At 39.9% G+C, this 57671-nt stretch carries 48 protein-coding genes and 1 other annotated feature (2 of these 49 cut by a window edge); of the genes, 14 read left to right on the top strand and 34 right to left on the bottom strand.

Going from position 1 to position 57671, the window contains the following annotated elements:
- Together RCP16_RS05350 and RCP16_RS05345 are read left to right on the top strand one after the other, a co-directional pair.
- Positions 1-525, top strand: partial view of a class I SAM-dependent methyltransferase gene (locus RCP16_RS05350; protein ID WP_069328786.1) — the 3' portion only. Its footprint begins 345 nt before the window's first position; the window shows 525 of its 870 coding nt (coding positions 346-870); its start codon lies beyond the left edge, outside the window; the stop codon is at positions 523-525.
- Positions 526-534: 9 nt separating this feature from the next.
- Positions 535-1305, top strand: coding sequence for an RluA family pseudouridine synthase (locus RCP16_RS05345; RefSeq protein ID WP_308641815.1), 771 nt, complete (start codon positions 535-537; stop codon positions 1303-1305).
- Between the two features lie 367 nt (positions 1306-1672).
- Here the strand turns inward: RCP16_RS05345 and RCP16_RS05340 are convergent, their stop codons facing one another.
- The 19 genes from RCP16_RS05340 to leuC all read right to left on the bottom strand — a co-directional run bounded on the left by RCP16_RS05340 (position 1673) and on the right by leuC (position 26781).
- Positions 1673-2233: a hypothetical protein gene (locus RCP16_RS05340; RefSeq protein WP_137220596.1), complete on the bottom strand. Its 561-nt coding sequence runs from the start codon at positions 2231-2233 to the stop codon at positions 1673-1675.
- 352 nt (positions 2234-2585) lie between these two features.
- Positions 2586-5048 (bottom strand): DNA gyrase subunit A, encoded by a 2463-nt coding sequence (gene gyrA / locus RCP16_RS05335; RefSeq protein WP_371748184.1) that lies wholly within the window; start codon positions 5046-5048, stop codon positions 2586-2588.
- A 9-nt stretch (positions 5049-5057) separates the two neighbouring features.
- Positions 5058-5180, bottom strand: coding sequence for a hypothetical protein (locus RCP16_RS05330; protein WP_273594302.1), 123 nt, complete (start codon positions 5178-5180; stop codon positions 5058-5060).
- Positions 5181-5231: 51 nt separating this feature from the next.
- Positions 5232-7217, bottom strand: coding sequence for a DNA topoisomerase IV subunit B (gene parE, locus RCP16_RS05325; protein WP_069328539.1), 1986 nt, complete (start codon positions 7215-7217; stop codon positions 5232-5234).
- A 366-nt stretch (positions 7218-7583) separates the two neighbouring features.
- Positions 7584-8573: an ABC transporter permease gene (locus RCP16_RS05320; protein ID WP_308641814.1), complete on the bottom strand. Its 990-nt coding sequence runs from the start codon at positions 8571-8573 to the stop codon at positions 7584-7586.
- Positions 8566-9585 carry an ABC transporter ATP-binding protein gene (locus tag RCP16_RS05315; RefSeq protein ID WP_308641813.1) on the bottom strand — a complete coding sequence of 340 codons (1020 nt, stop codon included), beginning with the start codon at positions 9583-9585 and terminating at the stop codon, positions 8566-8568. Before RCP16_RS05315 ends, RCP16_RS05320 begins: the two co-directional genes overlap by 8 nt.
- A gap of 43 nt (positions 9586-9628) precedes the next feature.
- Positions 9629-10447, bottom strand: a complete 819-nt coding sequence (locus RCP16_RS05310) for a GDSL-type esterase/lipase family protein (RefSeq protein ID WP_308641812.1) — start codon at positions 10445-10447, stop codon at positions 9629-9631.
- A gap of 228 nt (positions 10448-10675) precedes the next feature.
- Entirely contained in the window at positions 10676-10948 is a 273-nt protein-coding gene (locus tag RCP16_RS05305; protein WP_308641811.1) for a DUF1450 domain-containing protein, read from the bottom strand.
- A 208-nt stretch (positions 10949-11156) separates the two neighbouring features.
- Positions 11157-11684, bottom strand: a complete 528-nt coding sequence (locus RCP16_RS05300; RefSeq protein ID WP_308641810.1) for a CAP domain-containing protein — start codon at positions 11682-11684, stop codon at positions 11157-11159.
- 144 nt (positions 11685-11828) lie between these two features.
- Entirely contained in the window at positions 11829-12284 is a 456-nt protein-coding gene (locus tag RCP16_RS05295) for a GNAT family N-acetyltransferase (RefSeq protein WP_161594173.1), read from the bottom strand.
- Positions 12274-13461 (bottom strand): formate-dependent phosphoribosylglycinamide formyltransferase, encoded by a 1188-nt coding sequence (purT, locus tag RCP16_RS05290; RefSeq protein WP_069327978.1) that lies wholly within the window; start codon positions 13459-13461, stop codon positions 12274-12276. Before purT ends, RCP16_RS05295 begins: the two co-directional genes overlap by 11 nt.
- Before the next feature lie 262 nt (positions 13462-13723).
- Positions 13724-15589 (bottom strand): ABC transporter ATP-binding protein, encoded by a 1866-nt coding sequence (locus RCP16_RS05285; protein ID WP_308641809.1) that lies wholly within the window; start codon positions 15587-15589, stop codon positions 13724-13726.
- A complete protein-coding gene (locus RCP16_RS05280) occupies positions 15582-17399 on the bottom strand; it encodes an ABC transporter ATP-binding protein (protein WP_308641808.1) in 1818 nt (605 codons plus the stop codon). The genes RCP16_RS05285 and RCP16_RS05280 overlap by 8 nt, the downstream gene beginning before the upstream one ends.
- Positions 17400-17782: 383 nt before the next feature.
- A complete protein-coding gene (locus tag RCP16_RS05275; RefSeq protein WP_308641807.1) occupies positions 17783-21505 on the bottom strand; it encodes a dynamin family protein in 3723 nt (1240 codons plus the stop codon).
- A 209-nt stretch (positions 21506-21714) separates the two neighbouring features.
- Entirely contained in the window at positions 21715-21993 is a 279-nt protein-coding gene (locus tag RCP16_RS05270; protein ID WP_069327976.1) for an NAD/NADP transhydrogenase alpha subunit, read from the bottom strand.
- Positions 21994-22009: 16 nt separating this feature from the next.
- Positions 22010-22723 carry an endonuclease III gene (nth, locus tag RCP16_RS05265; RefSeq protein WP_069327975.1) on the bottom strand — a complete coding sequence of 238 codons (714 nt, stop codon included), beginning with the start codon at positions 22721-22723 and terminating at the stop codon, positions 22010-22012.
- 319 nt (positions 22724-23042) lie between these two features.
- Positions 23043-24431, bottom strand: a complete 1389-nt coding sequence (locus tag RCP16_RS05260; RefSeq protein WP_308641806.1) for an N-acetylmuramoyl-L-alanine amidase family protein — start codon at positions 24429-24431, stop codon at positions 23043-23045.
- A gap of 308 nt (positions 24432-24739) precedes the next feature.
- The gene (leuD, locus tag RCP16_RS05255) at positions 24740-25342 is read right to left on the bottom strand and encodes a 3-isopropylmalate dehydratase small subunit (RefSeq protein ID WP_069327973.1); all 603 of its coding nucleotides are present in this window, start codon (positions 25340-25342) and stop codon (positions 24740-24742) included.
- Positions 25343-25359: 17 nt separating this feature from the next.
- Positions 25360-26781, bottom strand: a complete 1422-nt coding sequence (gene leuC, locus RCP16_RS05250; RefSeq protein WP_308641805.1) for a 3-isopropylmalate dehydratase large subunit — start codon at positions 26779-26781, stop codon at positions 25360-25362.
- A gap of 244 nt (positions 26782-27025) precedes the next feature.
- Between leuC and RCP16_RS05245 the strand changes: the two genes are divergently transcribed.
- Positions 27026-27949 carry a LysR family transcriptional regulator gene (locus RCP16_RS05245; protein ID WP_069327971.1) on the top strand — a complete coding sequence of 308 codons (924 nt, stop codon included), beginning with the start codon at positions 27026-27028 and terminating at the stop codon, positions 27947-27949.
- A 130-nt stretch (positions 27950-28079) separates the two neighbouring features.
- On the opposite strand, the gene RCP16_RS05240 is transcribed toward RCP16_RS05245, so the two are convergent.
- The gene (locus RCP16_RS05240) at positions 28080-28607 is read right to left on the bottom strand and encodes an NAD(P)H-dependent oxidoreductase (protein ID WP_069327970.1); all 528 of its coding nucleotides are present in this window, start codon (positions 28605-28607) and stop codon (positions 28080-28082) included.
- Between the two features lie 116 nt (positions 28608-28723).
- Between RCP16_RS05240 and RCP16_RS05235 the strand changes: the two genes are divergently transcribed.
- Positions 28724-29095, top strand: a complete 372-nt coding sequence (locus tag RCP16_RS05235) for a winged helix-turn-helix transcriptional regulator (protein ID WP_069327969.1) — start codon at positions 28724-28726, stop codon at positions 29093-29095.
- A gap of 179 nt (positions 29096-29274) precedes the next feature.
- Entirely contained in the window at positions 29275-29988 is a 714-nt protein-coding gene (locus RCP16_RS05230; RefSeq protein WP_069327968.1) for a DsbA family oxidoreductase, read from the top strand.
- Positions 29989-30153: 165 nt separating this feature from the next.
- Here RCP16_RS05230 and RCP16_RS05225 read toward each other — a convergent pair whose 3' ends face one another.
- The 3 genes from RCP16_RS05225 to RCP16_RS05215 form a co-directional block, all read right to left on the bottom strand.
- Positions 30154-30777, bottom strand: a complete 624-nt coding sequence (locus RCP16_RS05225; RefSeq protein ID WP_069327967.1) for an alpha/beta hydrolase — start codon at positions 30775-30777, stop codon at positions 30154-30156.
- 22 nt (positions 30778-30799) lie between these two features.
- Complete coding sequence (locus RCP16_RS05220; protein ID WP_137220607.1) at positions 30800-31747, bottom strand: ring-cleaving dioxygenase; 948 nt, start codon at positions 31745-31747, stop codon at positions 30800-30802.
- Positions 31748-32136: 389 nt separating this feature from the next.
- On the bottom strand, positions 32137-32952 hold the full coding sequence (locus RCP16_RS05215) for a carbon-nitrogen family hydrolase (protein ID WP_308641804.1): 816 nt from the start codon (positions 32950-32952) through the stop codon (positions 32137-32139).
- A 255-nt stretch (positions 32953-33207) separates the two neighbouring features.
- Here RCP16_RS05215 and RCP16_RS05210 point away from each other — a divergent pair, with 255 nt between their 5' ends.
- The 7 genes from RCP16_RS05210 (at position 33208) to mtnB (ending at position 40751) form a co-directional block, all read left to right on the top strand.
- Complete coding sequence (locus RCP16_RS05210) at positions 33208-34428, top strand: pyridoxal phosphate-dependent aminotransferase (RefSeq protein ID WP_308641803.1); 1221 nt, start codon at positions 33208-33210, stop codon at positions 34426-34428.
- Positions 34429-34520: 92 nt separating this feature from the next.
- Positions 34521-34746, top strand: a binding site (T-box leader).
- A gap of 64 nt (positions 34747-34810) precedes the next feature.
- Positions 34811-35947 (top strand): glutamate 5-kinase, encoded by a 1137-nt coding sequence (gene proB, locus RCP16_RS05205; RefSeq protein ID WP_308642447.1) that lies wholly within the window; start codon positions 34811-34813, stop codon positions 35945-35947.
- A 47-nt stretch (positions 35948-35994) separates the two neighbouring features.
- On the top strand, positions 35995-37242 hold the full coding sequence (locus tag RCP16_RS05200) for a glutamate-5-semialdehyde dehydrogenase (RefSeq protein ID WP_308641802.1): 1248 nt from the start codon (positions 35995-35997) through the stop codon (positions 37240-37242).
- 110 nt (positions 37243-37352) lie between these two features.
- Positions 37353-38225, top strand: coding sequence for a pyrroline-5-carboxylate reductase (gene proC / locus RCP16_RS05195; RefSeq protein ID WP_371748225.1), 873 nt, complete (start codon positions 37353-37355; stop codon positions 38223-38225).
- The gene (locus tag RCP16_RS05190) at positions 38222-39436 is read left to right on the top strand and encodes a 2,3-diketo-5-methylthiopentyl-1-phosphate enolase (RefSeq protein WP_308641800.1); all 1215 of its coding nucleotides are present in this window, start codon (positions 38222-38224) and stop codon (positions 39434-39436) included. The genes proC and RCP16_RS05190 overlap by 4 nt, the downstream gene beginning before the upstream one ends.
- Entirely contained in the window at positions 39433-40110 is a 678-nt protein-coding gene (locus tag RCP16_RS05185; protein WP_308641799.1) for a 2-hydroxy-3-keto-5-methylthiopentenyl-1-phosphate phosphatase, read from the top strand. The genes RCP16_RS05190 and RCP16_RS05185 overlap by 4 nt, the downstream gene beginning before the upstream one ends.
- Positions 40107-40751: a methylthioribulose 1-phosphate dehydratase gene (mtnB, locus tag RCP16_RS05180; protein WP_069327960.1), complete on the top strand. Its 645-nt coding sequence runs from the start codon at positions 40107-40109 to the stop codon at positions 40749-40751. Before RCP16_RS05185 ends, mtnB begins: the two co-directional genes overlap by 4 nt.
- Before the next feature lie 465 nt (positions 40752-41216).
- Here the strand turns inward: mtnB and RCP16_RS05175 are convergent, their stop codons facing one another.
- The 7 genes from RCP16_RS05175 to RCP16_RS05145 all read right to left on the bottom strand — a co-directional run bounded on the left by RCP16_RS05175 (position 41217) and on the right by RCP16_RS05145 (position 49379).
- The gene (locus tag RCP16_RS05175) at positions 41217-41648 is read right to left on the bottom strand and encodes a LysM peptidoglycan-binding domain-containing protein (protein WP_241669238.1); all 432 of its coding nucleotides are present in this window, start codon (positions 41646-41648) and stop codon (positions 41217-41219) included.
- A gap of 1103 nt (positions 41649-42751) precedes the next feature.
- Entirely contained in the window at positions 42752-43453 is a 702-nt protein-coding gene (locus RCP16_RS05170) for a DnaD domain-containing protein (protein WP_137220615.1), read from the bottom strand.
- 51 nt (positions 43454-43504) lie between these two features.
- Positions 43505-44800 (bottom strand): asparagine--tRNA ligase, encoded by a 1296-nt coding sequence (gene asnS, locus RCP16_RS05165; protein ID WP_069327957.1) that lies wholly within the window; start codon positions 44798-44800, stop codon positions 43505-43507.
- A 218-nt stretch (positions 44801-45018) separates the two neighbouring features.
- Positions 45019-46218 (bottom strand): acetate kinase, encoded by a 1200-nt coding sequence (locus RCP16_RS05160; protein ID WP_069327956.1) that lies wholly within the window; start codon positions 46216-46218, stop codon positions 45019-45021.
- On the bottom strand, positions 46215-47087 hold the full coding sequence (locus tag RCP16_RS05155) for a 3-hydroxyacyl-CoA dehydrogenase family protein (protein WP_069327955.1): 873 nt from the start codon (positions 47085-47087) through the stop codon (positions 46215-46217). Before RCP16_RS05155 ends, RCP16_RS05160 begins: the two co-directional genes overlap by 4 nt.
- Before the next feature lie 262 nt (positions 47088-47349).
- Positions 47350-48852 carry an AAA family ATPase gene (locus tag RCP16_RS05150; protein WP_069327954.1) on the bottom strand — a complete coding sequence of 501 codons (1503 nt, stop codon included), beginning with the start codon at positions 48850-48852 and terminating at the stop codon, positions 47350-47352.
- Positions 48852-49379: a hypothetical protein gene (locus RCP16_RS05145; protein ID WP_308641798.1), complete on the bottom strand. Its 528-nt coding sequence runs from the start codon at positions 49377-49379 to the stop codon at positions 48852-48854. The genes RCP16_RS05150 and RCP16_RS05145 overlap by 1 nt, the downstream gene beginning before the upstream one ends.
- Positions 49380-49777: 398 nt before the next feature.
- Between RCP16_RS05145 and RCP16_RS05140 the strand changes: the two genes are divergently transcribed.
- Both RCP16_RS05140 and RCP16_RS05135 read left to right on the top strand, forming a co-directional pair.
- Positions 49778-50752, top strand: a complete 975-nt coding sequence (locus tag RCP16_RS05140; RefSeq protein WP_308641797.1) for a sugar ABC transporter substrate-binding protein — start codon at positions 49778-49780, stop codon at positions 50750-50752.
- A gap of 24 nt (positions 50753-50776) precedes the next feature.
- A complete protein-coding gene (locus RCP16_RS05135; protein WP_069327951.1) occupies positions 50777-52465 on the top strand; it encodes a methyl-accepting chemotaxis protein in 1689 nt (562 codons plus the stop codon).
- A 96-nt stretch (positions 52466-52561) separates the two neighbouring features.
- Here the strand turns inward: RCP16_RS05135 and RCP16_RS05130 are convergent, their stop codons facing one another.
- The 4 genes in view from RCP16_RS05130 to dinG are tightly spaced (at most 30 nt apart) and all read right to left on the bottom strand, a layout consistent with a single transcriptional unit that may run on beyond the window.
- Entirely contained in the window at positions 52562-53110 is a 549-nt protein-coding gene (locus RCP16_RS05130) for a cell wall elongation regulator TseB-like domain-containing protein (protein ID WP_308641796.1), read from the bottom strand.
- A 30-nt stretch (positions 53111-53140) separates the two neighbouring features.
- Positions 53141-54448, bottom strand: a complete 1308-nt coding sequence (locus RCP16_RS05125) for an amidohydrolase (RefSeq protein ID WP_069327949.1) — start codon at positions 54446-54448, stop codon at positions 53141-53143.
- Entirely contained in the window at positions 54441-55088 is a 648-nt protein-coding gene (locus RCP16_RS05120; protein WP_069327948.1) for a redox-sensing transcriptional repressor Rex, read from the bottom strand. Before RCP16_RS05120 ends, RCP16_RS05125 begins: the two co-directional genes overlap by 8 nt.
- On the bottom strand, positions 55085-57671 hold the 3' portion of the coding sequence (gene dinG / locus RCP16_RS05115; protein ID WP_069327947.1) for an ATP-dependent DNA helicase DinG. It continues 308 nt past the right edge of the window; 2587 of the gene's 2895 nt are visible here — the last part of the coding sequence; its start codon lies off the right edge, out of view; its stop codon occupies positions 55085-55087. The genes RCP16_RS05120 and dinG overlap by 4 nt, the downstream gene beginning before the upstream one ends.

Genomic DNA, 57671 nt, shown 5'->3' with positions numbered 1-57671 from the left:
GGTCGTCCGATCACCGTTTTGAACTTATTTGCGTACACAGGTGGAGCAACAACAGCCGCTTCTTACGCTGGCGCTGATGTGGTACACGTTGATGCGGCTAAAGGAATGGTACAGTGGGCTAAAGACAATCATCAATTATCGGGTATTGGCGATCGTCCGGTACGCTTTATTACAGATGATGTGTTCAAATTTGTTCAACGTGAGCAACGTCGTGGTAACAAATACGATGCGATCATTATGGACCCTCCTTCGTATGGACGCGGACCCGGTGGCGAAATGTGGAAACTTGAATCCAGTCTGTATCCTTTCTTAGAGTCTTGCTTGTCGATTATGTCCGATAACCCATTATTTATGCTGATCAACTCGTATACAACAGGGATTGCACCGACGGTATTGTCTAATATTTTGAATATGACGATGCAACAGCGTTACGGTGGTACCCTTTCTTCTGGCGAAATTGGTCTACCTATCACGAACTCGGGTCTGAATCTGCCATGCGGTATTCTTGGACGCTGGGAAAGCTGAGGCATAACGATGGAACCACATTCAAACACTAAAGGTAGAGCGCCGATTCCTGTGTTATATGAAGACAACCATATTATTGGAGTTGTTAAGCCTGTCAATATTCCTTCCCAAGAAGATCCAACAGGCGATCCAGATATGTTGACTTTGATCAAAGAAGACCTGAAAGAACGTTACAACAAAACAGGCAATGTATATCTAGGATTGATCCACCGTTTGGATCGTCCGGTTGGTGGAGCTATGGTATTTGCCAAAACATCCAAAGCTGCTTCTCGCTTGTCTGAATCTGTACGTAGCCGCACAATGGTGAAACGCTATGTCGCTGTTGTACGCGGTATTCCTACTGTTACTAAAGCAACACTTAAAGACGTACTTCTTAAAAATGCACGTACTAATACAGGTGCCGTAGTTCCTCCCGGTACTACGGGTGGTAAAGAAGCTGTACTCGATTACGAAGTACTGGCTCAAAATGAGGATTTGAATCTTGCGTTGGTGTTGATCCATTTGCACACTGGACGTTCTCATCAGATTCGGATTCAAATGTCTCATGCGGGCTATCCTTTATTTGGAGATCAAAAGTATGGTGCTGAAGTGAACCGTCGTGGTGAGCAATTAGCCTTATGGTCTGTATTGACGGCTATTCCTCATCCTGTCGGCGGTCGCATGATCTCTATGATCTCGCTTCCTCCACAGACCAAGCCGTGGATCGAATGGTCGAGTGATATCTATGAGCAATTGAAGGAACGGTTAGAGCTTGAATTGGAGCAAACGAAGTTAAAGTAAGTGGTATAAGAGCGAGATAATGTATGAAATATTTACTTGTGTTTTATAAATAAGATGCAAAAAAGCTTTTCCGTTCCTTGATTACAAGGTAATGGAAAAGCTTTTTTCATTGATATTAGAAAACGAATTTAGAAGAGAATTAGCTTAAGGATTTGTGCTGGTGGTTTAGTGTAAAATCCGCTTCGAAAATAGATATTCTTCTCGTCGCTGTTAAGAACGGATATTTTGAATCACTGCTTATAGCAGTAAATATCCGTTCTTAAAGGCGAGCGCTTCGCTCTTTCAGAATCATCTATTCTCTCCGCTTCGTGTGTGAAGGTAGTTTAAGCTTTTCAACATCAAAGAAACAAAAACTGAAAAAAGATAGTTAGTCTATAATCCAAGATTCAGTTTTATCAATCCAAATTGGATTACCTTCATTAGATATTCTCCATATATGCCGAATAAATTGTCGAATATTTTCTAATGCATTCTCAACATCTTTCACGATTGTTTCAGAATAAACTTTTTCATTGTGAGCTGTAATATAATGAGCAACTTTATTTCTAAGATAAACAGCGGATTTATAATCATTAGGAAGTTCATCTACCTTTTCCAAACCATTTAATTCCAATAATTTATTGTATTTTTGCAGTACAGACCAAAATTCCTTTGGTGGTTTACTATCGGAATTTGCAGAATCATTTAAATAACTATATACTTCTTCTTCTGTCGCACTTCGATTTTCTTTTCCTCTTAGGTTAATGAGTATCAACTTAGACAAATCTGATTCCGCTGATAAACACATACTTAAAATAGAAGATCTAGTATTACGCCACATCAAAAATTTTTCTTCCTTTTTTTCTGCTTCTTTTGCTTGTTCCAAGTAATATAAAGCATCATTATAACTTTCTGCCCCCATATTAACTACAACTACTGATCCTTCCATTCTATCCCTCCTAAATAATTATCACTCAGTAATATAACATATAATTACATTTTTTCCATATGATAATTTTCACACTATTTTTTATTTAATCCAACGAAGAAAATCAATAATTCTGAAAGATTTTTAAGTTTGGATATCGACTGATTAGAATTCAAATCAAGATATTTAACCATAAATGTCGTAGGCAGAATAATTGATTTTTGCAGTATTCTAGCTGAATCATTTCTATATTTTCACTATTTAATTTATAATCTATACGATTGTCAACTGATTATTATGTAAAAACTTCTCTGACTATCTATAGATAGCAAGAGAAGTTTATTTTATAGCATTATTTCATTTTTACTCAAAGTCACACTGATCCACTAGAAGATAAATCTTCTAAGATACCAATAATCGTATCTGCCTTATCCATTTCAACAATCTGTTTACCGATATGTCTACGTTCATCGGTTTGAAGTGCGGCTTTGCTATTAAATCCGATCATACGATTTGGAGGTAAAATAGCCATAAATGAGCGATGTTCTTCGCAGATAAAAGCACCAATAATACGATTACCATTTGGTTTGGATCGTTTACCTTCTTTGAACTCAAAGGTAGATAATCCTTTACCACCACGGCTTTGAGTCTGGTATTGCAATAATGAAGTACGTTTGGCATATCCAAGATCGGTAATGACCATCAATTGTCCGTCTTCTCCATCTACCCATAGGACTGCGGCGACTTCATCTTCTCCAACCAGTTGAATTCCACGTACACCTGTAGCAACCCGACCCATTGGATTGACTTCTTCTGCCCGGAAGCGAATACTCATACCTTCTTTAGTAATTAACATCAAATCTCTAGCTTGACCTGAACGGGTTACAGAGATAACTTCATCTCCTTCTCCAAGCTTACAAGCGGCTACTGCTCCTGAACGTTTGGTCGCATACTCTTTGATCTCTGTTCTCTTCACTTGTCCTCGCTTGGTCACAAAGATCAGATCGGCTTGTTCTTCTTCAAAATTACGAACAGGAACCATCGTCACAATTCGATCTTCACGAGTCATCGGGATAATATTAACAATCGCTTTTCCTGTTTCTTTCCATTTGAAGTCAGGAATCTGGTGAACAGGAAGTAAGAAGTATTGTCCCCGCTGTGTAAAGACAAGTAGATTATCCAGTGTATTTACATTCATCACTTCGCGAATATAATCATCTTCTTTGGCACCTGATCCACTACGTTCTCCGCCCGAGCGATTGAAAGACATCATATTCGTACGTTTAATGTAACCGTCATTAGAAAGACTCACTAGCACATCTTCCGAGTTAATCATGACTTCCAGATTAACTTTTAACTCTTCAACTTCATCTTGAATAATAGAACGACGATTAATACCATGTTTATCATGAATTTCCATCAATTCTTTTTTGATCAATCCGACTAGCTTTTTATCGCTGCCGAGAATAGCACGGAAATTGGTGATTTTTTTCTGAATATCGTTTAGTTCTTTTTCAACTTGATTAATTTCTAAATTAGTAATGCGGTACAATTGCAAGGTTAGAATCGCATCGGCTTGGCGTTCAGTGAGGCCAAACATCCATTGCAAATTGTTTTGTGCATCTTGGCGGTTTTTAGACGCTTTGATCGCTGCAATGACTTCATCTAGTACATTGAGTGCTTTAGCTAGACCTTCAAGTACATGAGCACGATCTTCTACTTTATCCAGATCATGTTGTGTACGACGGGTAACCACTTCACGTTGATGCGCAATATACGCTTCCAGAATACTTTTTATTCCCATTTGTTGAGGCGCTTTGTTAACGATAGCTACCATATTAAAGTTATAGGTCACTTGTAGATCCGTTTTTTTGAGCAAATACGCTAGAATGCCTTGCGCATCTGCATCTTTTTTAAGCTCGATCACGATCCGTAGTCCATCACGTCCGCTCTCATCACGTACTTCAGCAATACCTTCTACTTTTTTCTCCAAACGGATATTTTCCATCGCTGTGACAAGACGTACTTTCACGACTTGATAAGGGATTTCGGTAATCACAATTTGCTGTTTACCGCCGCGTAGTGTTTCAATTTCTGTTTTAGAACGTATGTAGATACGCCCTTTACCTGTAGAATAGGCATCACGAATCCCGTCTCCACCCATAATCGTACCACCTGTTGGGAAATCCGGGCCTTTGATATAGTTCATCAGTTCAGGCAATTCCATTTCAGGTTTTTCCATCAATGCAATACAACCTTCGATCACTTCACGCAGGCTGTGCGAAGGAATTTCTGTTGCAAAACCTGATGAAATTCCGCTTACGCCATTGACTAATAAATTAGGATAACGAGCTGGTAAAACGACAGGTTCTTGTGTCGTATTATCAAAGTTGTCTTTAAATTGAACCGTATTCCGATCAATATCACGTAAGATCTCCATCGCAATTGAAGATAAACGAGCTTCGGTATAACGCATTGCTGCTGCTGGATCATCATCAGGTGATCCCCAGTTACCATGCCCATCGACAAGCGTATGACTCATTTTCCAAGGTTGTGCCATTCGTACCATACCATCATAGATCGATGAGTCACCATGAGGATGATAGTTACCCATCACGTCACCGACTGTTTTAGCTGATTTGCGATATCCTTTTTCCGGTGTATTGCCTGAATCGTACATAGCATACAAAATACGACGTTGTACCGGTTTCAATCCATCACGAACATCAGGAATCGCGCGGTCTTGAATAATATATTTAGAGTAGCGACCAAAACGGTCTCCAACGATTTCTTCTAGAAATGCTGGTAAAAATTTATCGTTATTTTCAATAGCCATCCGTTCACCTTACCTTCCGAGCTTATCGCCGGATAATTTTGAAGCCGCCGCAGAGTACAGAGGGAAGTGAATACCATTCCAACCAAGCACGGTATGATGCTCACTTCCATCTGCACTAAAGCAGCGGCTCATTTAGTTTGATCATCCATCAAGATTACTTTTCTATATCACAGATACAATTATTTACTCCACATATTCTGTAAAGTCTACATTTTCGACGATCCAACGTTTACGAGGATCAACTTTATCGCCCATTAATGTAGATACACGACGTTCTGCTTTGGCAGCATCTTCGATCTGTACTTTAAGTAATGTACGACTTTCAGGATTCATCGTTGTTTCCCATAATTGATCTGGATTCATTTCACCTAATCCTTTGTAACGTTGTAAATCTACATTTTTGCCGAACTCTTTCATCGACTGATTCAACTCTTCGTCTGTCCATACATAACGTTCTTGCGATTTTTTGCCAGCACGTTGAGAAATCTTGTACAGCGGAGGTTGAGCAATATAGATACGACCGTTATCGATCAATTGCTTCATATAACGATAGAAGAATGTTAATAGCAACACTTGAATATGTGCACCATCGGTATCCGCATCGGTCATAATAATGATTTTGGAATAATTGCTATCTTCTATGGCAAATTCAGTTCCTACTCCTGCACCAATAGCAGAAATAATCGCCCGATATTCTTCATTTTTCATTACATCTGCAAGTTTGGATTTCTCTGGATTCATCGGTTTACCTTTGAGTGGTAAAATCGCTTGAATCTTGGAATCTCGTCCTTGTTTCGCAGAACCACCTGCCGAATCTCCTTCGACAATAAACAGTTCGTTTTTAGAAAAATCTTTCGATTGCGCTGGACTTAGCTTACCGTTCAGATTCGAACTTTCGCTACGTTTGCGTCCTGTACGCATATCATCACGCGCTTTACGAGCCGCTTCGCGTGCACGAGAAGCTTGAACTGCTTTTTTGATCAGCTTTTGAGCGACTTGTGGGTTTTCTTCGAGAAAGCGTTGCATATTTTCAGCGACTACCGCATCTACTGCTCCACGTGCGGAAGAACTACCCAATTGGTCTTTGGTCTGACCGACAAACTCTACATCTGACATTTTGACGCTTATAACCGCCATCATGCCTTCTCGTAAATCTCCACCTTCGAGGTTTTTATCTTTTTCTTTGATCAGTGCTGTTTTGCGAGCATAGTCATTCAATACACGAGTATATGCTGCTCTAAATCCTGTCTCATGCGTACCGCCGCCCCGTGTAGGGATGGAATTTACAAATGAAGCAAGCGTTTCAGTATATCCTGCATTGTACTGCATCGCTACTTCGACTTCGATATCTTCACGTTCGACATTGAAATGAATCACATCATGAAGAACATCTTTGCCTTCATTCAAAAACTCTACGAATTGACTGGCTCCGCCTTCATAATAAAAACGATCTTCTTTATCATTACGATCGTCTTTAAGTAAAATTTCTAAGCCTGAATTCAGAAAAGCAATTTCTTGCAGACGCTCAGCAAGTGTATCGTAATTCAATGCAATTCCTTGTTGGAACACACGAATATCTGGTTTGAATGTAACTTTTGTTCCTGTAATTTTGGTTTTGCCAATAACTTCAAGACCACTTACAGGCTCACCTACATGCTCTTTTTCTTTTTTATCAACCCAATATTCAAAACGTTGACGGTGAATACCACCATCACGATAAATTTCTACTTCTAGCCACTCGGATAATGCATTCGTTACTGAAGCACCAACTCCGTGTAGACCTCCGGACTTTTTGTATCCTCCACCGCCGAATTTACCACCTGCATGCAAAATAGTAAATACAACTTGTGGTGTAGGTACTCCACTTTTATGCATTCCTGTCGGAATACCACGTCCGTTATCAAAAACCGTAACCGAACCATCTTTGTTCAGTGAAATCTCGATTTTTGAACAATGTTTTGCCAAATGCTCGTCAACTGCGTTGTCCACAATCTCCCATACGAGATGATGAAGCCCAGATGAACTTGTACTACCGATATACATCCCCGGACGTTTCCGTACGGCAACCAGCCCTTCAAGCACCTGAATGTCGTCAGCATCATACCCGGAAACTGGCGGATTAACATTACCACGGGATGAATTTGTGAGTGAATCGATCTTTTCGACCATTCATGGTCCCCCTCTTTAATCTAAATATTGCTTTGTTCTGTTTGACCTACGATTAGCATTATAAATCTTAGTCGAAAATTATACCATAGGTAAATCAATAATCGCGCTTGACCCCGAACCATCATATCATACGCTTTTATTTTGTCGACACTTTTGATTTACATAAAATGTAATTTATTCGATAGATAAATGTATAATGCAAACACATGTTCCTTTTATTCTTTAAGTGTAATCTAATCTTTTCATTTCGTAAACCCACTTGTCACATTATTCTACGATTTCCCATTATATTAGCTACAATGATCTTTTGTAAATAAACTTGCCTGCTGATCTTCATAAGATAAGCAGGCAATCATACTATACTTTTTAATTGAGCACATCTCTTTTGGTAAATACAGCAAACGAAACGATGACTGACGCTAATGCCCATATTGCCAATACGCCAAGCGAGAATGGTAATGTCATGCCTTCAATCGGTGCCGGGCTTCCTGATAAATAATTAGTCAGTCCCAAATTAACCATAAATAAATATTTAGCTGTGCTCCACGAAGCCGCCATATTGGTCAAAATGGTACCTGCAATCAATGCTGCCATCATAATAACGATACTGGCTGCGGTACTTCGTACTAACACAGATACCATAAAGGCAAGTAAGCCGACGGTCAAACCGACAAACCAGATCAATCCCATTTGCATCAAAATAAATTGCCACTGAGCTATAGCGTGTACACTACTCATATCGGTTCCTGTATCACCCGGCTGGAATCCGGTAAATACAGGAATGTTAAATCCACTGTATCCGAATGCTGCTCCTGAGATGACGTAGGAAATAATAAAGGTTGAAACGACAATCAGCGAGACAAACATCGTCAGCGTAATGAGTTTACTTAACAATACTTTCCACCTACGAATCGGCCTTGTAAGCAACATTTTGATCGTTCCGCCTGTTCGTTCCGCCGATACCAGATCAGAAGCAATCGTCATAATAAGCAGTGGGATAAATAAGCTACTGGAGTTATCCAGAAATTCGCGAGTAAATGTAACGCCACCCGGTTCATTCGGATTCACATCATTTTCTAAATAATATTGCATCTGTTGGACAAACACACGACGGTATTTTTTCCATTCTTCAGGTACACGATCACTACCTAATGAGTTCTGGTTATCTGTGATTGCTTGCTGTAATTCAACACGCCAATCTTCACCGAACTTGGTGCGATTTTCTTGGGCTTGACGCATCTGCGCATAAGTAAACATCGGTACCAGTACTAATAAAACCAATAGCACGACATAAAATCTTTTTTTCTTAATAATTTTTATCGTTTCATTCTGTACCAATGGCCATATACTATTCAATAAATTCACCTTCTGTCACGCCCAGGAATAGTTGTTCCAATGTCGGGCTAAGTTTGCGTACATTATGAATCTGAATCCCTGCTTGCACAAGTGTAGCAATCGTTGTCGAAATGTATTCTTCAGGGGTTGCGGTGATAATAGAATGCGGTCGAAGTGATGCTGCTGTATCGTTATCCAAGTTAGAACTCTCCAGATCAAGCACTTGAATAGAAGGTATTGATTGAAGAATCTGTTCTCCTTGTGCTTGAGGTTCTAATTCCCATATCACAAGATGCTGTGTATCTTCTACCAGCTCTGTTACTCCGCCTACAGCAATAACACTTCCTCGTCCCACAATTGCTACGCGATCACAAAGCAATTGAATTTCACTGAGTAAATGACTGGATACAAACACAGCCATACCTTGCGATGCCAGTTCGCGGATGAAAATACGCATATCTCGAATCCCTTTAGGATCAAGTCCATTGGTCGGTTCATCTAAAATAAGCAATTTAGGGCGACCTAACAACGCTTGAGCGATCCCAAGCCGTTGACGCATACCTAGTGAGTACTTGCTTACTTTATCGTGAATACGCTCATCCAGACGGACAATCTCGGTGACTTCTTGAATCCGCTTCTCATCGACACCGGGCTGCATCCGTGCAAAATGCTCTAAGTTTTCCCATCCTGTCAGGTAAGGATACATTTCAGGATTTTCAACAATTGAACCGACATAAGCCAAAGCCTTCTCCGGTTGCTTGGTCACATCGTAACCGCAAATATTGATCGTTCCTTCTGTAGGGCGAATCAGATTCACAAGCATTCGAATGGTTGTTGTTTTACCTGCACCGTTCGGTCCTAGAAAGCCAAAGATTTCACCTGCTTTGACTTCAAAAGTGACATCTTTGATAATCCACTTTTTGCCGATTTTCTTTTTGACATGTTGGACAGATAATACAATCTCTTCTTGAGATGCTACAGACTGCGAATTAGCCGTTGCTATGGGATGGGTTGTTGTTAATTTAGAATCCATTATGATCTAGCTCCTCTCTCATTTCCATACAGGGTATACCTCATTATTCGATACTCTGGACGACACGTTCTGCAATTTGTTCATAACCTGTACCATTAGGATGGAAATGATCAGAAGATAAATATTTATTTAGATTTTGCTGAAATAAATCAAACGTAGGAATAAGCGACATATTGGATTGACTGTTAATAATATTCAGTGCAGTAGTATTCCATGCGGTTACAGCTTCATTACCAGGTACACGTAGTTCAGGTAAATCAGAGAATGGGTTATACAGTCCGAGGTATAAAATATGAGCGTCTGGATTAATTTGAGCGATTCGCTCTAAGATTTGTTGTAATGTTTTGCTGGCTTTCGGTAAATTGGCAAGCAATTGTTGTTTGCTTGGCGCTTGTTGTGTATTACCAAGGGCTTCTCCAGCATTAAATAAATCATTAGCACCAATCGATACAAAAATCATATTCGATTGTTTCAATACATGTTGGACACCGGGCTCTTCTAATGAAGAAAGCACTGACGCTGTTTTCTGACCGTTAATACCTAAATTGGCGATTAATTTAGCTTCTTTGCCGTTTTTTTGCAATAAGTCTACGGTTCGACGAGCAAATCCACTACCGTCGTCATCTCCTGTACCTTTAGCAAGTGAATCTCCTAAAACAGCGATTTGAAAAGATCCGTCTGTTGCAACAGTCGTTGCTGGTTTTGCTCCACTTGTTGTTGAGTCGGATGTATACGTGCTCCCTACAGGGTTTAATACATCAGAAATGGCATAAATAAAGCCGCCAATCAATACAATCGTGGCTACAATGGATGTGATGCCTGTGATTCGCCAGATACGCACTGACGATTTGGATGATTTCATTATTTGGCCTCCTGTGTTAGAAATATGAACAACATCTGCCACTTGGTATGATGACTCGCGGTTCATTTTAAGATAGGTTATCTATCTATTATATACAGTACGTGCACAACTTCCAAACAGTTAGAAACTATCGCTTCTATTTTTAAATCTATACACAGCAAAAAGAAGATGGTTATATTATCAATCCACCATCTTCTATACATAGAACGATCTATTTGAAAGTAATCATTATTGTTTTACTTTCTTCTTTTCTTTTTTACCTTTTTTATCATTAGACGCATGAATCATTTCGATCAATTTGGCATATAATAGTTCTGGGGTTTCTTCGCATATCAGTGTCTTTTTCCCCACTAAAGCGATCGGTTGTTTGCGACAAGCTTTACACTCGCTTAAGCAACTTTTTTGCTTTTGCTTCACATCAGGGAACTCTTTTTTAAGTGTTTTATAGACTTTTTTTGTACCGAACTTTTCATTTTTTGTGCAATATTTGATCGTTTTCATCGCTTGTTGGCTCCTCTATCTGTTGCATTATTGCTATGGATATCATCTTATTTACCCTAATGAAGACCAATATGTAACGATTATACTGCTTATGAGCTTATAAAAATACCTGCTTCCTTCTAAAAACAAAGGAAACAGGCATTTTTTATTCTATAAATCCGATTTTCGACTGCATCTGTCACATTTCATTATTGCATTTTGTAGCGTATTATTTTCCGATAAAATCTTGTACCCATACTCCATTTTGATACCCTACACCGATTGATGTAAAGCTAGAACTTAAAATATTGGCTTTGTGACCGGAGCTATTCATCCATGATTGCATCACTTGAGCAGGAGATGTTTGCCCTTTGGCGATATTTTCTCCAGCTGCACGATAACTAATTCCATACGTTTTCATCATTTCAAAAGGAGTTCCATAAGTTGGTGACGTATGATCAAAATAATTATTTTTCACCATATCGATAGCTTTATCTTGTGCCATCGTTTGAAGCTTGGTGTCTACCGTTAATGCTTTTAGCCCTGCTTTGCTACGTTCTTGATTGACCAATTGCACCACTTCCGCTACAAAGGTAGAGGTGTCTGCGGATGCACTTTGACTGGCATATACAGGTTTGGTTGTTTTCACATGATGTGTAGTAGCCGCTTGAGCAGGAGCTGCTATCGTTACTGTTACAAGTACTGCTGCGGCAGCAGTTGAGGTGATTCGTTTTAGTAATGTACGATTGTTTTTCAATGGTGTTCCTCCTTTAAATTCAGAATCACCGTATATTTTACCATCTATTGGTATTTAATTGCTATTTTCGCTCTATGATTAAAGCAAAAAGGCACCAGGATTAACCTGATGCCTTTTCGAAAGGTGTGGCTGTGTATAGCGGAATTACATTTTTTTAATGTACCGGCATCCAATCTTCTCATAGCCCATATGTTGATAAAAAGAGCATGAGGATAGACGTTCGTCACGGTTCATTCCTGTTACATAGACAGAGTGATCTCCAGCTTCGTTTGCTTGCTTTTCAGCTTGAGCAATCAATTCACGTCCGATCCCTTGACCACGATAATTCGCAGAAATGATTAGACCTGTGATTTGTGAAGTCTGTTGACCTGTCTCATATGAAGTCTCACGGTACATAGCGATCATACCGACGACCTGTCCTTCACGTTCTGCAACAAGAGTCAAAAATTGCGGTTTGCCTTCCAACGCTTCCATACGGTCGCGCAGTACACTTTCCGTCATCGGATAACGAAGTTCACGCATTAGAGCAGTTAGAGCTTGAACATCTTTACTTTCGAATTTACGGACTTCTGCAACAGGCATTAATACACTAGTCGACATGTACATACTCCTCTTTTAGCAGAGCTGCCGCTTGCACGGCTCGCTTCCGCGCAATTTCCACACTTTCATCCGCACTGAGAGCTACCGCCATTCGGCGACCCGGCTTAGTCTCCGGCTTACCGAATACACGTACTTGCGTACGGGGTAACTTCAATGCCTCATCTATTCCGCCAACGACAAAATCTTTGGAAGCTTGTGTTGCTTTCAGTGTCGCTGATGCGCCAGGAGTTAACAAATGAATACTCGGAATCTCAAAACCAAGAATAGCCCGAACATGCAGAGCAAATTCTGATAAATCTTGAGTAATCATTGTCACCATACCTGTATCATGCGGTCTTGGCGACACTTCGCTAAATACAACACCATCTGGGGTTAAAAAGAGTTCGACACCGAACAACCCATATCCACCCAGACGTTCTGTAATGGTTGCAGCAATACGTTGTGCTTCTTCTAACTGTCCAGCAGTCATTGGGTGCGGTTGCCATGACTCAACATAATCTCCGTCCCGCTGAATATGTCCGATCGGCGGACAAAATAACGTTCCAGAGGCACAACGCACCGTAAGCAGTGTAATTTCACTTTCAAAATGTACAAACGCTTCGACAATAACACGAACTGATTTGCCTCTTGCGCCTTCAAGTGCCGCATCCCAACATGCCGAAGCATCTTCAGGGGTGCGACATACGCTCTGTCCTTTGCCAGACGAGCTCATAAGAGGCTTTACTACGCAGGGTGTTCCAAGTACAGCAACAGCTTCTTTCAATTGCTCCAAGTTGTCAGCGAACCGGTACGCAGCAGTAGGCAATCCAAGGGTCTCAGATGCCAGACGGCGTATCCCCTCACGGTCCATTGTCAATTGGGCTGCAACTGCGGTAGGCACTACATTGTAGCCTTCTTGCTCTAGTTCTACCAGTACGTCTGTTGCTATCGCTTCAATCTCAGGTACAATAAAATCCGGTTGTTCACTGATAATGACTGCTCGTAGCTTAGCACCATCAAGCATATCAATAACATGAGAACGATGAGCAACCTGCATAGCAGGTGCATCCGGATAGCGGTCTACAGCAATACATTCAATGCCGAGTCGCTGAGCTTCGATCACTACTTCCTTGCCAAGTTCTCCACTCCCAAGCATCAACATCCGTTTCGCTTGACGAGAATTTGGGGCCCCCCACATGATAGACAGCACTCCCTTATATACATGTTTTGCACTGCAACCTACAAGGTACTGCTTACGTCATTTTGCTTATCGAATCATTACCTATTCGACAATGAATAGCACATTGTAAAATTTCCGACGAATTTCCTTTTAAACTTTACAATGTGATGACACTTTCTATTCTCTTATCTAATGAGCAAGATTGCAAGTCACTTTGTCTAAATTTTTTGACAATTCTCGTATAATTCTTACTTTCAAGGCTTAATTAAGTCGAATAATGTCACAAAAAGCGGAATTGCGCTTCAATCAAACCATTGTAAATGCCTTGTTTTTGAATCAACTCTGCGTGTGTTCCTTCTTCTTTGATCTGTCCATGATCCAATACGACAATATGATCAGCATGTCGAATCGTAGAAAGTCGATGCGCCACGATAAAAGAAGTTCGTCCTTGAAGCAACACTTTTAGCGCTTCTTGTATACGTAGTTCTGTCTCCGTATCGATACTGGCTGTCGCTTCATCCAAAATCAAAATCCGTGGATCTGCAAGTAGTGCGCGGGCAAAAGATAATAATTGACGTTGCCCCATCGACAACACATTTCCCCGTTCTTCGACTTCTGTATCATAGCCTTTGGGCAACTTCTCAATATACGCATGAGCATGAACAGCTTTGGCGGCATTTTCTACTTCTTCATCGGTAGCATCCAGTCGTCCGAAGCGAATATTATCTCGTATTGTTCCGGAAAAGATAAACGTATCTTGAAGCACAATACTGATCTGTCCACGCAGACTTTCCAAAGTCACATCACGGATATCATATCCATCAATTTTAATCGTACCGCTCTTAATATCATAGAATCGACTAATCAGATTAATAATCGTCGATTTACCAGAACCGGTATGTCCGACCAATGCAATAGATTGTCCTGCGGTGACATGTAGATCAATCTCGCGCAGTGCAGGTCGATTAGCTACATATTCAAAAGTCACTTTGTCAAACACAATATCTCCGTTGATACGTGGTATCGGTTGTGCACCTGGCTTATCGGCTACAGAAGGCTTTTCATCCATAAATTCAAAAATACGTTCAGACGATGCCATCGCTACAAGCAGTTGGTTATACATATTTCCCAGACGGTTAATCGGGTCCCAGAAATTCCCTACATAACTTGCAAAAGCGACCAGTGTACCAATCATAATCTCACCGCTAGCGATCAATGTGGCTCCATACCAGAATAGAATCATAGAACCCAATCCACCCGTAATCTCGATCAACGGTCCGAACGATTGATTGAGTGCAGAAGCTTTATCCCACGATTTTTTGCTAGAAGCATTCATATTATCAAAGTACTTCATATTCTCTTTTTCTTGTGTATACGCTTGCGTTACACGGATACCTTGAATCGATTCGTTCAAGTGAGAATTGATACGTGAATTCTTCATTCGCACTTCTTGCCATGATAGACGGATAATTTTGCGTAACTTGGTGGAGACGAAGAACATTAACGGTACGGTCAGCATCACAGCAAGCCCTAATTTCCAATTAATTAGCATCAGAATCACCACGATACCTAATAGCTGAACACAATCGATCATGACGTTCACTGCACCATTTGTAAATAAATCTTGCAAAGAGTTCACATCATTGGTTACTCGTACTAATACAGAACCTGCGGGACGTTTATCAAAAAAGGAAAAGGATAAGCGCTGAATATGACTAAATAAATCCGAACGAAGATCATAGATCACACGTTGTCCAATAATATTCGTATATTTGATCCGATATGCATTCGCTGCCCACTGGATAAGATATAATCCCAGTGCCAATGCAGTAAGTCCGTATAGTAATTTGAGGCTAGGAGCACCCGATACAGGTTGAATCGCTTTATCAATCGCTGCTCCAGTAATATAAGGAACCGCCAATTTGGTAATCGTGCCAAGTACCATCATCAAAATAATAAAGGGTAGCAATTGCTTAGCATATGGCTTGATATAACCGAACAATCGTGCAAATTGAGACCAGTTAAATGCTTTATCAATCAACTCATCATCTTGATAAACAAATCGGTCTTCGACACGTGTAATAGCAGATGAATTGGATAGCTTTTGCTTTTCTTCTAGTGGTTCTTTGACGGATAGATTACTCATAGCTTCTCACCTGCTCGCTGTTGATCTCACTTGCTGTCTCGTGGGAAATAGAGGGCTCATCAATATCTTGAAGTCGCTGAATATGGTCTGCATATTGCACATGATAAATATCCTGATAAGCGCCCGGTACATGTATCAATTGCTCATGCTTCCCACGCTGTACTACCCGTCCTTCTTGCAGTACTAGAATCTCATCGGCATGGCGCAAAGAAGAAATACGGTGAGCGATAATAAATGTAGTTCTACCTTTCATCACTTCCTGAAAACCCGACTGAATCTCATGCTCGGTCTCCATATCAACAGCGCTGGTAGCATCATCGAGAATCAGGATTTTCGGGTTTTTGAGTAGTGCACGAGCAATCGCAATCCGCTGCTTTTGCCCACCGGATAATCCCATACCTCGTTCACCGACAAGTGTATCGTACCCTTGTGGTAGTTCCATAATAAAATCATGAGCTTTGGCAAGCTTGGAAGCCCGAATAATATCATCCATCGTGACCTCACTCATGCCGTAAGCGATGTTATTTTTGAGTGTAGAAGAGAACAAAAACGTTTCTTGAAAAACAGAAGCGATCTGAGAACGCAAGTCTTCAATTCGGATATCTCGGATATCGACTCCATCCAACTTGATGCTGCCTTCAGTCACATTATACGCACGCATTAATAACTGAATAACTGTCGATTTACCAGATCCTGTACCCCCTAGTAAGCCGATAACCGACCCTGGAGGGGCATCCAAATTAATATCAACTACAGCAGGTAATTGATTCCCGTAAGCAAATGTCATATGTTCAAATGTCACATGACCTTTCACTTCATGAATATTCATGTGACTTGTTGTATCTTTATCTTTAACATCTACATGCTGATATAGAATTTCCAATATACGCTCGGTAGAGGCTTTGGACTGCGTATAGTTATTGATATGAAATCCGAGTCCCCACATCGGTCCAATAATGTACCAAATTAAGGTGAAAAAGGCGACCAATTCACCAAGTGTAAGCGAACCTTGGATCACTAATGTTCCACCAAAACCAAGCAAAATCACGACACAGACCGAAGCCAGTAATTCCATAACTGGAAAGTAGCGACTCCAGAGTGTAGCGGCATGAATCTGATTGGTGCGATAACGCTCATTACGTATAGCAAATTTATCAACTTCATGAGGTTCACGAGCAAAAGATTTGACGGTTCGTACACCTGTAATATTTTCTTGTACAGCTGTTGTTAAAGACCCTAAAGCAAGCCTCATTTCTTGAAAAGCAGGGTGAATACGGGATTCGAATTTGAGAGCGACAAAGACTAAAAAAGGAATAGAGATTAATGTAACCAGTGTGAGTTGCCAGTTCATTGAAAACATGACGATCGAACCAAAGACCACCATAATAAATACATTCAATAACTGAGCAAAACCAAAACCGATAAAGTTACGAATCGCTTCGAGATCACCGGTTAAGCGTGACATTAAATCTCCTGTTTTAGCTGTGTCATAATAACGGAAGGATAGAAATTGTAACTTTTCATAGCACGCGTTGCGAAGTCGGTATGCAATATAATTACCTAGACGTCCTCCAAAAAATCCATGAAGAAATTGCATGATACCTTTCAGAATAGCGACACCAAAAATAGCTAGTGCCAACATTGGAACCTGATCAAATCGCCTCAGCTTGATAACATCATCAATCAAAATTCTAAGTAAATTTGGATATACTAGCCCGAGTGCGGTAGCGGTTGCAAGACATAAAATAGAGAGGTATAAATAGCTTCTTTTGCTCCGATAATAGTCATGCAATTGTTTGAGAACGTCCATGTGTATCCCCCTTTGATTCTCTTGTCGATGATTAGCATAATGAAGCTTACCACCGTCCTCAAAAGCCCGCAAAGTGGATACACGTTCGTTTATCGGCAATCGCTTTAAATTTATGCCATAATTTAGACATAAACCGTCAATTTTAATGAAATAATGCAAAATACTACATTTCACGAGCATTTCTTAACATTCATTTTATTTTGTAAACTTGTTTATGCAATAATTTGGTAAAAGCGCTATCACTTTTGAATATAAGTATTGTATCTATTTTCACATATATAATAATAAGGAAGTTATGTATAGATAAAAAAGAACGCCTATCTTCTGATAGCACGCTCTTTTTGATGATTAATTATTATTCGTATGACTTTTAAGTCTATATTTTATAAATCATAAGCTTGTTTGATTCTAGCTTCATCTTCTGCTGAAACAGAGTGAATTAATGTTTCTAGATCATGAGCTAATGCTGACCAGCGATCTGCACTCACATCTGTTTGCAATGAAGCTTCAGTTCCTTCGACCCACTCTGCAATTTGACGTTGCATATCATCAGCCGCTTCTTGTAGTCTTTGGTTCAGACCAACAATATAATATTGTGACAATCGCTCACGTTGTTCATCCAACATGCTAGCGATTAATTGGTCTAATCGCCCCGATACTTCTTCACGGAATTTCTCACGTCCACCTTGTTCAAAGAAATAACGAGGATTGCGGAATAACGACCAGAGTGACTTCCAATCCAGTACATCTGCTATTTTCATCTGTACCAGTTCTGGAGTTTGCCATTTGGTTAATTCAGGCTTAGATAATGTCAAACCTGCTGCCGCCGCTTCTGCTTCACGTCCATACACTTCTTGACGCTCACCGACTACTCGCTCAGAAGCTTTCTCCATGCGTAACGTTGTAGCCAGTACTTCCTGCTCTAATTCTGTAGATAATCGGCGTAATAATTCCCGTCCACAAGCAGCAAAATCTGCTTTGAGATCAGGAGATTCACTATTAAGCAAAGAAGGATTAAAGATTTCAGGCATCCAATCTAGCGCCTTCAAGCGTACACGTTGACGAACATGGAATAACAATTCGCCGCTTTCTTCTTGAATCCGTCGATCCGGTTCGGTCTGAAACATTCGCATAGCTGCCGCATGAGCAGCTGATCGTTCTTGCACCAGCTGTTGCATACGTTCTACTCGATAAGCTTCTCCACGCTTCGCCGCATCTTCCCATGTGAGTACTGTTTTGCGTACACGTTCTACTTCATCATAAGCCGCTTGAATCGCAAGTCCTGCTAATGTCTCATCTGCAAAGTTCATAAAATGTTGCTGGAACTGTCTGAATCCATCATCATTACCTTGAATAGCTCGACGACTGGATAGCGCATAAATATTAGGCTTGCGAATGCCTGTCGTATTAAGCTCATGTACTATACGTTCAACCACTTGATTCTTTTCTTCTTCCGAGGAAGCTAGATCGGATGCATTGACTACAAAAAACATATTATCTAATGCTAGACTTCCTTTGACCCGACCTAATTGCTCTAGTAACTGACGATCTCCATGTGTAAATGCGTGATTATAATAAGTCACAAATACCAATGCATCTGCTGACTTCATATACTCAAAAGTTACTCCAGTATGACGGGCATTGACGGAATCGGCTCCCGGTGTATCAACCAGTACCATCCCTTGAGCGGTCAATTCACAATGATAATACAGATCTATCCGTCGTACAAAGCAAGACTTGGTCTCTTCGGATACAAACCCTCTAAATTGATCCAGTCCGATCTTCAGATCTTGTCCAAGCAAAGGCTCTGCTTCTTGCCAACCTGCTGCTGCTGCAATCACAAAGTTATAATGAGCACGTGCAGAAGGATGAATACGTCCAGGCGATAAGGAAGCAATCTGTTTTCCCCAGTCCTGTTCTAATGTCATCTCTGGTAATCCTAATAAGCGAAAAGCTCCAGTAATATCTTCTTGCATTTCTGTTCTACTTTTCATAAAGACTTGAGCAGTTCCGTGACCATATTCCCCTTCAGGTGCCATGATCTGTGTAATAGCAGCTGTCATCGGATGAGGAGAAACAGGAAGTACGGCTTCCCCTAGTAAAGCATTTGCAAATGACGACTTCCCTGCGCTAAATGCACCGAATAAAGCCAACGTAAATTTACCATTTTCCATTACATGAGCACGACGACGCAATTCAGTAGCAGGTAAGCTTAATCCTTTGATATGTTCGATCATATCTGAAGCTTGACGCAACTGCACAGCTGTTTGGACAAGGCGCTCTTTTCGATGAGAAGATATTACTTTTTCTTTTATAGGTGGCATGATAATACTTGAATCAGTATCTGTGTGTGTTGAAGATCCTGAGCTTCCTACTAATGATTCAGATGATTGTAAAGTATCAGTAGAGGATGACGTTAGCTGATCATCTATAGCAACTGTAGAATCCACTTCACCTGTTTCTTCTAGGATAGCAGGTAACCACTGCGCTTGAAGCTGTGCACGGGCAGGCAGTAATTGACGTACCGCTTGATCATTTTGTTCTTTTTGCTGTTCTAATTGCTGTTGACGCATCAATGATTGATACCGTCCAGCTAATTGATCACGCTCTTGCTGTAATCCTTGTTGCTCTGCTTCTACCTTGGGCTCTAACTGTTCCAGTAGACGCTCCATCGCATCAAGTGCAGCTCTCCGATAGATAGCGACTGTTTTTTCACGTAACGCACGCGTGTAGTTCAATACATACTCACCTGAAATCGCAATATCTGAAGTTGCACCGGCTTCGATATCACGTTCTGTGATTTGTGGCAAAGACGATGTTAACAACGTTTCTTGTTCTTCAGTCCATAATTGTTGTTCTTGACTCCAGCCACGTAACAATCCACGTACATGAACATCTAGATTAGCAGCAACTTGTTCCCGGTATGATGTCAGAAAATTAGACTTGCGCTGCTCACGTTCTTGAGCCGTTTTGTCTTTGGAAGCAAAAAATCCTACTTTGAATCCAGGACGTTGACTTTCCAGATACAACTGAGCTAGATCACGTACAGGTGCAGGTGTGATATTGGCTTGATCTACCAATCGTCCAATTTCCCAACTCCATGTTTTGCGATAATTTTCTATTGTAGTCTGCGCAGTAACAATCTGTTGTTCAAATTGTTGAAGTTGCGCATTCAATTGTTCTATCGTCATTTCATCGTTCAGATCATGGTCTACAGTCGAAGATGGTTCTTCTTCGCTGTTCATTTGCTCTTGCAACCATTTGGTATGTTCTTCAGCTAATTCCCAGATCGCTTGAGACAAGCTATACATCCGCAAGGGTTCACGCTCAAGTAACAACTCACCAATAACGGTACGTAGACGCTCTAGCTTACCATGACGATGCTGAGGCTCCTGTCTGGATACATAAAGGATACCTGCTGGTTCAATACCTCGTCCGGCAAAAGACTGAGCGACTCCACGTTGATAGTCAGCAAAAGCTAATTCTGAATCATCATGTTTATCAATCTGATTAACGATTAAGTATAAAGGCTTCCCTCGCTCAGATAACGTTTTGGCAAATGAAAGATTGGTTTCCGATTGAACATGGTTATAATCCATCACATAAAAAACAACATCTGCACGATGCAATGCAGAGTACGTAGCCGCTTCATGAGCCGCGTCTGTAGAATCGACACCCGGTGTATCCAACAATACTCCATGAGCGCCTAGAAGCTTAATATCGTCCCATAGATCGACTGATTCGTACTCGCCACCATTTTTACAATATTCATCTAATGCATCCAGACCGATTTCAAAAGAAGGTTCCTGGCTATTAAGATGAACGATTGCGCGTGGTTCACCATCACGAATAGCTGCAATATTAGCTGTAGTAGGAATCGGGCTTGTCGGTAAGACCTGCTTGCCACAGAGCCAGTTCATCAGACTGGATTTGCCCGCGGAAAAGTGTCCACAAAAAGCGAGCACCAATTCTTCAGAACGATGCTTCTGGATTAAATCTTGCGCCTTATTAGCAGCAGACGTATTGCCTTGTTGTTGAAGTGTCGCTTTCAATTGTTCAAGTATATGATCTAAAGAATCTTTGGTTTGCGGTGTAATCGCTTGCATCAGTATGCCCTCCATCATGCATGATCTCTGTCCCAATCACTTTTCTGATATTGTACCACTGTGACCCACTGGATGTAACTATTGGATTATTCACTTGATCTATACCTACAAAAAAGGCTTTTTATGAATAGCTTCTATATACCTGACTCACAGATATATACATGCATTCATAAAAAGCCTTATGTTCTACTATAATGTTATCCGTACAATTAGATAACGCTAGCTTCTGTTTCAGCAACAGGTACTAGAATTTCAAATAATTTACCATGTTGTAAAATAGTAATACCTTTACCTTTGTCTTTCATAACAACAACATCACGCTTTTGTGCCATACGCTCGATATAATAATCAGGTACATCACCAGAATAGTTAACTGTAATACCGTCAACTTCTTTTTCTTCGTTTTCAGCCAATTCCTCTGCTACCACTTGCTCAAAGATATCAGAAAATTGTTCAAAATTATCAGTATACACAGAAATGCATTTCATAACGTTCGACCTCTTTTTATGTTGTAGTGTTGTTTTTCTTTACTGATTTTGAGATTTTCGGTTTGACCTTTTTCTCTTTGATCACTAAAGACGTTTTCATTCTTTTTTTGCCTTCACGACAAATGTCCAGTAGTGGACATACCTGACAAGCAGGATTTTGAGCTTTGCAATGATACCGTCCGAAAAAGATAAAACGATGATGACTAATCGTCCATTCCTCTCGAGGTACACGCTTGTTCAGCTTGTTTTCCACTTCAGTCACATTGTCTTTCCAGTTTGCGAGTCCTAGCCTTTTGGATACACGTTCAACATGAGTATCTACTGCAAAAGCCGGCACATCAAATGCATTGGATACGACCACATTCGCTGTCTTACGTCCAACTCCTGGGAGCTGTACAAGCAGGTCATGTTCACCAGGCACTTCTCCACCATATTGTTCAATCAGAATCTGGCATAGGTTCTGGATATGCTTCGCTTTGTTGCGATACAATCCAATACGCCGTATATCTTGTTCCAATTCTTCAAGAGGTACAGAGATATAATCCTGTGGTGTGTGATATTTCTGAAATAAATCTGCCGTCACCTTGTTGACTGTTGCATCTGTGCATTGTGCCGATAGCAGTACAGCAATCGTCAGTTCAAACGCATTGTTATGATTAAGTTCGCAGTGCGCATCTGGGAACATGCCAGCGATGGTATCTAAAATATGTCTCACTGTAGTGGCATTCATTAGTATTCCTCCTGCAAAAAACCGCCTGTCCACGGCATTTTCCGCGACTCAGACGGTATCGTCTCACTGTACCTGCATGATAGGGATTGCTGCGTCTAGCATTAGATCTCGTACCCAATCTTCAATGACAATACAATTCGTATCTTAACATGTTCTGTGACGAATTGCACGCATCGTTTACATGAATTTTCAGTAATTTTTTACTTACGTCAACAAATCGTTAAAAGTTATCAAGGATTTGCTTTTTTCCAAAACAAAAGATCAGTCATCTATTTAAAATATAGATAAGACTGATCTTTTGGTACACATGTATTTTCTTTTAGGATACCCCTAAATATTCTTTGATTCCTTTAACGACACCTTCAGCAACAGCTTGTTGTCTGGATGCATCGTTCATTTTGGATTCTTCCGATTTGTTACTGATAAATCCAACTTCTAGTAGTACCGCAGGCATTGTCGTTTCACGAATAACATGGAAATTACCATATTGAACGCCACGATTTTTAAAACCTGTAGCTGCAACCAGATACTTGTGAATCGTCTGTGCTAGCTTTTTACTATTACTGCGTTGGTAATACGTTTCTGTACCGGAAGCCGCAGAAGAACTACTGCTGTTCGCGTGAATAGAGACAAATAGATCAGCATTTAGCTTCTCTGCTACTTTCACACGTTGTTTCAGTTCAAGGAACGTATCGTCAGAACGTGTAAGTACTACATCAATATTTGGATCTTGTTTAAGAATAGCTTCTACTTTAAGGGCTACAGCAAGATTCAAAGCTTTCTCTGTACTTACAGAACCAACAGCTCCTGGATCTTGATATCCATGTCCTGCATCAATTACGACTACTTTTTTACCGGAGTTCCCTACAGCAGATCCAGGTTGTGTTGTTCCTTCTGTGCTTGTTGGAGGTGTAGGTTTGGTTCCGTTATCCGGTGTTAGATCGACAATTAACAATCCGTCACCTTCGTTAAAGACTTCGTAATTCTGCTTATTGTTCAAATCAATTACAATTCGAATAGAAGATGGATCTGTACTGTACTGTGAGTAACGAATTTGAGAAACTTTATCATTGTTCTCTACAGCCAGTGTTTGAATTTGTCCTGCACTTGCAGATTGACCTTGAGCAAAGCCGCCACCAAAGTCAGAGTTAGGCAGATCAATAACGATTCGATTCGGTGAATCCATTTTGGATACTTTTGGTGTTACGTTTTTGTCCAGTGTAACCAATAAGCGGCTTTCACTAAAACTAATACCGTTCACCAGTGCAAGACCGTTCTCGGCGTTTGATCCTGATTCCGAAGTCGTTCCTCCGCCGGTGCTCGTGCCTGTTGTTGCCAACGTGACAATTTTGTCGCTGTTATTCCAGTTTACTTTGATCCCCATCTGTTCACTAACCAGACGAATGGGTACTAATGTAGTACCATTTTGAACAACCGGTGCTGTATTCAGCGTATACGTTTGGTTATCGACAGAAGCCGATTTTTTGCCAATATTCAATGTGATTGATTTACCTTCGCCATCAATCGCAACCTTACCATCATCTTGATTCCAGGTTACTTGATAACCCAGTTCCTGAGAAATCACACGAATCGGCACCATCACCGAACCATCCATATTCTGTACTTCTTCTGGAATACTAAGTTGCTGTCCATTTAATACAACACGTGTGTTCGTGGCAGCATCACCGATGTGGGGAAAGGACCACATAAACGCAAACAAAAATAACAAAAAAGCAAATTTCTTCATTCTTCACCCCTACCATTCCCGTTTTTTATTACCGAACTTCTTGTACGGCTCCTACCGGTTTTCACATACAACCCGACGATTGTTTAGACGCTCAACTTGGTCAAAAGTTGCGAGTCTTTTACAATCTTAACAGAATGAACGCGACCTTTCCTTAAATTTAAAAATGTTACGTCAATGTAACCTTAAAATTCAAGGCGATTTTAACAAAATAAAAATGCACAACCCGCTGTCATAAGTACTATCGACAGGGTTATGCATTTTTTTAAGAATTATACGAATAAATGCTGAGCTTTATTATTTTCGTAGGTTGTAATATCTGCTTCATGTTGTAAAGTTAGTCCGATATCATCCAGCCCTTGAAGTAAAAATTGGCGACGATGCTCATCCAGATCAAAATCAATCGTTAGACCATAATCATCGGACAATTGTTTGTTCTCCAAATCTACTTTTAGACGGTAACCTTCATGATCGGCTGTACGTTGGAAAATGTCTTGTACTTGCTCTTCAGACAATTTGACAGGTAAAATTCCATTTTTGAAGCAGTTATTATAGAAAATATCTGCAAATGATGGTGCGATAACACAACGGAATCCATAATCCATAATCGCCCATGGTGCATGCTCACGAGAAGAACCGCAACCAAAGTTCGCACGGGAAACCAGTACAGAAGCTCCTTCGTAACGAGGTTTATTCATTTCAAAATCTTGATTCACATTGCCCGCTTCATCCCAGCGCCATTCGTAAAATAGAAATTGTCCAAAACCTGTACGTTCGATTCTTTTCAAAAACTGCTTAGGAATAATAGCATCTGTATCGACATTTACGCGGTCTACAGGAGCCACGATCCCGTTTAATTGTTTGAATTCTTCCATGGATAATTACCCCTCTCCTAGTTCAATACTTCTGATTTGAAATTCCAATCACGTACATCGGTAAAGTGTCCTGTGATCGCCGCTGCTGCTGCCATTGCTGGAGAAACTAGATGCGTACGTCCACCACGCCCTTGACGCCCTTCAAAGTTACGATTCGATGTTGAAGCACAGCGTTGTCCAGGTTGTAATACATCCGGGTTCATCGCTAGACACATACTGCATCCTGCTTCACGCCATTCAAAACCAGCTTCTTTAAATACCACATCCAAGCCTTCTTTTTCCGCTTGAATCTTCACGCGTCCAGAACCAGGAACGACGATAGCTGTCAAACGATCCGAAACAGTATATCCTTTCGCTACAGCTGCTGCTGCACGCAAATCTTCTATACGTCCATTCGTACAAGAACCGATAAATACATAATCAACCGGAATTTCAGCCATCGGTGTACCCGGAGCCAAATCCATATATTCAAGTGCTTTTTCAGCAGCTCTACGTTCATTTTCAGTCGTGAAATCAGCAGGGTTCGGTACGGAAGAAGTAATATCTGTACCCATACCCGGACTTGTTCCCCAGGTTACTTGTGGAATTAATGTATCGACATCAAATTCAAGCACAGTATCATACTCTGCATCTGCATCTGTTGTTAACTGTTCCCAACGTGCTACAGCTTCTTCAAATGCTGCGCCTTGTGGAACATATTGGCGACCACGAAGATATTCGATCGTTGTTGCGTCTGGGGCGATTAGACCTGCTCTTGCACCACCTTCAATGGACATATTACATACAGTCATACGTTCTTCCATCGTTAACTCACGAATCGCTTCACCTGTATACTCCAATACATAACCTGTTGCAAAGTCAGTACCATATTTCGCGATAACGCCCAAGATCATATCTTTTGCTGTAACGCCCGGTTTTCGTGACCCATTAAAACGAATTTCCATCGTTTTGGACTTGGATTGCTGCAAACACTGTGTTGCCATAACATGTTCTACTTCACTGGTTCCGATACCAAAAGCAAGAGCACCGAAAGCTCCATGAGTTGATGTATGACTATCTCCACACACGATTGTTTTGCCCGGATGAGTTAGACCCAATTCTGGACCCATAACATGGACAACCCCTTGATCAATCGTATCAAGATCAAATAGTTTGACTCCAAAATCTGCACAGTTCTGACTTAATGTATCGATTTGTTGCTTAGAAATTGGATCTTTAATATTAAAACGATCTGTTGTCGGTACGTTATGATCCATCGTTGCAAATGTTAATTCTGGACGACGTACTTTACGATTGCTTAGACGTAAGCCTTCAAATGCTTGCGGCGATGTTACTTCATGTACTAAATGTAGATCAATATACAAAATACTCGGTTGATTTTCTTGTTGAAAAATAACGTGATTATCCCAAATTTTCTCGTACAATGTTTTTTTACTCATTATTTTCACCCCATCATAAGATTCGGACTAAGTCAGCGAACATTCTCTTGCAGCAGATTACGATGGCTGCAATGAAATCTTGGACCTGAGAATGAAGCACCGCTTTATATTGAATCTAATATAACATCCAGTGCTATATTGTTCCAAGATATAATAACTATAGAAGTTATAGGCTATACTTATAAGTGAACTTTTATTAAAATAGATGTATAAAAACAATAGATGTACGAAGGAGCAACTGAACATGGAACTTAGACAATTGCAATATGCGTTACAAATAGCCGCTGAACGTAACTTTTCACGTGCAGCCGAGAAATTACATATTGCTCAACCTTCACTTAGTCAGCAATTATCCAAATTAGAAAAAGAATTAGGGGTGCTTCTGTTCCAGCGGAATACCAGTACTGTAGAATTAACTCATGCAGGTGCTAATTTTGTAGAACAAGCGCAGAAGATTATTGATGCAGTGGAACAGTTACGTCAAGAAATGGCAGATATTTCGCAATTACAAAGTGGACGTGTTGTGGTTGGTAGTATGCAGATTACCGGTTCACATTTACTCCCTCATGTATTACCTGCTTTCCGTGCTGCTTATCCGCAGATTGAAGTCATCTTAATAGAAGATACTTCGCTGAATCTGGAAAAGTTAACTGCAAGTGGTAAAACTGATTTGAGTCTACTGGCTCTTCCACTGACAGAACCTTCACTAACTTATGAACCCGTTGGCGATGAATTGATCGACCTGGCTGTACCCCCTAATCATCCTTTAGCGCAGCGCTTTGCGAATGGTGATCATCGACCTGTACAATTAAAAGAATTAGAACATGAACCATTTATCGTACTCAAAAAAGGACAAGGATTCCGCAAAATTGTATTCGATGTCTGTAAAGAAGCAGGATTTGAGCCACAAGTTGTATTTGAAAGTAATAATATTGAGACGATCCAATCTTTAGTCGCTACTGGAATGGGTGTTACTTTTGTGCCTCATTATATTGCACGAGCACGACGTGGCGAGTTTTTACCGATTTATTTACCTTTAGCCGAGCCGATTCCAAGCCGTACTCTGGTCATTGCACGTCGCAAAGGACGCTACCTTTCCAAAGCCGCTGAAGCTTTTGTGCAGACTTTTAAAGAAACGATGATCAATGTAGTGAATCCTGAACAATAAAAATAAGGAGAAGACATGAACTGTCTCTCCCTATTTCTGCATTTGGATTTTTATACGAAGACTAGCACTTGATGAATCGTAAAATACTTTATCATCGAAAATCATCTTCTTAACGAAAAAGATTCTTCTTTTAAAGATTTTGTAGAAAATCAATATATCCTGAAATACTTTCTTCAATACGTACAGGAGTAGATTCGTGCTCTGCACTATAGAAAGCGGTAAAGCCTTGATACGAAGCATGAATATAATCGAATGTCATTTCAAAAGGAAGTAATATTTGTTCTAACGTATAACGATATTTTCCTTCGGGTTGATAATCAGCTTCACTGACGCCTACAGTTACTGCAATAGCGACTTTACGATCAGTAAATACTTTACCTGTTGAACCGTATGCCCAACCATATAATAATACTTCATCCAACCATTTTTTTAGAAGTGGCGGCGAATTAAACCAGTATAATGGAAATTGAAAAACAATGTGATCATGGGCTTCAACTAGTGCTTGTTCTTGCTCCACATTTATTTTTTCGTCCGGATAGACTTTATACAATTCATGGATAGTAAATTGATCTGGATACTGTTCCAGTTCTTTGACCCAACGTTTATTAATCACAGAATCCTCCATATGGGGATGCGTTACAATAACTAATGTTTTCATATAAACCTCCATCATGATTACGCGTATTTATGTTGCTTCAATCATTGTATGGTGGATTACATTTTAAAAAAAGTACGCACTTTAATGTTAGATACTAACCTAAAGGAGAGTATGTTATGCATATCGGTAACTATAGTCTGACAGGCGTTGACCTTAAAGATACAGGATTTGGCTACACCCTCTCACTGGTAGGTGGGAAATATAAAATGATCGTGATGTACTGGTTAGCCGGCGAAAATAAAGTGATGCGCTATAATGAACTCAAGCGCTCGATCGGTACGATTTCTTTCAAAACGTTAAGTGTTACACTAAAAGAATTAGAACAAGATCAGCTAATCATCCGTACGGAATATCCACAAGTACCACCTAAAGTAGAATACCGTTTATCTGCACGTGGACAATCTTTGATACCTATTTTGGATATGATGTGTGATTGGGGCGAACAAAATCAGTTAGAGCAGGATGTATTAGAATCCAATCCACTATAAAAAAACAGCAAAAACAATAGTAATCATATCTTAATTACAAAAAGTAATAAAAATACTATTAATAACAATGGATTGCGTTTATACTGGAGATAGTGCAACTAACATGATTACACCTTATAGATCGTTTTATTTATATTTATCAATGTGCATTCTATTTATTTTACTGGAGGATTATACCTATGAAAATTGAAGTTTGGTCAGATTATCAATGTCCATTTTGTTATATCGGCAAAGCACGTCTTAATAAAGCGTTAGAACAATTTCCGAATCGGGACGAAGTAGAAGTTAGTTTCCGTAGCTTTGAGTTGGACCCGAATGCTGCTAAAGATATTCCAATGAATATGTACGAAATGTTAATGAACAAATACGGCTTAACGTTAGAGCAAGTGAAGCAAAATAGCGCTAACTTATGGCAACAAGCCAAAAATGAAGGTTTAGATTTCCAATTTGATACGATGGTATTAACCAACAGCTTTGATGCACATCGTCTACTCAAATTTGCCGCTAAACAGGGTAAAGAAGCAGAAATGAACGAAGCTTTATTCCGTGCTTATTTTACAGATTCATTGCATATTGGAGATCATGATACATTGCTGGATATCGCTGAACGTGTAGGCTTGGATCGCACCGAGACACAGACCTTTTTGAACAGCGAACAATTGGGCAAAGAAGTTCGTCAAGATGAACAACAAGCGAATCAATTAGGTGTAACTGGAGTTCCTTTCTTTGTTGTTAATAACAAATATGGTATCTCTGGAGCACAACCGACAGAAGTCTTCCTAAATACATTGCAAGATGTATGGGCAGAAGATCATCCATTACAAATGATCAATAGCACTGAAGGCGATGTATGTGTAGATGGTTCATGTATCGTACCTGACCAAAAATCATAAGCTATATTCGTAGTAACATCTTTATTTCATAATAATCGGTCATCAAAAAACGCTTCTGTTATGTATTAACGTACAATCCTTGAGATAAGCCTAACCCATCTAGGAGTTTACGTTTAATACAGCAGAAGCGTTTTTTTAACTTTTTTTGAAATTCATGGTGAACTTTTAGGATACGAACTGTTGATTATACCATTGTACCGCTGCTTCCACTTCGGTTGCAGTTAATTGGTGTCCGTAATTTTCCCAATGCAGATGTAAATTTGCCTGTGCATCTACAAAATACTTCGCTAATTCTTCTGTTTCTGCGCGAGGAATAATCGGATCATTGGTACCTGAACCCATAAAGATCGGAATACCTGAAAGATCAGGCACGGTTACACTGCGAAGTGGAACCATCGCATGATGCAGAACAGCTCCTTTTAACGATTGATTATCATGGAAAAGTAAGCTTGCTGCAATATTAGCACCATTGGAATATCCTACAGCTACAATATTACGACGATCAAATCCATACTCGACTGCGGCTTCATCCAAAAACGTATTTAATTCATGCGTACGAGCAATCAAATCAGGCTCATCGAATACCCCTTCTGCCAAGCGACGGAAAAAGCGTGGCATTCCATTTTCCAAAACAGCTCCACGCACACCCAATATCGAAGCTGTTGGTGCAAGACGTTGTGCTAAAGGAATTAAATCATTTTCTGTTCCACCTGTACCATGTAACAATAAGAGTAATGGTTGTGAAGGGTCGCTTCCTTGTTTAAAAATATGCTTTAAAGTCAGTGTCATTTTCTATTCCTCCATTCTTTATTTACGATTGAGCTGATACTTTACGAACTTCGATCGGTAATAGATTGTTTTCGATCAATTCACGTTGTGGTTCATACCATTCAGGTAACATTAATTTTTGTCCTAATTGATCAGCTGGTTCGTCATTAGCGAATCCTGGAGGATCTGTAGCAATTTCAAATAAGATTCCACCTTCTTCACGGAAGTAGACTGCATTGAAATATTGACGATCAATCACAGGTGTAGGTTGGAATCCTCCTGCTTGTACTTGTTCACGCCATAGTTCATGCTCTGCAAAGTCAGCCGCACGCCATGCGATATGATGAACGGTTCCTGCTCCAGCAATCCCTCTTGGTAATTCGCGAGAATTGACATCAATAATATTACCGATCTCTCCATCGGCTTGAAAACGAACATATCCATCTTCTTCCGCAATTTTGGTTAATCCTAATATATGCTCTACTGTATGCAATGTTTTAGCTGGTGCTGCGCTAAATAATACACCACCACCGAATCCTTTGATCGCTTGGGCAGCCGTAATACCATCCCATTCCCATGTACTCTGTGCGCCGCCTTCACGTTCTACCAATTCGATCCGTAGGCCATCATGATCTTCAAATCGCAATAACTGTTCGCCAAAACGTTGAACCGGTTCAAAGCGAATACCTAATCGAGTTAAGCGCTCTTTCCAGAAATCAAGTGATCCTGTTGGAACAGCAAATACTGTAATTCCTAGTTGACCTGCTCCAACGGCTCCTTTACGTGCACCTGGTTGTGGGAAAAAGGTAACGATCGTTCCTGGACTACCGCCAGCATCTCCAAAGTACAAATGGTATACATCGGGTGCATCAAAGTTAATTGTTTTTTTAACCATATGCAATCCAAGTACGCCTGCATAGAAATCAACGTTACGTTGTGGATCAGATACGAAAGAAGTGATGTGGTGAATACCTGCTGTGCGAAGTGTCATAATAATAATCTCCTTTTTGTTAATTCATTTTTTTAATTTTGATTTTAAATGATTTTTGAATGACCTTATTTGAAATATCTTTAAGTTAAACTAATTACGTGTACAAGTGTCTAAGTTGTAAGCTCGTGTTGTATATCCTTATTATAAACAGTTTGCACAAGAACAAAAGACCTTTAGGGAAGAATGTTGCTGAACACCGAACTAACTAACTTTTAGTAAGTTAAAAGATTTAAATTAGGATTGTTTTCTTCTTTTATGCGAGATCGTTCATTTGTATGCTCATTTACTCTTTCTAAATGACAGCATAAAAAAAGCGGAAATAATAGCACATGATATATGCTGTATTATTTCCGCTTCTGTAGAATCTATGTGTTACCTCGTATGCTGTTTTACTTTTGTTCATGAATATATAATTCAGGACGGCGATCTGCAAATACAGGAATACGCCCACGTACTTCATCTGCTAGATCAAGATCTATCGTCGCACTAATGATTCCTTCTACTTCATCCCCTTCAGCTAATACTTCACCCCAAGGATCAATAATCATCGAATGTCCGAAAAATTCACTTTTCTCGTCCCGTCCGACTCGATTGCAAGCCACCACATACATTTGATTCTCAATCGCACGTGCAGTCAGTAGTGTACGCCAATGATGCATACGTGGATGAGGCCATTCCGCAGGCACGAACCAGATCTGTGCACCGGCTAGAGCTAGACTGCGTGCTAACTCGGGAAAGCGAAGATCATAACAAATCGAAGCGGCGGCCGTCACATCATGTAGAGGAAATAATGCTTTCTGCTCACCCGGTTGCATAAATTTCTCTTCGTTCATCAATTTGAACAAATGAATTTTATCGTATTTGGCAGTACGCTCGCCATCTGCTCCATACACATATAATGTATTATAAAAACCGCTCTCCCGTTGTTCTGATATCGAACCTCCTACCAGTACAATCTGATGTTGCTTAGCGATTTGACTCATCCATGCGGTCAGCTTGCCATTTTCACGTTCAGCTAATCCTTCTAAGCGATCGAGAGCGTAACCGGTATTCCACATTTCAGGAAGTACGATTACATCGGGTCTTGGCGCCGCACTCATCGCTTGTGTAATCCATTGTTCAGCACGTTGTTGATTAACTGTAGGATTCGCAAGCTCAATATCCATTTGAATCAAAGCAATATGTAATTGACGTGTCTTATTCATTGGTTATAATCCCCTTTATCACAGCTTGAGTAGCTAGCTGAATCTAAGCTAGTTTTAATGTAGCATGAGTTTATTATTTTGGATATCCTCTATATAGAATCAGTAACATAGAATGGGCAACGAACCCTTCTGACTTTCGATTCCTTTAAATCTCCTGTATACTGATCGGAAAAATCATGATAGATTAGGAACACTTGAGGTTTTTTTAAATTTTAACAATCATACCATGAATTTAGCGGATACGGAGTGATAACGATGACTACTTCTTCAAACTCAAACCCAAATACAAATGAATTACCAAGTATATCAATACAACCTGCCAGTGTCATGAATCAACTGCCTGAACAATTTTTTGCCAAGCTTGTTCAAAATGTTAATCGTCAGGTTGCCGCAGGGCATGATGTTATTAACTTGGGGCAAGGAAATCCTGATCAACCAACCCCTCCACATATTGTAGAAGAATTACGTGAAGCCGCTGGAAATCCACAGTATCATAAGTACTCGCCTTTTTCCGGTTATTCTTTTCTCAAAGAAGCGGCGGCACAACGTTATAAAGAAGATTATAATGTCGATCTTGATCCTGAGACAGAAGTTGCTATTTTATTCGGTGGCAAAACAGGTCTGATTGAAATTAGCCAAATTATGCTTGAACAAGGGGATGTATGTCTTGTTCCTGATCCGGGGTATCCTGATTACTGGTCTGGTGTTGCACTATCTGGTGCAGAGATGTCCTTTATGCCTTTGACAGAAGAAAATAAATACTTACCAGATTATGATGCAATTGCACCCGAAATATTAGAGAAAGCCAAGTTGATGTTTCTAAATTATCCGAACAACCCTACATCAGCGACAGCTCCTTACTCTTTCTATGAAGAAACAGTACAATTTGCAGCTAAGCATAATATTGTTGTTGCTAGCGATTTTGCTTATGGAGCGATAGGATTTGACGGAGAACAACCGGTGAGCTTTTTACAGATTCCGGGTGCCAAAGAAGTCGGCGTTGAGTTCTATACGTTATCCAAAACGTATAATATGGCTGGCTGGCGTGTTGCTTTTGCTCTAGGAAATAAAGAAATCATTCGTCTGATCAACTTAATGCAAGATCATGTGTATGTGAGTTTGTTTGGAGGTATTCAAGCAGCGGCAGCCAAAGCTTTAACAGAGTCACAACAATGTGTGACTGATCTGGTAGCTACCTATGAATCTCGCCGAAATGCTTTTTTTGCTGAATTGGAAAAAATCGGTTGGGAAGCTCAAGCGCCTAAAGGTTCTTTCTTCGCCTGGTTGCCTACACCTAACGGCATGGGTTCAGAAGAATTTGCCACTTTACTGCTAGAAAAAGCACATGTAGCTGTAGCACCAGGAGTTGGCTTCGGAACCAAAGGTGAAGGATATGTACGTATCGGTCTACTCACTTCTGAAGAACGGTTGCAAGAAGCGGTACGCCGTATTGGCAAGCTAGGATTATTCAAGTAAGTGATGCGGTGCTTGGCAAAAGCGCTTGATCATGCTATTCTAGTTTGCAACAAACAGTTAGCGTAAGCTTCATTGATACGCTATGGATACGAATGATTGTGATGACGGGAACAGTACGTAAACCTGCGGTGTGTATAGAGAGTGAATCCCAGCGGCTGAAAGGATTCGCCACCAGCTCTTACCGAACCTACCCCCGAACTTTTAGCGCCTATAACGCTGAACGGATACCTACCGTTATCTTGGATATTTAAGCCGGACAGAACGATAGATTCTGTCAATAAAGGTGGTACCGCGGAAGCTCAGACTTTCGTCCTTTGCATTGTATGTTGATGTAGAGGATGAAAGTCTTTTTTGTTTATATTGTAACTAAATATAGAAATGGATAGGCAGTTATAAAGGAGTGAACATATTGTCAAATCAGCGTATTGTTGTCAAGATTGGGAGCAGCTCGCTAACCGGACCACAAGGAGGACTTGATCATCAAGCTGTTGATTTTTTTGCAGATGAGATCGCCTCGTTACAGCGTGCAGGGTACTCTGTGCTTTTGGTCACCTCGGGAGCTGTTGCCGCAGGATTTAGAGAAATAGGCTATCCTTCACGTCCCAAGTTGTTACATGAAAAGCAAGCCGCCGCTTCGGTCGGTCAAGCCCTGCTGATGCGTGATTATCAACAAGCTTTTGCACGTCATGGCATAGTTAGTGGACAGATATTGTTAACCCGCAGTGATTTTAACAATCGGAAACGAACAGGCAATGCAACCATGACTATTGAAGAATTGCTGAAGCAAGGGGTTATTCCTATTTTCAATGAAAATGATACGGTATCTGTCGATGAATTGAAATTCGGTGATAATGATACATTATCTGCGCTGGTTGCTAATCTAGCGCGTGCTTCGCAATTGATTATTCTAACGGACATGGAAGGATTGTATAGTGCTGATCCCCGTCATGATCCAACGGCTAAGCGATATGATCGCATTGATGAGATTACCGATGAAATCTATGCGGTTGCTGGAGGTTCCGGTTCTGCGGTAGGTACAGGTGGTATGCGTTCTAAGATTGATGCCGCCAAAATAGCTACTCGCGGCGGTGTACCTGTATTTGTTGGTCGTGTACGTGAAGTCGGTGATCTCAAAGCAGCGATTGATCATCATGGTAAAGGAACGTATTTTGCGACGCATGTCTCTGCACTTTCGATTAAAAAGCAATGGCTTGGCTTCTTATCGACTCCACTGGGCACCCTTATTGTTGATGATGGTGCAGCTCAAGCATTGACTCGTGAATATCGTAGTCTATTACCTGTTGGGATTAAGCAAGTGGAAGGTCAATTCCATGCCGGAGATGTGATTGAAGTGGTGAATCTTCAGCGTGAAGTACTGGGGCGGGGTATCGTCAATTATGATCATGATCAATTACAATTAATCTGTGGTCTACCTAGCTCTGAGGTATCGAAGCGATTAGGTATTGAAGATATCCACCGCTTAGAAGCTGTCCATCGGGATGAATGGGTTTCATTATAATATTTGATTTATACTTTAACTTATTAGGATAGAGGAGGTTTTTTATTATGAGTGAAGTATTACACAAGTCCACTCTTGCCAAACAAGCTTCGACTAGACTAGGTGCATTATCTACTGATGACAAAAATGAAGCGTTATTGATCATGGCCAAAGCGCTCATCTCTCATACAGATGAGATTATTACAGCCAATATCGAAGATTTAGAACGTGGACGGGCACAAGGAACATCGGAATCGATGTTAGACCGCCTACGTCTGGATAGCGTACGGATTGAAGGAATAGCTTCTGCTCTACGTCAAATCGCTGATCTGGATGATCCTGTAGGTGATCTTTTGGAAACGTTAGAACGTCCTAATGGATTGATTATCGAGAAGCTTCGTGTCCCTATTGGAGTGATCGGAATTATCTATGAAGCTCGTCCAAATGTCACTGTCGATGCGGCAGGATTATCTCTCAAAACAGGTAATGCTGTTGTTCTACGTGGCGGTTCTGCTGCCCTTTCTTCTAATCGTAAAATGGTTGAAGTGCTTCATCAAGCGCTTGAACAATCTGCTATTCCACGTGATGCCTTACAACTGATCGAAGATGCAGATCGTGCTTCTGTCAATGAAATGATGAAGCTGAATGGTATTATCGATGTTATTATTCCACGTGGTGGTCATTCTTTAATCCAAAATGTAGTTCAAAATTCAACTGTTCCTGTAATTGAGACGGGAGCAGGCATCTGCCATACCTTTATTGATGCTACAGCAGATCATCAGATGGCATTAGACATAGCGATCAATGCTAAAGTACAGCGTCCTTCCGTCTGTAACTCGATGGAAACACTATTAGTGCATACAGACTATGACCAGACTGCTTTTATCGCGCTTGCTGAAGCTTTACGTGAGGATCAGGTAGAAATTCGGGGTTGCGCAGGAACACGTCAATTGATTCCATGGGCAAAAGAAGTGACTGAACAAGATTATGCTACCGAATATAATGACTATATTTTGAATATCAAAATCGTAGCTAATCTGGATGAAGCATTGCAACATATTGCAACTTATGGCACGATGCACTCGGAATGTATCGTTACCGCTGATGAGAATAATGCCAAACGCTTTATGCAAGAAGTCGATGCCGCTGCTGTGTACCACAATGCTTCTACTCGTTTTACTGATGGATTCGAATTCGGATTCGGGGCTGAAATTGGCATCAGTACACAGAAACTACATGCACGCGGTCCTATGGGATTACCTGCACTCACTTCGACCAAATATCGTATTTACGGAAATGGTCAAATTCGTCAATAATATAACTATGAATCATAGGTTCATAAAAAGGTATTTTGCTCTGCAAAAATCATATTTGATTTAACTAGAAGACGTAGCGCTTGTAATACCAAGTGCTTGAAAGGATGAAAATGATGAGTCACCCTCAATCTTTACAAACGTTAATAACAGAACCTCTTTGTTTTTATGGATCAGGATCTATGGCAGAAGCAATTTTACGAGGGTTAGTGAATCGAGCTGTTGTGGTTCCTGCTCACGTAACAATGCTAAACCGTGGAAATAAGGAACGTTTAGATTATTTAGTACAACGTTACGGTGTTGCTGTCGCTGGAGAAGAATCGACACGTACAGCCGCTTTGCAACAAGCCAAAGTGATTGTACTAGCGATGAAACCTGTCGATGCAGCTCATGCACTTCGTCAGTTAGGACCTACTTTGACAGAAGATCAATTGATTGTTTCTGTAATTGCAGGTTTGGAAGTAGGTACGATTCAGCACTTACTCGGTCGCAAGCAACCTGTAGCACGTACCATGCCCAATACTTCAAGTAGTATCGGACTTGGAGCCACAGGTCTAGTCTTTTCGGAAGAAGTGAGTCTGGAACAACGTCAATTAGTTCATCATCTATTTGAAGCTGTCGGTACGGTAACCGAGATCGAAGAATTTCAAATGGAAACGTTGACCGGTATTTCAGGAAGTGGCCCTGCTTATATTTATTATGTGATGGAATCGATGATTCGTGCAGGGATCGAAGGCGGATTATCTGCTGAGCAAGCACGTGAACTTACGATTCAGACCGTAATTGGTGCTTCTCATATGGTACAACAAACCGGTGAAGAACCTGCTGCTCTGCGTGCCAAAGTTACTTCTCCTAATGGATCAACCGCAGCGGCGATTAAAGTATTTGAAGATGCACATATGCAAGACACGATTGTACGTGGTGTAGAACGCTGTGCAGAACGTTCTCGTGAGATGGGTGCTGCACTCAAGGAGGACAATTCATGAGTTATTGTATAGCTTCTTATCGTTGTTATGATAGTAAAGCTGATTTTCATAAAAAAGCTTCTTCGATTGCAATTGGGATGACGGTCGGTAGCTGGACCGAATTACCTGCCGCCAAGCAAGAATCTATGAAAAAGCATCTAGGTGAAGTCATTTCTGTTGAGGTGAATGAATCCGAACAAGGTGAGCGTTATGCGGATATTCAGATCGCTTACCCTGATGCTAACTTCAGTTCCGATATTCCTGCATTATTGATTACGGTATTTGGTAAAATTTCGATGGATGGTCAGATCAAATTAACCAATTTACAATTGTCAGATACGTTTTTAAGTGCTTTTATGGGCCCTAAATTTGGCATCCAAGGTGTACGAGATATTCTAGGTATTCCTGAACGTCCGTTATTGATGAGTATTTTCAAATCAGTGATCGGTCATGATCTGGATGAATTAACACGTCAATTTACAGCACAAGCTCTAGGTGGCGTGGATCTAATTAAAGACGATGAAATTTTATTTGAAAATGAATTAACGCCAATCGAAAAACGTGTGGCTGCTTGCCGTAAAGCTGCCGATGATGTACAAGCACAAACAGGCAAAAAAGTACTATATGCTGCCAATCTAACCGGTCATACTTTTAAATTAAAAGAACAAGCCAAAAAAGCAATCGATTCAGGAGCCAATGCTCTACTTCTTAATGTATTAGCTTATGGATACGATGTGCTTCATGAACTGGCACGCGATCCTGAGATCAATATTCCAATTATGGCACATCCATCGCTTGCAGGTGCTTATTATCCATCGCCTTATTATGGGATTTCAGCTTCGGTGTTACTGGGTCAATTGATGCGTATTGCGGGTGCTGATCTTGTACTGTTCCCTTCTCCTTATGGCTCAGTAGTCATGCCCAAAGCAGAAAATATGGCGATTCGGGAGCAACTGGTATCCCCAGCCTTGCCTTTCCAGCATAGCTTCCCTGTACCTTCGGCTGGTATTCATCCAGGGCTTGTACCATTGATTCTGAAAGACTTTGGTCATCAGGTAATTATTAATGCTGGTGGCGGTATTCACGGTCATCCCGAAGGTGCTAGCGCGGGTGGTAGAGCTTTCCAACAAGCTATAGATGCTGCATTGGCAGGTACTTCACTTGCTGATTATGCCGCTCAAGGACATGAAGAACTTAGACAAGCATTAGAACTTTGGGGTGGAGAACGATGAGTGTAAGTAAACAACCGATTATTTTTTGTGATTTTGATGGTACGATTACCAATTCCGACAATATTGTTGCGATTATGAAACATTTCTCTCCTCCTGGATATGAAAAGATTATGAATGAAGTCGTCGGAGGTCAACGTTCGATTCGTGATGGTGTAGGTAAAATGTTTGCACTACTGCCTTCTTCACAAAAGCAAGAAATTGTGGATTATGTGATGAATACAGCCGGTATTCGTGAAGGATTTAGCGATTTTCTAGCTTTAGTTCATCGTCATCAGATTCCTTTTTATGTGACCAGCGGTGGAATCGACTTTTTCTTAAAACCATTATTAGCTCCTTTTGATATTGTAGAAGATCATATTTTCTGTAACGGTGCTGACTTTAGTGGTGAACATATTGAGATTGTATGGACTCATCCTTGTGATGAACATTGTCAAAATGATTGCGGAATGTGTAAAACGACGGTTATGCGTCAATTTTCGCCGGATCAATATGAGCGTATCCTTATTGGAGATAGCTTAACTGATTTTGAAGGAGCTAAGATTGCTGATCTGGTCTACTCACGCTCTGTCTTAACAGACAAATGTGTAGAACTAGGGGTCGATCATGTACCTTTCCATACTTTCCATGATATTATTTCAGATTTTGGACAACGAATAGGAGCGATACATTCATGAGTTTTGTTAATATTCCTTTAGAGCATAAGCAAGCGGCATTACAAGAGCTAAGTGGCATCAAAGAGCAATTCGCTGCAAGACATTGGTTTCCAGGTACAAGCGGTAACTTATCGCTTCGTGTAGGCGACTACACGCCTGAGAACTTCCATTTTGCCATTACAGCAAGTGGTAAAGACAAATCAGTAAGCACACCGTCTGATTTCTTATTTGTAGATCAAGATGGTCGTCCTTGTGAGACTACCGGGCTGAAGCCTAGTGCAGAGACATTAATTCATTGCGAAATCTATCGTGAAACCGGTTGTGGTGCCGTATTCCATGTACACACCGTATTCAATAATCTAGTAAGCGAATATTTTGGTGAACAAGGTGAAGTGCCGATTCAAGGATTAGAATTAATAAAAGCATTCAATATCTGGGAAGAAAATGCTGCGATTACGATTCCTGTTCTTCCTAACTATGCTGAAATTCCTAAAATTGCCGAATTGGTATCGGGTGTGTTGAATCAATCGATTCCAGGTATTCTGTTACGTGGACATGGTATCTATGCTTGGGGTCAAAACGCATTTGAAGCCAAACGCCATCTAGAAGCATTTGAGTTTATTTTTGAGTACATCTATCGTGATTTGCTACTAAGAAAATAAAAAGGGTCTCTGTGCCTTTTAAAAGATCGATGAAGTGATGATTTCGTCTATAGGATTAGATGATTTACTCGTATAGACGAAATTAATCTCTCTCTTACATGTCATCCGTTCGTGTTTGAAGATATAAAAATCAATATTAGGGTCATTTTTCTTAAATGAAGCGTTATCATTTTGGAAATATTTGAAAAAAACGTACAAAAAAGCTGACATTATGGTTAATGTCAGCTTTTTTTGTATGTAAAACACAATTTGTTGTTGCCCTTCATCACAAATACCCGTATACTGATTATAAATTAACAACAAGCGTACAGATGAACGAATTGATCTGCATTGCTTCACTTGAATATGTTGCATTTCGTATAAGAAATACCATAATAGAAACCATCTATGGCAGTAGATGGCTTCATGTATATCTTTATTGGTATTTTTCTATCCTATGCTCTTGGCCGATCAGATGGATAAATCTTATTTTTGCGGAATAGTCAATTGGTATCCAGCTGGAAGAAGATTGTTAGCAGCAATCAACTCATCTACAGTTACACCATATTGAGCAGCGATTTCAGTAAGGCTAGCACCTTGTGGAACAACTACAGTTACATTTGTTTTAGCTTGTGCTTCAGTAGCAGGTGTCTTAGCGGCATCTGTTTTTTCTTGTTCTGGAGCAGTTGTTGTTTCGTTAGAAGAACCGAACATTGCATTTACTTGTGCAGATACAGCAGCTTGGTAAGCAGCGTTGTCAGCACGTTTTTCTGCTTTGTCTTTGTTTTTCTCATGGTTAGAATCGTTAGTTGCAGCAGATACTTGGTGTGCTCCCAAAGGTGCTACTACGGATACTGCTCCCAAACTTGCTGCTACTACTGTAGACAATAATACTTTTTGAATTTTGCTGTTCATCATTTTGTATCTCTCCTAATTGAATGTTTTATTTTGTATTACTATGTGTTACGTGTTTGTGTTGATTTTAGATCACTCTATACGCTAACCACTTTAGCTTCTTATGAATAATTATGAGGTAGTAGTCATGTATTTGTAAGTATTCAGTACTTGTTTATCAGGGCAAAAGTAACTTTACTCCTATTTCAAATAAATTGCAACCCTACTGAAATGATTTTTATTATATTTTGCAAAATTAAATGTAACTACATAATAGAAACATACCTAATTAGTTTAGCGCTTACATTTTTCATAAACTTTTTACCATTTTAATATTTACTGTATATTTTTTCACATTCCGTTTACATTTCTGATTTGCTTCTTTTTTGTACATATTCTGTACACATTTTAGTAATGATGTTATATTAATTGACATATCAAGCGTTATTTATATAAAAATATTATCATATAAATACTTTTGGAGTTATAAATCCCTCTCTATATTCTTACATTTAACTTGAAAAATATCCTTTTTAGGTTTGCTACCCTATGTAAATCCCTTGGTTACTCTGTAATCAGTTGTTTTTATTTTTACATTTCTCTTTTATCATTTATACTAGCGATCAATCTACTACATCACTCTTCATGTTATATATACCTCACACCTAACTAGCTAGCTATAATTTTCAATCTTCTTTTATTACAGACAAACTCCTTTTTCCAAATATAGGATAATGTATATTCATGCTTTTTATTGAATAAATAATCTTAAATATTTTCTTTTAGATCCTCCTTAGATTTATATCAAAATGACTTCAAAAAAGAAGATTTTGAGCATAAAAAAATATTTAAAAAGTTTTTAGAAAATCTTCTTTTTTACCTTTTTGAGTCTATTTTGTTCATATAGATTCTCCAAATATTTTCTAAAATATGTACTTCTTTTATCTATCCAAATGAGTACAAATCTTCTCTTCTTCTATTTCATAAATTTCTGCATTTGATCTCTCTATACATTAGATAAATAGATCTAACACAAAAAAGACTGTTTCCCCAAATACTATCGAGGAAACAGCCTTTTGTTTTTTTACACTTTATTTATTAATAGCCATGAAACAGATCCTACCAACTTAGCGTTGACGGAATTTCTGTGTGTGTGCTCTAGCGTCTTCTACTGTACGTACACGGTTGCGATTCCATTCCAGTAAAATACGATCAATGTATCTAAAATGAAGCTTACCTGCAAATACAGCTTCTTTGAGCGCCATTAAAATCAATTCTTCAGCATACCGATCCTGATCGATCCAACTGGAGATCGTTTCGCATTCCATTGGAGATAACGGACGAGCAAATTCTTTTTCAAAAATAATAAAAAGGTTGCGCTCATTCTCTGCTTGCTTATCTGCTTTGGACATCGGTTTGACAGGTTCAGGTAAGACGTCTGAAGAATCAATCATATCCTGCTGCTCTGTAGCCAGTACAGTACCCAGTTTCTCATACAATCCGCTTAGATCATAACGCTCATAGCGAATGCCTGTTAACGGGTCTTCTTCATCTTCAATTAATACAAACCCTGACTTCATTAACTTCTGGATACGAGTAGCGATCAGAGAAGCATCTGCTCCTGTTCTCCATTGTAGTTCTTCAAGTGTCGGGAATTCATTATTTTCAACTTGTCGAAAAGATAGAATTTGAATGAGCAACATTGCTTCCGCATCATCCAGATCTAATGCCTGATAATATTTGAGCAATGCATAAGGCACATTCGCCGTCTGCAAGCCCAAAGCAAAGGCAGCACCTTTAGACCAGGACTTCCATTGTTCTCCGCCCATGTGATTCACCCTTTCTATTGCTCTACGATTAGACATCATCCTACGCAGAGACTAAGGGTACAGACGGTACAACATACGTGGGAATGCAATGGTTTCACGGACATGATCCAATCCACAAATCCATGCTACCGTACGCTCTAGACCTAGACCGAAGCCAGAATGCGGTACGCTTCCGTAAGTACGTAGATCAAGATACCATTTATAAGCTTCTTCAGTCAGGTTATGTTCTTCAAAACGCTGCTTCATTAGCTCTGGATCGTCAATACGTTGTGATCCACCAATAATCTCTCCATATCCTTCAGGTGCGATCATATCCGCACACAATACCACTTCAGGACGTTCAGGATCAGGTTTCATATAGAAAGCTTTGATATCTTTAGGATAGTTGGTAATAAATACAGGCTTGTCATACGCTTCAGCAATCGCTGTCTCGTGTGGCGCACCAAAGTCATTACCCCAAGGAATATCAAAATCTTTACCTTTTAAGAATTCAATCGCTTCATCATATGAAATACGTGGGAATGGCGCTTGAATATTTTCTAATTTAGAAATATCACGCTCCAACGTTTCCAATTCAGTGCGACAATTTTTAAGTACAGATTGTACCACATAAGCTACAAACTGTTCTTGTACACGTAAGCTTTCTTCATGATCTGTAAATGCCATTTCAGGCTCAATCATCCAGAACTCGATCAAGTGACGACGTGTTTTGGATTTCTCTGCACGGAATGTAGGACCAAATGAATACACTTTACCCAATGCCATTGCTGCTGCTTCCATGTACAACTGTCCACTTTGAGTAAGATAAGCATCTTCATCAAAGTATTTGATATGGAACAATTCTGTAGAATCTTCTGCCGCAGATGGAGTTAAGATAGGTGGATCGACTTTGGTAAATCCATTGTCGTTGAAAAATTCTTGTACTGCACGAATAATTTCTGCACGAATCACCATAACAGCACGTTGTCTGTTGGAACGTAACCATAGATGACGATGATCCATCAAGAAATCTGTACCATGCTCTTTAGGTGTAATCGGATAGTTTTCAGTCAAATGGATAATTTCAATCCCTGTAACAGTCATTTCATATCCAGACTTACTACGTGGTTCTTCGCGAATAATCCCTGTTACATACAAAGAACTTTCTTGCGTTAAGCTTTTAGCATCATTCCACAATTCTTCAGATACTTCGCTTTTTACAACAACGCCTTGAATGTAACCGGTACCATCACGTAATTGTAAAAACTGGATTTTACCGCTAGAGCGCTTATTGTTGATCCATGCGCCAATCGTGACAGTCTGTTCAACATGCTCATTTACTTTTTTTATAACGGTTTTGGTCGACATTTATATACTCTCCCTTTTGTTTATTGAGCCATATCAATGAAATAGGTATATGAAAAAGGTCATTCTCAGCAAGAAATCAAAGCAAAAAACGACTTTGCTTTGATTTCTACTGGGAATCTCTTATGTTAACATGATTTAAATCATTTGAATAACATCCATTTACCTATTTTAAATCATTATACAATAAACATCTGCTTGTTTATAATCTGTAGTTTTTCTTACTTTTGAATCAACTTGTACGTATCGCGTGCAATCACAAGTTCTTCATTGGTAGGAACAACCAGTACTTCTACTTTAGAATCCGGTGTAGAAATGCGACGTGGGTCACCAGAACGAATTTTGTTCAATTCTGGATCTAATTTCACACCAAGATACGTTAAGTTTTCGCATACTTTTTCACGAACGATTGCAGAGTTTTCACCGATACCTGCTGTAAAGACGATTACATCTACACCGTCCATAGCAGCTACATAAGAACCGATGTATTTACGCAAACGATATTCAAACATTTCAAAAGCAAGTGTTGAATTTGCATCGCCTTCTGCCATCGCATCTGTAATCTCACGCATATCACTGCTTGAACCTGAAATAGCCATCAGCCCACTATGTTTGTTCAACATAAAGTTAACTTCGCCAATACTCAGTTCTTCTTTGTTCATGACATAAGGTACGATCGCTGGATCTAAATCACCACTACGTGTACCCATAATTAAACCTTCAAGCGGTGTCATGCCCATAGATGTATCTACAGAAATACCATCTTTAACTGCTGTCAAGCTACCACCGTTACCAATATGGCAAGTGATGACTTTAAGTTCTTTTAACGGGCGTTTGAGGTATTCAGCTGCTGCAAGACTTACATAATAGTGAGAAGTGCCGTGGAATCCGTAACGACGCACTTTGTGTTTTTTGTAAAGTACTTTAGGAATAGCATACAAATATGCTTTTTCAGGCATCGTTTGGTGGAATGCTGTATCAAATACAACCACCTGTGGTACATCAGGCATATTCAATTCAACAGCTTCAATCCCCATAATATGTGCAGGGTTATGAAGAGGTGCTAGATCGAATAAGCGACGAATTTCTTTTTTTACATCTTTGTCTACAAGAACAGACTCTTTAAATGATTCTGCTCCTTGTACTACACGGTGTCCTACAGCGTCAATTTCATCTACAGATTTCATAACACCATGTTTCTCATCTGTTAAGCTTTCTAGTACACGACGGATTGCAATCGTATGATCTAGAATTTCGCTTACTGTATTGTATTCTTCGCCGCCTGTAGGCTCATGCACAAGGATAGAAGAATCCATTCCGATTCGCTCTACACGTCCTTTAGCTAGAACACTTTCGTCTGTCATGTTATACAGTTGGTATTTTAGAGAAGAACTACCTGCATTAATTACGAGTACTTTCATATCCGGTCACCATCCTTGTCATACTTGAAGAATCCTTCGCCTGTTTTCACGCCAAGACTACCTGCACGCACCATTTTTTTCAAAATGATTGCCGGGCGGTACTTCAGCTCTCCATATTCACGGAACATACGCTCAAGTGCTGCATTGACTGAATCTAATCCGAAACGGTCAGCCATTTCAAGCGGACCATATTGGAATTGGTAACCAATGCGCATCGAATCATCGATATCTTCAGCAGAAGCTACGCCTTCTTCAAGTACATGCAATGCTTCATTGATCAATAAACAGATAATACGGCTTGTTACAAATCCAGGAGATTCATAAACCATGATTCCGCGTTTGTTTACTGTTTGCTCAATAAAGTTCTTCGTCACTTCAAACGTTTGATCCGATGTACGAAGACCACGAATAATCTCCACTAGATCAATTTTGGATACTGGATAAATAAAGTGCATCCCAATCACGCGTTCTGGGTACATTGTAGAACTAGCCAATTCTGTTAAGCTCAGTGTAGATGTATTACTTGCCAGAATAACGTTGCTTGGACATACTTGATCCAATTGAGCAAAGACTTCTTTTTTCGCTTCTGGATCTTCGCTGATCGTCTCAATAACCAATTCACATGAACTTAGATCTGCAAAATGAGTCACTTTAGCGATTTTGGACAAAATCAATTTTTTCTCTGCATGAGTTAATGCCCATTTCTCCATTTGTTTGTCTAGACTCGTCTCAATCATATCCCAAGCATGGTTCAGCTTGTCCTGTGTTTTCTCAACAAGTAAAACCTCAATGCCCTTCTTAGCAAGCATTTCAGAAATACCTTGTCCCATTGTACCGCCGCCGATAACGCCGACTTTTTTAAAATTCATGGTTTCTTTCCACCCTTCCAATATTCATAAAGTGTATAGACTCATTCTACTTCGTCTATATCCTTTGAAGCCTTTAATTAGTTATCTTCTTTTCTATAGCTTACGTTCATACCTAATACATCGATCGATTGCAATTGATCGAATGTACACGTATATTAAAGCTTAAAAAATCAAAACGTAACGTCAGGCTTTGATATGCTCTCCAACATCTAATAATAGCGTAGCGCAGGCAAAAAGTAAAAAAAAGTACCAGCATTTTAAATTATGCTGGTACATTTGAACTTTTCTTGAACTGTTGTCGAAATTGTTCGCCAGATAACACTTCTTCTTTTAACAAAATGTCTAAAGATGTGTCAAAAATAAGACGGCGACTATCTAGAATTTCCTTGGTACGTCTGGTTAAATCTTCAAGAATTGTATTATTTTCTTTCATTAGTTGTTCTTTAGGAACCATATTCATACTTACAATTCCAAGTCTGGTCAATCCCGATTCCATCATCGTTTGTACAATACTGAGTGCCTGATCAAAATCGCCTCTAGAACCTGTACTCCGTCCTTCATAATACATTTCCTCAGCCGCCGCTCCAGCTAGAGCAATCATAATCTGCTCTTCCAAAAATGGCTTCGTATACAAGTATTGTTCTTGCGCAGGATTATGACGTACATAACCCAGTGCTTGTCCACGCGGACTAAGCGCTACTTGTCCTACACTGCCCGGACGAACCACTTCAGCCATAATCGCATGTCCTAGTTCATGAATAGCGACACGACGCTTTTCTTCGACACTGGATTCACGATCTGTTTTTTCACCCATCATGACTTTATCAATCGCCATAGATAAATGACTTTGCAAAATATGATCTGCATTCTGACGCATCGCATAGATTGCACCTTCATTCATCACGCTTTCTAATTGAGCCCCAGAGAATCCATATGCTTCTTCTGCTAATTTATCCAGATCCGTTTCTTCTCCAAGCGGTTTGTTTGCTGCATGAAGCTCTAGAATATGCTTACGACCTTTTTTGTCAGGTAGATCCACTTGAATATGACGATCAAAACGACCCGGGCGTAACAATGCACTATCCAGCATTTCTTTACGGTTGGTTGCTGCAATAATTAGGATACGTGGAGCTTCATTACTGTAGATCCCATCCATCTCGGTTAACAGCTGGTTCAACGTCTGATCATACTCACGTTGTTGTCCACCTTCACGTTTACCACCAATAACATCTATTTCATCGATAAAAATAATCGCGCTTTGCTTATTTTCTTTGGCGGCACGAGTACGAGCGTCTTTGAATAGATCACGGATACGCCCTGCACCAACACCGACATACATTTCTACAAATTCACTACCTGAAGCACTTACAAATACAGAATCGGTATAATGAGCAGCCGCTTTGGCCATCAATGTTTTACCTGTCCCCGGAGGACCTGTCAGCAAGATACCTTTTAACGGACGAATTCCGAATTTGTTCATTTCATCATGACGAACAAGAAAATCAAGGGCTTCACGCAATTCGCGCTTAGCATTGTCCTGACCACCAATTTGTTCAAACGTTAATTTGAGCGGACCATTTTTTTTACGTTTTCGTTCTTGAGCAGCACCTACAGCTAATCCACCACGCATTTGCAGAACCAAAAATGTTCCACCAGCCAGAGCAGCAATCAATAGTAATGGTAAAATATTATACCCTATAAAAATAAGAAAAATGAGTAATACAGGTACAAATCCAATAACAATCTCTTTTGTTGATTTAGGCATTAGGCGCTTCCTCCTGTGACTTGGGAATGACGTGGCAAGATCAGGAATTTGCTTCCTTTACCATTGCTCAAAGATACGTATACATTACGTTCATCCATTTCTGCTTTCACTTGAATATCTTTATTGGCTTGCATAATATTTTCAACCGTTTGCGGAATTTCAGTGTATTTTTGAGTAGCCATTGCTTGAGAGACAGAGAACATTGCATTTTCCCATACTTTATCTAGTTCTGTATTGGAGTGATCAGTGACTTCAAGTTGAAGTGTACGTTTTCCCCAAATATCTGTTCCTTGCTTATTCAATAGTTGTACCAAACCACCTAAATCTGCGGAAGGTGCAAGATCGAGTTTCAACATGACTTCTTTTGGGTTAATACTAATATGAGAGTTATTGACCCCAGGATAGTTCTGTACAATTTTTGTTAGCGGACTGTAGAGAGTCAGCTGACGATACGTAAACCATCCACCAAAAAGTAAAGTGGCAGATACGATTACAGTAATAAAAATAGGCATGATACGGAGTTTCATATACGTCCTCCTTTAATGTAGTCAACACGATGTACATAGCAACATATATTTTATTTCGGCATCTTCTAGCCTATCGGTAACAGTTAATGGATAGGTTTTTTTGTTATGTTCACATTTATTTATCTATATCTAGTATATCATATGTGTTTTTTGATTTCTAATAGCACTACTTTTAGTAATATTCAGCCCTTTCTCTTTTCCCCTTTAAAATAAATAAAACTCCCTATTATTAAAAATACACCCTGTGTCGATATACTTTATATCTTGTCACATTTTGTCCTCATTTAAATTGTTTTCAAAATGTAAACGTTATATATTTCTAAAAATGAATAGTATGGAGGTTAGGCAATGCGCGTATTTTTTCGGTTTCCCCCGCTCTTTTGTTGATCGCTCTGATTGTGCTTATTTCGGGTTGTACTTCTAGCCCTTCTGTAGCTCCTGTTACAACCGATTCTACTGCCTCTTCTACAACTACAGCAGCAACAACTCCTACAACTACGACTAACACAGCAGGAAAGATCACTATTGGTGTATCTATTCCAGATATGAATGATCGCTTTATCAGTTATGTAGAGGCTGGTATGGAAGACTATGCCAAAACACAACCTGATGTCACTGTCACTTATGCGGATGCCAAAAATGATCCTTCTATTCAACTTCAACAAATCAAAGAATTTATTGCTCAGGATGTCAAAGCAATTGCTTTTTTACCGATGGACGCTACTATTTCCAAAACGATTGTAGATTTAGCTAATCAAGCGAATATTCCTATTATTGCGGTAAATCGTACATTTAAAGAATTAACAACTACCACATCTTACATCGGCTCTGATTCTTTGACTGCCGGTACACTTCAAATGAACGAAGTGGCTAAATTGTTAGGTGGCAAAGGTAATATTGCCATTATGGATGGCGATATGGGTAGTGATGCCCAGATAAACCGTACTCAAGGTAACAAGGACGTTATTGCCAAATATCCGAATATGAAGATCGTTTTTGAAGAAACCGCTAATTATGATCGTGCTAAAGGTATGGCATTGATGGCTAAATGGTTAGCATCCGGTCAAAAAATTGATGCGGTGGTAGCCAATAACGATGAAATGATTATTGGCGCTATTTTGGCGGCACAAGTGGAAGGTCAAGATCAAAATATTATATTTGCCGGTGTCGATGGTACGATGGATGCTCTTAATTTTATGAAAGCCAATAAGTTAAAAGTCTCTGTTTATCAAAATGCGGCTGCTCAAGGATCTCAAGGACTCAAAACTACGATTGAAGCTGCAAATGGTAAACAAGTCGAAAAAGAAATCATTATTCCTTATGAATTAATTACCGAAGCCAATACAGAAAAGTATATTGCCAAATGGAAATGATTATATATAAAGGAGTGGTCTCTGATGCGTCTATCTATCCTGCATAAGCTTTTAGCTGGATTTCTTGCCATTGCCCTGATTGCTGGCTGTGCAGGAGTCATTTATATTATGTCTCTACAACAAATACAAAAATCAATGAGTACAATTCTAGATCGTTATGTCACACTTAAATCGCAAGCCGATAATTTGAAATTTTATGCGACCAGTCAAAATGGATATATGCAGACCTATATGTTAAGTCGTGATTCTTATTATGGTTCTCAATTATTAAGTACCAACGATCAGACGACTCAACTTTTAACAGATATGAAAAGTCTAGTCGTCTCTACTGAAGATACTGAAAAAATAGATTACATGCTCAAAATGAATGACTATTACAAAACACATGCTCAAGAATTATTTAACCTTCCTCCTACACAGCTGGATCAGTCTTATCTCGATATCATTACAAGCGTTATTCCTGTAGGTAGTGTTATTGTTAAATTTGCTCAACAATTTTCAGATCAGCAAGATGCTCTTATGGAAACTGCTAAAAATGAAAATCTGCAAAAAGTATTACATGCTCGTCAACTAGCAATTACGATCAGCGTTATTAACTTTGCTCTAGCTATTATCATCGGTATCATTATTTCTCGTCTGATCTCCAAGCCATTACAGAAATTAAATAAAGCGGCTAAAGCGATATCTACAGGTGATCTTAATATTGAAGATGTAACCGTCAAGCAAAAAGATGAACTAGGCGAGCTAGCGTTTTCTTTTAACAGTATGAAAAATAATCTGCGGCATCTCGTTCATGAAATTAATGATAATGCAGCACAAGTCATTTCTATTTCTAGAGATGTAGCAAGCGGAACATCTGAAACAGGCAAAGCAGCAGAACATGTAGCTGATATTATGTCAGACCTCTCAAATAGTACCCAAGATCAGGTCAAAATTGTTGAAGGTGGTCTACAAGCTGTATATGATGTGAATAAAGATATTCAGCAGATCGATCAAAGCAGTCAACAAGCAATGAATGTCGCTCAACAAGCACAGACACAAGCTTTACTAGGTGATAAAGAAATATCTCATGTTATGAATCAAATGGATCAAATTCAGCAGCGGATGAGTAAGCTGGAAATCATTATTTCGTCGCTTAACAAACGCTCTAGTGAAATCGAAGAAATCAATAATGCTATTTCTTCGATCGCTTCTCAAACAGGTCTATTATCACTGAATGCTGCGATTGAAGCGGCTCGGGCTGGAGAACATGGACGTGGATTTGCTGTAGTAACCTCCGAAATTCGCAAACTATCCAATGAAACCAATGATTCTGTTAAACGTGTTAAAGAACTCGTGAATACGATTCAGAATGAGACTAGAGGTGCAACTGAATCGGTTGAAAGTATGGTTAAAGAAGTGAGTCAAGGTATCACGGCTGCCCATTCTGTAGGCAATCTGTTCAATACGATCAAAACTTTGACCGATCACACTACTGCCGAGATTAAAGAAGTCACCGATTCGCTTCATCATTTATCCGGTCATTCGGAGAAAATTGTAAAATCGATGGAAAATATTTCAGGATTAACCGATCATGTCGCTTCAAATACCGAAAGTGTAAGTGCGGCTACAGAAGAGCAGTTAGCTTTCCTTGAAGAAAGCACAGCGCATACGGCTACACTTCATGCGATGGCAGAGAAATTACAGAGTACTGTTTTACAATTCCGCTTATAATCCTATATACCTCCACTGCAACAAAAAAAGCATGATCTGGATGAATTCATACGCTGAATTCAAAAGATCATGCTTTTTTGATTTACTCTTCTTGTGTCAATCTTCTTGACCTGTTCCTTTTAATGTTGCTGGCAGTTCCATGGGTTCACTTAATTTAGCTCCATCACGGAAATTATAAAAAATATAATAGTAACGTTCATTGAGTTTGACAAAGACTTGCCATGCATATTTTCCTTTGAATGAACCGGGAACAATACGTACAGCTTCTGCTCCAGGCAGATCATTTTGTAGTAAAGCATTTACTTTTTCATATGTCACTGTACCTGCTGTTTTCTCAACATGTACGGCATTAGCACCTTCAGCGACTGAGCCATCAATATTGAACTTTACCCAGACCATAAGGTCTTCTTGTGCTGTGTTCTTACCTTCAACTACCCAATACGTTGAAGTATCTGTCCAGACAGAATTAAATGTACGTGTCACAGATACGATATCAGCCTTTTCCTGTGCACTGTTGATCGCCAGCTGCTCTTTACTCCATGGCTGCGCCATAACATGAACATAAAATTGATTAACACCTAATACAAGCAATCCTACTACTACAATAATGATTGCGATCCATTTTCCACTTCCCAAATTTCGCAAAACACGCCATCCTTTCCTGTCGACTTCCGGTTAGCGTTTGAGCAAACCTTCAAAAGCACTTTGGGCTTCATGACGAATTTTTTCTTCATCCAGTGTTAATGATATACCATCTTTGATTAATTGCTTACCATCTACCCAGACATGCAATACATCTTTAGCTGATGCAGAATAAATGGTATGTGAGATAAAATCAGTACGTGGCAAGAAATGCGGTTGATCTACATTTAATGCCGTAATATCGGCTTTCATACCGACAGCAAATGTACCTACGTCATTCAAAAATACAGATTTCGCACCGTATTCTGTACCCATTTTCAATGCTTCTAATGCAGGTACCGCTGTTGGATCTCCGGATACTCCTTTATGAATAAGAGCTGCCAAACGCATCTCTTCAAACATATCCAAGTTGTTATTACTTGCCGGGCCATCTGTTCCTAAAGAAACGACTACACCTGCACGCAATAAATCAGGAACACGAGCAACACCACTTGCTAATTTCAGATTACTACCCGGATTATGCGAAACAGCTACTTTATGTTGCGCCAGCATTTCGATCTCTTCATCATTCAAATGAACAGCATGTGCCAAAAGGGCTGGACGCGTGAAAAATCCTAATTTCTCCAAATGAGCTACAGGACGTAATCCATAATCAGTTACATTTAATTGTACTTCAGCTAACGTCTCAGACATATGTGTATGCAGCGGCAAATCCAAGTCATGTGCTGCTTGTACAAATTGTTCGATGTATGCAGGAGGACATGTATACGGCGCATGTGGAGACATCATCGTTGTAATACGTCCATCAGCTTGACCATGCCAATCCCGTGCAAAGTCGATAGATTGTTGTAACTTTTGCTTTTGCTCTTCTTCTGAACATAAGCCGATAACACCACGCATCAATACAGCACGCATTCCTGATTGCTCTACGACTTCAGCAACACGTTCTGAACGATCATACATATCCAGGAATGTCGTAGTACCGCCTTTTAACATTTCAAGTACAGATAATGATGTTCCCCAGTATACATCGTCACTTGTAAACTTCGCTTCCATCGGCCACATTTTTTCCTGTAACCATACTTGTAGTGCAAGGTCGTCGCCATATCCACGTAGCAAAGACATTGCCGCATGACCATGACTGTTCACTAGACCCGGGATAAAGAACAAATGATTACCATCGACTACTGTTGTTCCTTCTTCAATCACAGGCTCTTCTTCTCCAAGATAAGTGATCCATCCATCTTCAATCACCATATGTCCGAAAAGCATCGATTTTTCTTCACTCATTACAGCAAACATACCGTTTTTGATAACCCATTTGTTCGAGGTGTTATTCATTAGTTTCATGTTCCTTTCCATCTTCCAGATAATAGGCAAGGCTTAGTAAGTCCGTTGTAAAATCAGCAGTGTGTACACGAATATGCGGTGGAGCTTTCAAAATAATCGGTGCAAAGTTCAAAATGGCTTCGATCCCTGCTTCAATCAATTGATCTGCTACACGCTGTGCTTCAATATTAGGCACAGTAATAATACCAATACGAATACTTTTCGCTTTGACTGTTGCTCCAAGTTCTTCGATCGGTTGTACAACTAATGTATTGATCATCGAACCGACTTTGGGTTCAAGAGAATCAAACACAGCTACGATTTTCATCGTTTCTTTCAAATACATATTATAGTTCGAAAGGGCATGCCCTAGATTACCTGCACCTACAAGTGCGACATTGATCTGTTGATCTAATTTTAAAATATGACGTATTTTCTCAATCAGATAAGATACATCATACCCGATTCCTTTACGTCCAAAATCTCCAAAATAAGCTAAGTCTTTGCGAATTTGTGCTGGATTCAAATCTAATTTTTGTCCCAATTCTTGCGAAGACACTGTGGGAACTTCACGGGTGTGAAGTTCGTTCAGATATCTAAGGTATACAGGTAGTCTTCGCACGACTGCTTCTGATATTTTGTCGGATTTCATGCTTGCTCCCCCTCTTGATTTACAGTTTCCTTTTCAGGTTCGGCCTGGCTAAGCCATTCTGTAATACGGGGTACCATCTGCTCTGTCGGCATATGTTCCATTTTGGGACCGGGTAATGAATATAGAAAATGCTTGCCATAATAGGACTCGATCACACGAGTGTCATAGACAATAACGATTCCCCGATCACTAGATGTCCGTACTAATCTACCAAAACCTTGTTTGAAACGGATAACTGCTTGCGGTACAGATAATTTCATAAATGGATTTTTCTTTTCTTTTTTAAGCCGTTCGCTTTTGGCTTCTAGCAATGGATGATTGGGCGGTTGAAAAGGTAATCGTACAATCGCCAGACATGTTAATGCTTCGCCCGGAATATCGACACCTTCCCAGAAGCTACTTGTTCCAAGCAATACAGAAGCAGAACGCTCCTGGAATCTACGAGTAAGCTTCGTCCGACTCCCTCCATCAACGCCTTGACCAAATACAGCAATATCACTATGTGATAACTTCTCTTTTAATGGCTCATACACCTGCTTGAGCATTCGATATGAGGTAAATAAAACCATCATTCGTCCTTGCGTTGCTTTGGCAGTCTCTGCTAACGAGTTCGCTAATGTATCTACAAAGAAGGCATCACCGACACTGCCTTTGACACTTGGAAAGTCACGTGGAATCAACAATAGCGATTGCTCACGATAATTAAAAGGTGAAGATAACTGTTCAGTCATCAATCTGCCTTCTTTTTCCGCTTCGACAAGTCCCAGTTGTTCAATCATATATTGGAATTTCTTTTCTATTGATAATGTTGCAGATGTTAGAATAATACTTTTCTTTTTATCGAAAAAGTACTCTTTCAATTGCTTGCTCACATCCACAGGCACAGCATACATCTGTAAAGACTTACTACGATAATTTCCATTAGCTTCATACCAGTAGACCGTATCTGTACTTTCCAGCTTCACAAATTGACGTAGATCGTCTCGAACGACAGTCAAATCTTTGAATAGACCCGATACATCAGTCACCAGACTATCTGTGCCCAACTGTTCATCGCTTTCTTTGATCTGATTCATTACTTGTTCGCCTTTACGAATCAATTGACTCAGTCCGATATGGATCTGATTCTCCAAATCCGTAATTACCGTCCATTCTGTTGGTTGCTTCTCAGGTAACAAACGTAATGTAAATTGTCCAGCTTCTCCCGGAGCAGCATCACTACGCTGAGGTAATAAAGCAAATAATAATTCACTCAATTTGTCCCAGTTTTCTTTGACATCTACAATTTCAGGATATAGATTATCTATCGCTATCGCCCAATCCATACCACGCTCATTACCAGATGAACCTAACTGTTGACGCAAAATAGCCAGCTGACCATTTTTACTGTCTTTGAACAAACGAAGTAACGGATGAACCAATGTGAAATATTTCATATGCATACCCAAGTGCTTACCTGCTACATCTTCTAAATGATGCGCTTCATCAATCACCAATCGATCATAAGCAGGCAATAATTGGTGCCCTGCTTTGACATCGGTAAATAATTTGGAATGGTTCGTAATAACGACATCAGCTGTACCTGCTTCATGCTTCGCACGATGGTAGAAGCATTTGCGGAACCACGGACATGCACGACCAAGACAAGAATCGGTATCACTCGCTACCGTCTCCCAGAAATCGGCTCCACGGTTACCCATATTCAGCTCTTCATCATCACCGGTTTCCGTCGAATTTAACCAGACAATCATTTGAGCTGCAATCAATACATCTTCTTTAGGACTTTGAAATTCTTTTGTATTTATTTTATGCTCAAATTTGCGCAGACACAAATAATGCTGGCGTCCTTTAAATACGGCAGCACGAAATGCAAATGGAATCACTTGAGTCAGTAATGGAATATCCCGTTCTCGTAACTGTTCTTGCAAATTAATCGTATGTGTACTTACCATCACACGATCGTTTTCTTTCACGCTATGATAAATCGAAGGTAATAAATAACCTAACGATTTGCCCGTTCCTGTTCCTGCTTCGATCAATAGATGTTTATCATCCGTCATCGCTTTGATTACTTCTTCAAACATCCGATTCTGCGGTTCACGTTCTTCATAATGAGGAAGTAAATTACGCAAATTCTGTTTGACTTGCTCCAAAAATTCATCAAAGGACACATCGGCAAGTGGCATATTTCCACGCTCTTCATGAGCAGGTAAAATCTCATTCCAATCGCCTACTTTTAACGCCAATTGACGGAAAAAGCGATGTTCGTCTAAATCTTGAATCGGTTGTGCTTCTTTCTCCATCCGTACTCCATCAAAATACCAACCTAGATCGCTATCCTGATTATCAAATAGTTCGGATAATCGTTGTACCGTAATCAATGGGAGGTCATTCAATTCTTCCAAACATTTCAGAAATACATGAGCTGTCGCTAACGCATCGCTATCTGCTTGATGAGGACGATCATGGACAAATCCTAAATCTTTACTGACCATACTTAACTGATAACTTGAAAGATTCGGAAAAAAAATACGCAATAAATCCATAGTATCTAATACTCGACCTGTAAAAGCCAAATATCCG

This window comes from Paenibacillus nuruki, from assembly GCF_963311185.1.
Classification (GTDB): Bacteria; Bacillota; Bacilli; order Paenibacillales; family Paenibacillaceae; genus Saccharibacillus; species Saccharibacillus nuruki.
Note: the sequence above shows the minus strand (reverse complement) of the source record. Positions and strands in the feature narration are given on the sequence as shown.

What these genes read in the sequence shown, in the direction of transcription:
- RCP16_RS05345 (WP_308641815.1), top strand. Translation starts at nt 535, where the DNA reads ATGGAACCACATTCAAACACTAAAGGTAGAGCGCCGATTCCTGTGTTA.
- RCP16_RS05340 (WP_137220596.1), bottom strand. Translation starts at nt 2,233, where the DNA reads ATGGAAGGATCAGTAGTTGTAGTTAATATGGGGGCAGAAAGTTATAAT.
- gyrA (WP_371748184.1), bottom strand. Translation starts at nt 5,048, where the DNA reads ATGGCTATTGAAAATAACGATAAATTTTTACCAGCATTTCTAGAAGAA.
- RCP16_RS05330 (WP_273594302.1), bottom strand. Translation starts at nt 5,180, where the DNA reads ATGAGCCGCTGCTTTAGTGCAGATGGAAGTGAGCATCATACCGTGCTT.
- parE (WP_069328539.1), bottom strand. Translation starts at nt 7,217, where the DNA reads ATGGTCGAAAAGATCGATTCACTCACAAATTCATCCCGTGGTAATGTT.
- RCP16_RS05315 (WP_308641813.1), bottom strand. Translation starts at nt 9,585, where the DNA reads ATGGATTCTAAATTAACAACAACCCATCCCATAGCAACGGCTAATTCG.
- RCP16_RS05310 (WP_308641812.1), bottom strand. Translation starts at nt 10,447, where the DNA reads ATGAAATCATCCAAATCGTCAGTGCGTATCTGGCGAATCACAGGCATC.
- RCP16_RS05305 (WP_308641811.1), bottom strand. Translation starts at nt 10,948, where the DNA reads ATGAAAACGATCAAATATTGCACAAAAAATGAAAAGTTCGGTACAAAA.
- RCP16_RS05295 (WP_161594173.1), bottom strand. Translation starts at nt 12,284, where the DNA reads ATGTCGACTAGTGTATTAATGCCTGTTGCAGAAGTCCGTAAATTCGAA.
- purT (WP_069327978.1), bottom strand. Translation starts at nt 13,461, where the DNA reads ATGTGGGGGGCCCCAAATTCTCGTCAAGCGAAACGGATGTTGATGCTT.
- RCP16_RS05285 (WP_308641809.1), bottom strand. Translation starts at nt 15,589, where the DNA reads ATGAGTAATCTATCCGTCAAAGAACCACTAGAAGAAAAGCAAAAGCTA.
- RCP16_RS05280 (WP_308641808.1), bottom strand. Translation starts at nt 17,399, where the DNA reads ATGGACGTTCTCAAACAATTGCATGACTATTATCGGAGCAAAAGAAGC.
- RCP16_RS05275 (WP_308641807.1), bottom strand. Translation starts at nt 21,505, where the DNA reads ATGCAAGCGATTACACCGCAAACCAAAGATTCTTTAGATCATATACTT.
- RCP16_RS05270 (WP_069327976.1), bottom strand. Translation starts at nt 21,993, where the DNA reads ATGAAATGCATTTCTGTGTATACTGATAATTTTGAACAATTTTCTGAT.
- nth (WP_069327975.1), bottom strand. Translation starts at nt 22,723, where the DNA reads ATGAATGCCACTACAGTGAGACATATTTTAGATACCATCGCTGGCATG.
- RCP16_RS05260 (WP_308641806.1), bottom strand. Translation starts at nt 24,431, where the DNA reads ATGTGGTCCTTTCCCCACATCGGTGATGCTGCCACGAACACACGTGTT.
- leuD (WP_069327973.1), bottom strand. Translation starts at nt 25,342, where the DNA reads ATGGAAGAATTCAAACAATTAAACGGGATCGTGGCTCCTGTAGACCGC.
- leuC (WP_308641805.1), bottom strand. Translation starts at nt 26,781, where the DNA reads ATGAGTAAAAAAACATTGTACGAGAAAATTTGGGATAATCACGTTATT.
- RCP16_RS05245 (WP_069327971.1), top strand. Translation starts at nt 27,026, where the DNA reads ATGGAACTTAGACAATTGCAATATGCGTTACAAATAGCCGCTGAACGT.
- RCP16_RS05240 (WP_069327970.1), bottom strand. Translation starts at nt 28,607, where the DNA reads ATGAAAACATTAGTTATTGTAACGCATCCCCATATGGAGGATTCTGTG.
- RCP16_RS05235 (WP_069327969.1), top strand. Translation starts at nt 28,724, where the DNA reads ATGCATATCGGTAACTATAGTCTGACAGGCGTTGACCTTAAAGATACA.
- RCP16_RS05230 (WP_069327968.1), top strand. Translation starts at nt 29,275, where the DNA reads ATGAAAATTGAAGTTTGGTCAGATTATCAATGTCCATTTTGTTATATC.
- RCP16_RS05225 (WP_069327967.1), bottom strand. Translation starts at nt 30,777, where the DNA reads ATGACACTGACTTTAAAGCATATTTTTAAACAAGGAAGCGACCCTTCA.
- RCP16_RS05220 (WP_137220607.1), bottom strand. Translation starts at nt 31,747, where the DNA reads ATGACACTTCGCACAGCAGGTATTCACCACATCACTTCTTTCGTATCT.
- RCP16_RS05215 (WP_308641804.1), bottom strand. Translation starts at nt 32,952, where the DNA reads ATGAATAAGACACGTCAATTACATATTGCTTTGATTCAAATGGATATT.
- RCP16_RS05210 (WP_308641803.1), top strand. Translation starts at nt 33,208, where the DNA reads ATGACTACTTCTTCAAACTCAAACCCAAATACAAATGAATTACCAAGT.
- RCP16_RS05200 (WP_308641802.1), top strand. Translation starts at nt 35,995, where the DNA reads ATGAGTGAAGTATTACACAAGTCCACTCTTGCCAAACAAGCTTCGACT.
- proC (WP_371748225.1), top strand. Translation starts at nt 37,353, where the DNA reads ATGATGAGTCACCCTCAATCTTTACAAACGTTAATAACAGAACCTCTT.
- RCP16_RS05190 (WP_308641800.1), top strand. Translation starts at nt 38,222, where the DNA reads ATGAGTTATTGTATAGCTTCTTATCGTTGTTATGATAGTAAAGCTGAT.
- RCP16_RS05185 (WP_308641799.1), top strand. Translation starts at nt 39,433, where the DNA reads ATGAGTGTAAGTAAACAACCGATTATTTTTTGTGATTTTGATGGTACG.
- mtnB (WP_069327960.1), top strand. Translation starts at nt 40,107, where the DNA reads ATGAGTTTTGTTAATATTCCTTTAGAGCATAAGCAAGCGGCATTACAA.
- RCP16_RS05175 (WP_241669238.1), bottom strand. Translation starts at nt 41,648, where the DNA reads ATGATGAACAGCAAAATTCAAAAAGTATTATTGTCTACAGTAGTAGCA.
- RCP16_RS05170 (WP_137220615.1), bottom strand. Translation starts at nt 43,453, where the DNA reads ATGGGCGGAGAACAATGGAAGTCCTGGTCTAAAGGTGCTGCCTTTGCT.
- asnS (WP_069327957.1), bottom strand. Translation starts at nt 44,800, where the DNA reads ATGTCGACCAAAACCGTTATAAAAAAAGTAAATGAGCATGTTGAACAG.
- RCP16_RS05160 (WP_069327956.1), bottom strand. Translation starts at nt 46,218, where the DNA reads ATGAAAGTACTCGTAATTAATGCAGGTAGTTCTTCTCTAAAATACCAA.
- RCP16_RS05155 (WP_069327955.1), bottom strand. Translation starts at nt 47,087, where the DNA reads ATGAATTTTAAAAAAGTCGGCGTTATCGGCGGCGGTACAATGGGACAA.
- RCP16_RS05150 (WP_069327954.1), bottom strand. Translation starts at nt 48,852, where the DNA reads ATGCCTAAATCAACAAAAGAGATTGTTATTGGATTTGTACCTGTATTA.
- RCP16_RS05145 (WP_308641798.1), bottom strand. Translation starts at nt 49,379, where the DNA reads ATGAAACTCCGTATCATGCCTATTTTTATTACTGTAATCGTATCTGCC.
- RCP16_RS05135 (WP_069327951.1), top strand. Translation starts at nt 50,777, where the DNA reads ATGCGTCTATCTATCCTGCATAAGCTTTTAGCTGGATTTCTTGCCATT.
- RCP16_RS05125 (WP_069327949.1), bottom strand. Translation starts at nt 54,448, where the DNA reads ATGAATAACACCTCGAACAAATGGGTTATCAAAAACGGTATGTTTGCT.
- RCP16_RS05120 (WP_069327948.1), bottom strand. Translation starts at nt 55,088, where the DNA reads ATGAAATCCGACAAAATATCAGAAGCAGTCGTGCGAAGACTACCTGTA.